Annotated in this window: 22 protein-coding genes and 6 rRNA genes (2 of these 28 only partly in view); 7 read left to right on the top strand and 21 right to left on the bottom strand. The window is 60.1% G+C overall.

The features are described from left to right. From LU682_RS00745 to LU682_RS00715, 7 genes are all read right to left on the bottom strand, one after another. Window positions 1-1,620 carry the 5' portion of an FTR1 family protein gene (locus tag LU682_RS00745; protein WP_049588034.1) on the bottom strand. Its footprint begins 324 nt before the window's first position, so 1,620 of the gene's 1,944 nt are visible here — the first part of the coding sequence; the start codon lies at window positions 1,618-1,620; the stop codon falls past the left edge of the window. A 110-nt stretch (window positions 1,621-1,730) separates the two neighbouring features. Next, entirely contained in the window at window positions 1,731-3,149 is a 1,419-nt protein-coding gene (locus LU682_RS00740) for an efflux transporter outer membrane subunit (RefSeq protein ID WP_010951566.1), read from the bottom strand. Beyond that, window positions 3,146-4,021 carry an efflux RND transporter periplasmic adaptor subunit gene (locus LU682_RS00735; protein WP_010951565.1) on the bottom strand — a complete coding sequence of 292 codons (876 nt, stop codon included), beginning with the start codon at window positions 4,019-4,021 and terminating at the stop codon, window positions 3,146-3,148. The genes LU682_RS00740 and LU682_RS00735 overlap by 4 nt, the downstream gene beginning before the upstream one ends. Next, window positions 4,018-4,230: a DUF1656 domain-containing protein gene (locus LU682_RS00730; protein WP_003255905.1), complete on the bottom strand. Its 213-nt coding sequence runs from the start codon at window positions 4,228-4,230 to the stop codon at window positions 4,018-4,020. Before LU682_RS00730 ends, LU682_RS00735 begins: the two co-directional genes overlap by 4 nt. Further along, window positions 4,227-6,314, bottom strand: a complete 2,088-nt coding sequence (locus LU682_RS00725; protein ID WP_010951564.1) for an FUSC family protein — start codon at window positions 6,312-6,314, stop codon at window positions 4,227-4,229. The genes LU682_RS00730 and LU682_RS00725 overlap by 4 nt, the downstream gene beginning before the upstream one ends. Further along, window positions 6,311-6,763 carry a MarR family winged helix-turn-helix transcriptional regulator gene (locus tag LU682_RS00720; protein ID WP_010951563.1) on the bottom strand — a complete coding sequence of 151 codons (453 nt, stop codon included), beginning with the start codon at window positions 6,761-6,763 and terminating at the stop codon, window positions 6,311-6,313. Before LU682_RS00720 ends, LU682_RS00725 begins: the two co-directional genes overlap by 4 nt. Window positions 6,764-6,895: 132 nt before the next feature. After that, window positions 6,896-7,690: a tetratricopeptide repeat protein gene (locus LU682_RS00715; RefSeq protein WP_232857514.1), complete on the bottom strand. Its 795-nt coding sequence runs from the start codon at window positions 7,688-7,690 to the stop codon at window positions 6,896-6,898. A gap of 207 nt (window positions 7,691-7,897) precedes the next feature. Between LU682_RS00715 and LU682_RS00710 the strand changes: the two genes are divergently transcribed. Next, complete coding sequence (locus LU682_RS00710; protein WP_003255912.1) at window positions 7,898-8,458, top strand: WYL domain-containing protein; 561 nt, start codon at window positions 7,898-7,900, stop codon at window positions 8,456-8,458. A 117-nt stretch (window positions 8,459-8,575) separates the two neighbouring features. On the opposite strand, the gene LU682_RS00705 is transcribed toward LU682_RS00710, so the two are convergent. The 6 genes from LU682_RS00705 to LU682_RS00680 form a co-directional block, all read right to left on the bottom strand. Beyond that, complete coding sequence (locus tag LU682_RS00705; RefSeq protein WP_010951560.1) at window positions 8,576-9,439, bottom strand: ABC transporter permease; 864 nt, start codon at window positions 9,437-9,439, stop codon at window positions 8,576-8,578. Window positions 9,440-9,453: 14 nt separating this feature from the next. Continuing rightward, complete coding sequence (locus LU682_RS00700) at window positions 9,454-10,317, bottom strand: ABC transporter ATP-binding protein (protein ID WP_010951559.1); 864 nt, start codon at window positions 10,315-10,317, stop codon at window positions 9,454-9,456. A gap of 6 nt (window positions 10,318-10,323) precedes the next feature. Beyond that, the gene (locus LU682_RS00695; RefSeq protein WP_010951558.1) at window positions 10,324-11,343 is read right to left on the bottom strand and encodes an ABC transporter substrate-binding protein; all 1,020 of its coding nucleotides are present in this window, start codon (window positions 11,341-11,343) and stop codon (window positions 10,324-10,326) included. Window positions 11,344-11,360: 17 nt separating this feature from the next. After that, window positions 11,361-12,260 carry a TauD/TfdA dioxygenase family protein gene (locus tag LU682_RS00690; protein ID WP_010951557.1) on the bottom strand — a complete coding sequence of 300 codons (900 nt, stop codon included), beginning with the start codon at window positions 12,258-12,260 and terminating at the stop codon, window positions 11,361-11,363. A 198-nt stretch (window positions 12,261-12,458) separates the two neighbouring features. After that, entirely contained in the window at window positions 12,459-12,800 is a 342-nt protein-coding gene (locus LU682_RS00685; RefSeq protein WP_003255921.1) for a hypothetical protein, read from the bottom strand. 145 nt (window positions 12,801-12,945) lie between these two features. Next, on the bottom strand, window positions 12,946-38,754 hold the full coding sequence (locus tag LU682_RS00680; RefSeq protein ID WP_289644839.1) for an immunoglobulin-like domain-containing protein: 25,809 nt from the start codon (window positions 38,752-38,754) through the stop codon (window positions 12,946-12,948). 977 nt (window positions 38,755-39,731) lie between these two features. Here LU682_RS00680 and LU682_RS00675 point away from each other — a divergent pair. Both LU682_RS00675 and LU682_RS00670 read left to right on the top strand, forming a co-directional pair. Continuing rightward, the gene (locus tag LU682_RS00675; RefSeq protein WP_003256004.1) at window positions 39,732-41,888 is read left to right on the top strand and encodes a type I secretion system permease/ATPase; all 2,157 of its coding nucleotides are present in this window, start codon (window positions 39,732-39,734) and stop codon (window positions 41,886-41,888) included. Between the two features lie 7 nt (window positions 41,889-41,895). Continuing rightward, the gene (locus tag LU682_RS00670) at window positions 41,896-43,254 is read left to right on the top strand and encodes an HlyD family type I secretion periplasmic adaptor subunit (protein ID WP_172830945.1); all 1,359 of its coding nucleotides are present in this window, start codon (window positions 41,896-41,898) and stop codon (window positions 43,252-43,254) included. Window positions 43,255-43,410: 156 nt separating this feature from the next. Here the strand turns inward: LU682_RS00670 and lapD are convergent, their stop codons facing one another. Beyond that, the gene (lapD, locus tag LU682_RS00665; RefSeq protein WP_010951554.1) at window positions 43,411-45,357 is read right to left on the bottom strand and encodes a cyclic di-GMP receptor LapD; all 1,947 of its coding nucleotides are present in this window, start codon (window positions 45,355-45,357) and stop codon (window positions 43,411-43,413) included. 10 nt (window positions 45,358-45,367) lie between these two features. Further along, window positions 45,368-46,129: a cysteine protease LapG gene (gene lapG, locus LU682_RS00660; RefSeq protein WP_172835033.1), complete on the bottom strand. Its 762-nt coding sequence runs from the start codon at window positions 46,127-46,129 to the stop codon at window positions 45,368-45,370. Between the two features lie 203 nt (window positions 46,130-46,332). Between lapG and LU682_RS00655 the strand changes: the two genes are divergently transcribed. The 4 genes from LU682_RS00655 to LU682_RS00640 all read left to right on the top strand — a co-directional run bounded on the left by LU682_RS00655 (window position 46,333) and on the right by LU682_RS00640 (window position 51,173). Next, on the top strand, window positions 46,333-47,022 hold the full coding sequence (locus LU682_RS00655) for a GntR family transcriptional regulator (RefSeq protein ID WP_010951552.1): 690 nt from the start codon (window positions 46,333-46,335) through the stop codon (window positions 47,020-47,022). A 106-nt stretch (window positions 47,023-47,128) separates the two neighbouring features. Beyond that, on the top strand, window positions 47,129-47,632 hold the full coding sequence (locus LU682_RS00650; protein WP_049588107.1) for a sigma-70 family RNA polymerase sigma factor: 504 nt from the start codon (window positions 47,129-47,131) through the stop codon (window positions 47,630-47,632). Between the two features lie 4 nt (window positions 47,633-47,636). Continuing rightward, a complete protein-coding gene (locus LU682_RS00645) occupies window positions 47,637-48,593 on the top strand; it encodes a FecR family protein (protein ID WP_010951550.1) in 957 nt (318 codons plus the stop codon). Between the two features lie 165 nt (window positions 48,594-48,758). Next, window positions 48,759-51,173 carry a TonB-dependent siderophore receptor gene (locus LU682_RS00640; protein ID WP_049588104.1) on the top strand — a complete coding sequence of 805 codons (2,415 nt, stop codon included), beginning with the start codon at window positions 48,759-48,761 and terminating at the stop codon, window positions 51,171-51,173. A gap of 66 nt (window positions 51,174-51,239) precedes the next feature. Here the strand turns inward: LU682_RS00640 and rrf (LU682_RS00635) are convergent. The 6 genes from rrf (LU682_RS00635) to LU682_RS00610 all read right to left on the bottom strand — a co-directional run. Beyond that, window positions 51,240-51,355, bottom strand: a 5S ribosomal RNA gene (rrf, locus tag LU682_RS00635). Between the two features lie 109 nt (window positions 51,356-51,464). Further along, window positions 51,465-51,580 (bottom strand): 5S ribosomal RNA (rrf, locus tag LU682_RS00630). A gap of 143 nt (window positions 51,581-51,723) precedes the next feature. Then, window positions 51,724-54,616 (bottom strand): 23S ribosomal RNA (locus tag LU682_RS00625). Between the two features lie 292 nt (window positions 54,617-54,908). After that, window positions 54,909-56,445, bottom strand: a 16S ribosomal RNA gene (locus tag LU682_RS00620). A gap of 449 nt (window positions 56,446-56,894) precedes the next feature. Then, a 5S ribosomal RNA gene (rrf, locus tag LU682_RS00615) occupies window positions 56,895-57,010 on the bottom strand. Between the two features lie 143 nt (window positions 57,011-57,153). Continuing rightward, window positions 57,154-57,671 (bottom strand): 23S ribosomal RNA (locus LU682_RS00610); it runs 2,375 nt beyond the window's last position. Together the 16S, 23S and 5S rRNA genes form the textbook arrangement of a ribosomal RNA operon.

The following is a 57,671-nucleotide window of genomic DNA, read 5'->3' as shown; positions in this document are numbered from 1 at the left end:
CGCCAGCACCGCCTGATGCCCGGCGGGGCCTGCCTGCAGCCACAGGGTCTCGTAGAACAGGATCACTTCGAACAATTCGCGGTATACCGAGAAGAATGCCAGCACGGCAAAGCCGAAGCGCCCGCCACCGCTGACCAGGCTGCTCTTGATGTAGTCCTTCCAGGCGGCAGCGTGACGGCGGTCATGCATCCACACGCCAAGCCACAGCACCATTACCGCGGCGAACAACGCCGTGCAGCCTTCCAGCAGCTCGCGCTGAGCGCCCCCCACATCGATCACATAGGCCGCCAGCGCCCAGGTGGCGAAGCCGGCAACCAGCGCCAGGCCCCAGCCGATGTTGACGCTGCGCACTGCCGACTGCTGCCCGGTATTGCGCAGGAAGGCCAGGATCGCCGCCAGCACCAGAATCGCCTCGAGGCCTTCACGCAGCAGGATCAGCAAACCGGAGATATAGCTCAGCGTCCAGCTCAGGCCATCGCTGCCCAGCAGCTTGGCCGCCTGCTCGAGCTTGGTTTTGGCGTCGGCCAGACGCTGTTCGGCCTGCTCCACGGGCAGGCCGTCCTGCAGGGACTGACGGTAGGCCATCAGCGATTTCTCGGTGTCCTTGCGCGCCTGGGTATCGATGTTGTCCAGCGAGCTTTCCACCAGCTCGAAACCTTCCAGGTAGGCCGCCACCGACAGGTCATAGGCCTGATCGTGGTCGCCTGCGCGGTAGGCCGCCAGGCTCTTCTCCAGTGTGCTGGCAGTGTATTCGAGCAATTGCGCCGGGCCGCGCTTTACCTGAGGTGGCTGGGCACGCTGGGCGCGGAATGCCTCGACGGCCGCAGTGCCTTCGTTAGCAGCAACTTCGGCCGGGGTTTGGCGAGCCAGGTCGGCGAGGTTCCAGGTCTTGTCACCTTTGCCCGCTTCCGGCTTGGCGGTGAAGCTGGCGATATACGCGGCCACATCCCAGCGTTGGCGGTCGTCCAGCTGGTCGGCAAACGACGGCATTTCGGTGCCGTCTATACCCAGGGCCAGGGTGTTATAGAGGTCGAACAGGCTTAACTGGTCCAGGCGCGAGACATCGCGCAGGTTGGCGGGTGCAGGCTCCAGGCCCACGCCAGCCGGGCCATCGCCGGCGCCGGTGTCGCCGTGGCAGATCGAGCAGTTCTGTGCGTACAGCGCAGCGCCGCGGGCGGGGTCCGGGGTAATCACCGGGGCCTGGCTGATCTCGTAGGCCACCGCCAGTCGCGCACCCAGCTGCCGGGCCTGTTTGGCGACCGCAGTACCTTCCTGACGCTGGTCGATGGCCTGGCGCAGCGCCTGGACGCCCTGTTCCAAAGCCGCTTGTTCAGTATTTGCGGGCAGGCCTTTGACCAGGTCAGCCAATACCGCACTGAACTCCTGTTGCTCGCGGTATTCGCCCTCGTCGATCACCTTGCCGTCCTGCACGGTCGGCGGGTAGTCGGCACCAATGTAGTCCAGCAAGTGCTGGGCTTTGGCAGCCTCGGCGGGGGACTCGGCCAGCGCCAAGGTGCTGCACAGCGCCAGCACCGGGCCGAGCAATGCAGCCGGCAGCCAGGCAAGCAGACGGGAACGGGTTTTCATGGCCAGTCTCGGAGGAAATGCGAAAGAGAACATTGTTCACTTCCACTTTGCTTCACTCAAGGGTGCTGGGCAGATTTCATGAAAAATCTTGCTACAAATCAGATGAAGTGGAGGGCATAGCGGACCTGCCCTCAAGGACCGCATCAGGGCTTGGCGGTGCCCTTCCAACCCCCACCCAACGCCAGGAACACGGCAATTTGCCCCTGCGCCACTTGACTATTGGCTGCAGCCAACTGCGCACGCATATCGGTGTAGGTTCGCGTGGCCTGCAAATCCGCCAGGAACGACTCACGCCCTGCCTGGTAATACCGGTGCGTCTGGTCCGCGGCTTCCTTCGCCGACTTCTCCGCCTCGGCCAGCGCATCGCGCCGATCGAGCAAGGCGCTGTACTGTGCCAGCCGGGTCTGGGTCTCGCGAATGGCGTTCAGCACCACGCCATCGAAGTGCGCCAGGGCCGCCTGGGTCGAGGCCTCGGCCATGCGAATGCGGGCACGGGTGCCGTTGGTGGGGATGCTCCAGCTGATCTGCGGGCCAAAGCCCCAGCGGTTGGTCGAAGGCTCGCCAAGGTTCTCCAGGATGCCGATGGTGCCAACCTGGGCGCCAATGCTGATATCCGGGTACAACGCGCCGGTAGCCACGCCAATATAGGCGGTGGCGGCAGCCAGCTGGCGTTCGGCCTGGCGCACGTCGGGGCGGCGCTTGAGCAGGGCCGCGCCATCGCCCACAGGAACCAGCTGGTTCAGGTGCGGCAACTCGGCACAATCGGCGGTACCGGCAGGCAACTGGTCGACCGGCTTGGCCAGCAGCGCGGCCAGGGTGTACATGCCCGTCTCGCGTTCGGCCTTGAAGCGTGGCAGTTCTGCACGCAAGGATTTGAACTGGGTCTGCGAGCGAGTGACCTGGGTTTCATCGCCACGCCCAGCATCGCGCAGGCGCTGGTTGAGTTTCACGCTTTGCTCCTGCAAATCGAGGGACTCACGGGCAATGTGGTATTCCTCGTTGGCCGAGCACACCTGGGTATAAGCCTTGACCACGTCCGCCACAAGCGTGATGCGGGCAGTGTCGGCAGCGGCCTGCACCGCGTCGGCATTTGCCTTGGCAGCCTCGGTACCACGCTTGAAGGTGCCCCACAGGTCGAACTGGTACGAAGCACTGATGATGGCCTCACCGATGTTGGCTACCGGCACCTTCTCGGGCTGCAGGAAGGCTTCGCCCGACTCCTGCAAGCGCTGAGCGCCGAGTTTGACGCCACCGTTGAAGCCGCCTTGCGATTCAGCCACCTCCACCTGAGCGCGAGCTTTGGCAATGTTGGCTGCCGCCACGCGCAGTTCGGTGTTGGCACTCAGCGCCTGACGCACCAGCTCGTTCAGCCGCTGATCCTGATACAGCTGCCACCAGTCCTCGGGGACCGGCGCTGACACGACGCTGTCGGCATCCTGGCGCAGCGGGCCGTTCAGGTCATTGCGTTGCACGGCCGCATCCCCAGGCACCTCATAGTCGGGCCCCACCATCATGCAGGCCCCCAGCGACAGGCACAGGCCAGCCAGGATCAGCTGTTTCATGGGCGCTGGCCCTCGATGATCGACACCGTCGCAGTACGCCCGGCGATCATGCGGAAGTCTTGCGGCACTTCGTCAAAGGCGATGCGCACCGGAATGCGCTGGGCCAGGCGTACCCAGCTGAACGCCGGGTTGACGTTGGGCAGCAGGTTGGCGCCACTGCTGCGGTCGCGGTCTTCGATGCCAGCGGCGAAGCTCTGCACATGGCCACGCAGGCGGGTGTTGTCGCCCATCACGCGGATATCCACGGCGTCACCAATATGGATACCCCCCAGCTTGGTTTCCTCGAAGTAGCCGTCGACGTGGTAGGAGGCACTGTCGACCACCGAAAGCACCGGGCGGCCAGCAGTGACGAACTCGTGGTTACGCGGCGCGCGGTCGTTGAGGTAGCCGTCTACCGGGCTGCGCACCACCGAGCGGTCAAGGTTGAGCTGGGCAGTATCGACAGCCACTTGCGCCTCGCTGACAGCCGAACGGGCACGGGCCTCGCGGGACTGGCTTTCTTCCAGTTGCTCGGCGGCCACCAGGTTGCCCAGCTTGCGGTTGCGCTGCGCTTCGCGGGAAGCCTGGGCCAGGGTCTCCTGGCGCTCGCCAAGGGTTGCCTTGGCTTGACGCAGGGCCAGGGTGAAGCGGTCCTGGTCGATGGTGAACAGCACGTCGCCACGTTTGACGGTCTGGTTGTCGCGCACCTCGACCTTCTGGATCAATCCCGACACATCGGGGGCGATCTGGATCACGTCAGCGCGGATATGGCCGTCTCGGGTCCAGGGGGCAAACATGTAGTAGACCACCATCTGCCACACGAGCACGGCGGCGAAGGTCACTACCAGCAAGGTCAGGACCACACGGCCCAAGGTCAGCAAAGGTTTTTTCATGGCAGCATCAGGTTTCGACAAAAGTGGTCCACCGCGCCGAGCAGCACGGCATACAGGGCAACGTTGAATAACGCCCGGTGCCAGACCAGGCGGTAGAAATGCAGGCGCACCAGCACCGCGTGCACCCCCAGGAACAGCAGGTAGGTGCCAAACATCATCACCAGCAGCGTGGGCAGAAACACCCCGCTGATATCCAGTTCACCAATCACAAGGGCGCTCCGTCGAGCCCGGGGGGCAGTTGCGGTTGTTCGGCGGGTTCGAGCATCACCTCCACCCCCGGCAGTAGCGCCAGGCGCAGGCCACTCAGGGCATGCAGCAGGTGGGTGCGGGCATCGCCGCGCTCGTACAGCTCATCCAGGTTCAGCGCCAGGCGAGCGCGTTCCATGTTGCGCAGCAGTGCGGCCGGGGCATGCAGGCGTTCGCCAGCACGCAGGCAGGCGGCGTAGTGCGCACCGACTTCCTCGACCACAGTGTTCAGGCGCTCGCGAGCCTGCTGGCCGGCGCGCGGCATGTACGCCAGCAGGTCGAGCAGGTTCAACCCTACGCGCAGGTCACGCAGTGCCACACCACTGTCTTGGCCGGTTTGCGACAGACGTGGCAGGTGCTGCATCAGGCGGTCGAGCATCTGTACGCCAACCTGGCGGTGTTCGGCCAATGTCGCAGGCTCGGTCATTTCGACGATGTCGCGCCAGGCGAAGCGGGTCATGCGCTTGGCCGCCAGTTCCACGCCGAACGGGCGCATCACCAGGGTCCAGATAAAGGCGAACAGAAGGCCCGCGGGGCCGGCAAGGTTGGAGTTGAGGAAGGTAAAGAAGTCGGCGTCGTAGGCACCCTGGATGCTGATGAAGGTCGACGTGTTGACGATGGTCAGCAAGGTGCCCAGGTAGAAGCGCGGCTGTACGGTCAGGGTGCCTATGCAGATGAACGGCACGGCAAAGGCCAGCACCAGCATCGGGAAGTCGTGCAGGTTGGGCAGTACCAAAAACAGGTACAGACTGGAGAAGATGACCGACATCAGCGTCCAGAAAAAGAACCGGTAGATCTGCGGTGCCGGGTCGTCCATGGCGGCGAAGAAGCTGCACGCAACTGCCGCGAGGATTACCGCACTGGCGCCGTCGTTCCAGCCCAGGCCGATCCACAGGCCGCAGGCGACCACGATCGCCAGAACCGTGGAGGCTACCGAGTAGAGCATCAGGCCACGATCGAAAAACGCTGTCAGGCGGCCCAGCCGCCAGTGGCGATACACCGCACGCCAAGGCTTGGCATCATCGGTACGCAGGGCGTGCTGCAGGGTGCAGCAGTCCTGCCACAGGTCGGCCCATTCGGTCAGGCGGTACAGGGCGTTGGACAACAGCAGCTCGGCGCGCTGGTCGAGGGCGGCTGTAGCGGGCTGCAGGCGGCCGATCTGCTCGTGCAACGTGGCCCAGTGCGCTACCGAAGCGCTGTCGGCGGTGCCTTTGAGCCATTCACGAGCGGCTTCCAGCACGGGTTGAAGCTGGGCGAACTGGGCCGGGGCGCGGCCTTCCAGGGCTACCAGTGCGTCGTCGAGGGCGTCGATCACCGGCAGCAGATGGATCATCCGCCCACGCAATTCGCGGGCGTTCTTCAGGGTATGCGGGCCGGCACCTTCGTGGGCGAGCTGACCGATCATCAGCTCCAGCGAGTTGAAGGTAGTGACCATCGCCCCGCGCATACCGCCGACCTTGTCAGCGCTGGCATCGCGGGCCAGGTAGGTGTCGCTGTAGCGAATCGCCTCGTTGAACCAGTTTCCGGTGGCACCGACTACCACCGGCGCCAGCCGGCGTGGCCAGAAGATAGCCCCGACGACTGCCGCGCAGACAATTCCCAAACAGATTTCCTGCGCACGAGAAGAAGCCACATCGAACACTGCCAGCGGATTATCCACCACGGCCAAGGCAATCATCGGCAGGGTATAACCGGCCAGCATCAGCACGTAGTTGTTGGCCGTGCGCAGGTTCAGCGAAAGGAACAGCAAGGTGCCGGTCCACAGGGCAACGGCGATGCTCAGCAGCAACGGTGACTGCACCAGCGGCGGCACCAGGAAGATTGCCCCGCCAGCGCCGAGCAACGTGCCGACGGCACGGTACAACGCCTTGGAGCTGGTCGGGCCGACGAAGGGGCTGGAGACGATGTACACCGTCGCCATGGCCCAGTAGGGACGCGGCAGTTGCATGAGCAGGGCAATGTACAGGGCAATCATGGACGCGCCGAAGGTGCGCACGCCGTAGAACCAGTCACGGGCCGGAGGGACAGAGCTGAAGAAACCGTTCATGCCACCCCGCCTGCGCTGCCCAGGCCGGCAGCCTCGAAGGCACGAAGCACACGCAAGGCAGCTTCCAGGTCGGCCTGATCGATACCGCCGAGCACATCGCGGCGCAAGCGCACCAGTTCGGCTTCAATGGCTTCGGCCAGGGCACGGCCTTCGGCAGTCAGGCGCAGTGCCTTGGCGCGGCGATCCAGTGGGTCTTCGCTGCGGCACACCAGGCCAGCTTTGCACAGTTGGTCAAGCAGGCGTACCAGCGACGGGCTTTCCAGGCCGGCGGCCTGGGCCACAGCCACCTGGTGCACGCCGTCGCCCAGGCGCACGATCATCAGCAAAGGCGCAGCGCAGGCCTCGGAAATGCCGTAGCCGGTCAAGGCGGTATGACAGATGCGCCGCCAGTGGCGGGCAGCGACTACCAGGCCACTGCTGACTTGCAGGCGCAGGAAATCAAGGGACATGAAGAGAACCAAGTATATTCATAGTTTGCTAACTATCAATATACGCCCCGACATCCCCCTGTCGTCAACAGGGGACGACGGATAGCCTGGTTAAATGTTGTTCATTTTTCAGTCAGCACTGAAGAGAAATACTCAGGGATGGATCTGGTCTTCCAGCTTCATGGTCAAGGCCAATGTGCTGCCCATCTGCACCGCCCGGTCCCGCCACTCCTGATACCGCACCGCATCACGGCTGCTGAAATGCACCGCCAGCTCCTCTGCCGCTTGCACCACCCCCGCCGCTGCTGCCAGCTCAAGCCAGTACAGCGCTGCCTTGAGGTTGGCCTCTACGTGCAGCCCATGCATCAACCGGTAGCCCATTTCAAAACGATAACGCGCCTCGCCCTGTTCGGCGCCACGCAAGAACCACTGATAGGCTTGCACCAGGTCAACCTGCCATTCCAGGTCACCGTCGCACACCTCCTCCTCATACAGGTCACCCAGTGCGGCGGCGGCATGCAGCATGCCGCGGTCGAAGGCCTGCCGGTAACACTCCGCCGCCTGCACATAGGAAGGGTCGATGCCTTTGCCGAAGTAGTGCTGCTGGCCAAGGTTGAACCAGGCAGCAGCATTGCCCTGCAGGGCCGCCATGCGCAACAGGTGCCCGGCCAGCACGGTATCGGCCCGCCAGTACTTGCCGTTGAGCCAGATCCAGCCGAGGTCGTTCAATGCGGACACGCTGCCTTGCAATGCCTGACGCCGCAGGTCGACGTACACCGCCTGCAGGTCGTTGGCCTCATCCAGGCGGTTGACCAGCAGCGACCGCTGGCTGGGCAAGCCCACACCGGAGAACAGCCGCTGTCGCCGTCCTGCAGGGGCAGGAGGGGCGATGACCCGCTCGGGCAGAAGGCGGGCAAGTAGCGAATGGATATTGCTGGCAACAGACATGTTCATCCTCATTGAACGACGCACAACCCCAACCTTCGGCTGTGATGAGGCGTGATTCTGCGTGATGTCACGTCAAAACCTGTCGCGAACGAACCGGCACGAGGCAACCAAATGCGACTTCCTTGATCTGAGCAGGCTGTGGCCAATTGCCATGCCCCACGCATGCCGCCATCCTATTGCGGCAAGCCTAGACAAGGACGTTATCTTTTGCCGTTCGCCACCACTCGCGCCACCCTCAGCCGACAGTGGGCGCTGCTGCGCCAGTTGCCCAGCCGTTCCCCAGGCATAACCAGCGCCGAGCTGGTCTGGCGCCTGCGTGACGTTGGCTTCACGGTCAGCAAACGCACTGTCGAGCGTGACCTCAACGAGCTTTCGCTGATATTCCCGCTGGAACGCAATGACAAGAGCATTCCATTCGGTTGGCACTGGTCGGCCAGTGCCGTGGGCGAATTGCGCGGTAATTTCGACTTGCTGACACATCTGCGAGGGGATGCGTTGCAGCCATCGCAGGGTGAGGGCGTGGAGCTGGTGGCGCGAATCAGCGATGCACTGGCGCGGCAGTTGCGGGATGCGCCATTGAGCAGCGACATGCAACTGACGGCACTGGAGCATGGGCATCGGTTACGCGGCACGGTAAGTGACGGCTGGCCATTACGCTGGTGGTTGTTGAGCCATGGGGACAGGGTGGTGGTAGAGCAGCCTGCCGGCTTGCGGGAAGAGATTGGCAGGATTCTGAGCAATGCGGCAGCTCAGTACCAGAATTTGTAGCCAGTACAGGGTCTTTCGCGGCGGTTCGGCGCCTCGCGCCTCTTTCAAGGACGAAGATCCCGCAGATGCGGACTCTAGCGTCAATCTGCCGCGAAAAGGCCGGTACTGGCTTACCTGCTAGCGCTGCATCCCCCATCGCCGCACAGTCAACCGCTCCAGCGTATTGAACACCAGTCCTTCCACCAGCAGACCGATCAGGATCACCACCGCCAACCCGGCAAAGACCTTGTCGGTATACAGTTCGTTGCGGTTCTGGAAGATGTACCAACCCAACCCGCCTTTGCCACTGCTGGCACCAAACACTAATTCCGCGGCTATAAGGGTACGCCAGGCAAACGCCCAGCCGATCTTCAACCCCGACAGGATCGACGGCAGGGCTGCGGGCACGAGGATGTGCAATACCAGCCGCAGGCCCTTCAGACCATAGTTGCGGCCCGCCATGCGCAGCGTCTCCGACACACCGAGGAAGCCGGCATAGGTATTCAGCGCCAACGCCCATAGCACCGAATGCACCAGCACGAAGATCAGGCTGTTGTCACCCAGCCCGAACCACAGCAAGGCCAGCGGCAGCAGGGCAATGGCCGGCAACGGGTTGAACATCGAGGTCAGCGTGCCCAGTAAGTCTCGGCCCAATTGGGTCGACACCGCCAGGCTGGTCAGGCCAAAGGCCAGGACGATACCCAGCACATAGCCTTTGAGCAGTATTACCAGCGAAACACCGACCTTGGCGGGCAGTTCGCCACTGATCATGCCATCCCATAGCGCCGTGGCGGTTTGCAGAAAGCTTGGCAGCAGCAGGTCATTGTCCTGGTAGCGGGCAACGGTTTCCCATAGCACAGCGATCACCAGCAATATGACCGCCTTTCTCAACCAGCCTTGCTGCCACAGGCGTTGGGCCAAGGGGAGTTGTCGTTCTACAGGCACACTGAGCAGGGGCTCCAGCTGCACCTCGTATTCCTGGCGTACAGGTGTAGTCGTCATGGCTGAGGCTCCTGTCAGTAAGCGATACGAATATCGTTGAACCCAAGGTTGTCAGGCTGTTCCGGGATATCTGCTTCATCGAACAGCAAACGGTGGATACGCCGGGCACTGGCCTGGAAGTCGCTGCCACCCAGGCTGCCCAGGCCGTATTGATGGCTATGCACCTCGGCGCGCACCCGCCCCGGGTGCGGCGACAACAGCAGGATACGGTTGCCAACCACCAGTGCTTCTTCGATGGAGTGGGTGACGAACAACAGGGTGAACCGCACTTCCTCCCACAGCAGCAACAGCTCTTCCTGCATCTTGCGCCGGGTCAGCGCATCCAGGGCGGCGAACGGCTCATCCATCAACAGGATCTTGGGCTGGGTGGCCAAGGCCCGGGCAATTGCCACACGTGCCTTCATACCACCGGACAACGTGTGTGGATAAGCATCGGCAAAGGCGGCCAGACCGACCTTCTCCAGATAATGCAGCGCCCGCTCCTCCGCCTCCGCACGCTTGAGTTGGCCAGACACCAGCAGTGGAAAGATGACGTTCTGCTTCACCGTTTTCCACGGCGGCAACTGGTCAAACTCCTGGAACACCACGATGCGGTCGGGGCCTGGGCCACGAACTGTCTGGCCCTGCAGCAGAATCTGGCCTTCTTGCGGCTGGATAAAACCGGCCACGGCTTTGAGCAGGGTGGACTTGCCACAGCCGGAGGGGCCGAGCAGTACAAAACGATCAGCGCGGTCGACTTCGAAGCTGACCTGATGGGTGGCCCGCACCACGCGTTGCGCAGTACGGTATTCGAGGCTGAGGTTATCCACCTTGAGCAAAGGCGGCGTTGCAACACGGCTCAGGTTGCTGGCCGTGTGGCCTGGCAATGGGGCGGTCATGATCGGTCAGCTCCCCTGCAGCGGGCGTTCATCCTGGAAGAAGTAATCCTTCCACGATTGCGGCTTGTGCTTGATGGCGCCTACCCGATAGAGAAAATCGGCCAGCTTGTAGGTGTTCTTGGGCGTAACGGTAAATTCGTACTGCGGGTTGTCGATCAGCTTGATCAGCGCGTCGCGGTCGATCTTGGCCTTGGTTACGCGGATATAGGTGTCGGCGGCAGCTGCCTTGTCTTTCTGGGCGAAGTCTGCGGCTTCGGCCAGGGCATCGACGAAGGCCTTGTAGGTCTTGGGGTTGTCCTTGCGGAACTTCTCAGTAGCAAACAGCAAGGTCGGCGAGTTGGGGCCGAGTAGGTCGTAGCTGTTGAGCACCACGTGCACATCTTTGTTGGCCAGCACCTGGTCCTGGAACGGCGGGTTGGAGAAGTGCCCGTTCAGCTCGGTGCCGCCCGCCAACAGTGCGGCGGTGGCGTCCGGGTGCGGCACGGCCAAGGTGTATTTGTCGAGGCGGTTGTATTCCTTGTCGCCCCACTGCTGGGCAGCGGCGTACTGCAGGAAGCGCGACTGCACCGAAACACCCACCGCCGGAACGGCGATACGGTCTTTGTCGGAGATGTCGGCGATGGTCTTCACGTTGGGGTTGCTGCTGACCAGGTAGTACGGGAAGTTGCCCAGCGAAGCCACGGCCTTCACGTTCTGCCGGCCCTTGGTGCGGTCCCAGACGGTCAACAGCGGTCCGACACCGGCGCCGGCGATGTCCACCGAACCGGACAACAATGCATCGTTGACGGCCGAGCCACCCGACAGCTGCGCCCAATCGACTTCGATGTCGATGCCCTGCTCCTTGCCGTGTTTCTCAATCAGGTGCTGGTCACGCACCACGTTCAGCAGCAGGTAGACGATGCCGAATTGTTCGGCAATACGGATCTTGCCTTCGGCCTGGGCCACGGCGGGGGCGGCTAGGCTGCCGACGACCAGGCTTGCGCCCAGGCCGATGCTTGCCGCCAGGCGGCTGATGGATTTGCGCATGATGGTTTCCTCAGTCGTCAGAACGGGGCATCGCCCTGGATGGTGGTGCGGTACAGCTTGCGCCGCAGGTGCGCGGGGCAGCCGGTGGCCAAGTGGATCAGCGAACGGTTGTCCCAGAACACCAGGTCATAGGGCTGCCACTGGTGGCGATAAATGTTCTGCTCCAGCACGCTAAGGGCATACAGCTGCTGCAGCACGTCGCGGCTTTCATCATCAGGCAGGCCGACAATGCGGGTGGTGAAGCCTTCACTGACGAACAGGGCCTTGCGGCCGTTCTCCGGGTGGGTGCGGACTACCGGGTGAATGACCTCCTTTACCTGCGCCAGTTGCTCGGCAGTCAGGGTCGGGCGCCAGTTGCCTTCGAATTTGGTTTCAGCGTAACGGGCGGTATAGGAGTGAGCGGCACTGCGGCCCTCGACCACTTTGCGCAGGGTGTCAGGTACAGCGTCCCAGGCTTTATGCATGTCGGCGAACAGGGTGTCACCGCCTTCACTTGGCAGTTCCTGGGCATGCAGCATGGAACCGAGGCTTGGCAGCTCTTTGTACGACAGGTCCGAGTGCCAGAATTTGCCGGCATCACCCAGGCCGATGTTCTGGCCATTTTCGATGATGTTGGAAACGATCAGGATCTCGGGGTGGCCAGTCAGCAGGAACTGCTTGAGCACATGGATCTGTAACTCACCGAAGCGGCGGCTGAAGGCGATCTGCTGTTCCGGGGTGATACGCTGGTCGCGGAACACCAGCACATGGTGGTCGAGGTGGGCGCGATGGATACGGGTGAAATCCTCGGCGCTGACCGGTTTGGCCAGGTCCAGGCCTAAGATCTCGGCGCCGACGGCACCCGAGAAGGGGCGAACTTCAAAAACTTGCGGCTGGGCGCTGTCGATGGACGACAAGGCGTTCAAGGCGGCTGACATTTTTCACTCCCACGCAATGCGCGACCTCAATGGCGCGCAACGATCAGAAACGCACGGGGATTTCCCGTGTGGGTTCAAGTCGTGCGGCGCATCGATTGGTCGACGGGTACGCAGTGAAAGCGACTATAAAGTCATAAATACAATAATTTAAATACCATTAAGGAATAACAATATCACTGTCGCGGGAGCGTCCTGCAGTCAGATCAGCCCGCCCTGCTCTTCTTCGTCAATCAGGTTATTGAGGCTGCTGAGCGCCTTGCGCGCCGTGGAACGGTTGAGCAGCTTGGCCTGCGCGCCGGCGGGCAGGTCGGTGATCTTGAACACGCCCTTGGCGGTCAACACGTCGATCAGGTCCTCGAGCACGCGGATCATGTCCAGGTCGCTTTGTTTGAGCTGGTTGAGGCTGTTCTCCACGACATCATCGGCAAACCATTCCTGGATATCGGCATGGTCTGAAGGGAGCATTTCGGTGAACTGATCAAACGCGGCTGCTTCCACCCGCAGCAACTGGCCGGCGGCGTTGCGTTGCACGTAGAACATGGCGATGTCCCTCGTCACGTTGTTTCCTTGTTGGTAGACAGCAGCATAGGCAAAGATCGCCGGGCGCGCAGGCCCGGCGCCAGAGTATGCGCTGTTGGCGGGTAGCAGGAAAGAGCCGGGGCCGCTGTGCGGCCCCGGTGGTCTGTCAGCTGTCCTTGTTGTGGATGATGATGGTCGGATCGGCGCCGCTGATCAACGAGTTGATCGTCTGGTTAGACCAGTTGACGCCTTCCAGCTTGATGGTCACGTCGGCGTTGGCGATACCACCTTCGGCGTTGAGCTTGCCTTCGCTGCTGACTTGCAACGTGGTCGTACCCTCCACCGTGGTGAGCTTCAGGTAGTTGTCGATGGTGCTGCCCTTCTCACCCTGCAGCAGGTCCTTCAGATCGATACGGTCACCCTCGGCCTTGTTGAAGTCCTTGATCACGTCGTTACCGACGTCGCCAGCCTTCCACACGAAGGTGTCGGCACCGCTGCCACCGATCAGGATATCGTCGCCCTGGCCACCGATCAGGGTGTCATTGCCAGTACCGCCCAGCAGGATGTCGTTACCTTTGCCACCATTCAGCGTGTCGCTACCACCTTGGCCGAAGAGGATGTCATTGCCATTGCCACCCGACAGGATGTCATTGCCGTCCTTGGCACCGGAGATATCGAACTCGGTGTAGTGCTCGGTGATGTACTGGTGAACATTGCTGGTAGTGACAGCACCGACTTCAACACCGCTCTTCTGTGCAACGTACGTCTGCAGGGCCTGGTAGCCCTCGCTGACGACACCGTTGAGGGTGATCAGGTCACCGAAGATGATGTCGTTGCCGTTACCACTATCAATGGTGTCGGCACCTGGCACCGTTGCTTCGGAGTGACCGAGAATCGCCTTGGCCAAATCGGACGGGTCGATATTGGTCTGTGGCTTGCCGGCACTGTCGTAAGGTTTCAGATCGTTCAGCGTGACATCGCTGTTCAGGCCGATAGCCTGGACTTTGCTCAAGCCATTGGTGCCGCCCAATACTGCGAAACTTTCAGTAGAACCTGCGGCCGAGTAGACGTAGTTCCAGTAATCCGCGTAGCCGGTACCGTCCAGGCTGGAGAATTCATAGGTACCATCACCCTGTGCGTGAAGGGTGCCTACCGTCTTGGTGGAGTCGAGCACCAACTCACCTCGGCGGTTCTCGGTATAAGTCAGCACTTTGACCACACCACTGCTGCTGATCTCGACCTTGTGAGTCGCGTCGGCCCAGGCGCTGAACGTGTCACCCATCTTGTAATTGTTGACGTTGACTACATCGTCCAGGCTCTTGCCATTCTTCCACAGGCTAGGGTTGGTGGACTCATTGCTCTGATAGTAGGTTGGCTTACCGTCGGTAATGAAGTAAGTCAGGTTCTCCGCACCTTTGTTGCTGGTGGCCATGGTGCTGTTGAAGAAGTTGGACGTGGTCTTGAACGCGTCTTCATAGTTGGTACCGCCACCGTAGTAGCCGCCCACCATCGAGTTCAATACCGCCTGCAACTTGCTCAAAGCATCCGGGTCGGCAAGGTTCACTGCCACGTTCTTGTTTACCTGGGTATCGAAGTCGACCAGGAAGATGTTTACGGTACCCGAGGTGTCCGAGCCCAGGCTGGCCTTGAGCGTGTTGAACACCGAGGCCAACTGCGTCTTGGCGTCGGCAATCGACTTGTCGCTCATACTGCCCGAGCTATCGACCATGAAGGCGATGTTGTAGTTCTTGCCCTGAACCACGTTCAGCCCGGATACGTCAGCGACGAAGATGTCGTTGCCTTCACTACCGGTCAGCGTGTCATTACCCGAGGTACCCACACTGGCCTTGTAGGTCGCGCCGTAAACCGTCACCGGGATATTGCCGGTGGTGATGGCCGAGCCGCCCAGGCTTTCGGTGGCAGTCGAGGTAACCGTGATGTCGAACGAGCCTTTGTAATAGGCCGGCGGGGTCAGCGTCAGGCTGCTGAGTTTCCAGCCTGTCACATCGACCGGGGCAGTACCTACCGTGACCGTGTGGCCTGCACCATCGCTCAACACAGTACCTTTCGGGATACCGCTGAGTGTTACGTTCAGGCTTTCGGAGCCGTCAGTGTCGGTCAGGGCGGTGGAAATACCGACCAGTTTCACCGAGCCACCCTCAGGCCCTTCGTTGAGCTTGTAGCCGTCGTAGTAGCTCTGACCATTCACGGTGTGCAGGTCGGACACGCCCAGGCCTGCGTTCGCCATCTCGGTAACGTTCTGGTACATCTTGACGTTCGAGCTGCTCAGGTCGGTAACGGCACCGGAGCCTACCTGGATGTTCAGGTCATAGCTGCCTGGACCGGACTGGTTGGCATGGTAGACCTCGATCGGGTAGTAGCCGCTGGTATTTGGGGTAAAGGTACCCGACACCCCGCCACCGGCTCCCCAGGTGGCCGTGACTACAGTCTTGCCACCGATGGTGACCACGAAGCTGTCGTCGGCCAAACCACTGAAGGTATAGACCTTGCCGGCTTCCAGGTAGATCAGGCCCGACGTTTTCGAACCGGTGCCAGCGGTGACGCTGCCATCGGACTGCACGTTGGTAGTGGTGCTGCTGGAGTTCGCGCTGCCGGAGTTGGCAAAGACCGTCTTCAGATCCTCGCCGGTAATGCCGTTGCCGCCAGTACCCAGGCCTTTGAGGCTGGTCCAGACTTCCTTGGTCAGCCCTTTGGACTCGATATCGGCGCTGCCGAAGCTCAGGGTCGGTTTGTCGGCAACCGGGCTGATATCGACCTTCATGGTCACTTCGCTGCCCAGGTTGGTGCCATCGTTCGGCTTGAACTTGAACTGGGCGTAGTCAGCCTTCTGGTTACCCACACCATTACCACCGTAGTTGTCCGCACCCGACTGGTTGAGGGCCGGAACGAACTTCAGGTTCTTGGCAGTGATATCAGCCTGGCTGACCACTTGGCCAACGGCCACATTCACCCATGCAGTACCGTTGAAGAACTGCAAGTTGCCGGCGGCCGGGAGCGAGGTAATGGTCACAGACAGGTTAGTGTTGCCGTCGGCATCAGTGACTTTGAAATCACTCCAGGCAAACACGTAATCGGTGTCCTCAACGCCAAATACCGCGCCGCCAGGCGAAACCGGCAGGTGGTCATTGTCGAGAATGGTGGTCGTCACGCTCGATTTGCTGCTATCGACCTGCAGGTTCTCGAAGTTACCACCCGTGGCGGTTTCGATCTTCACGACGAAGTTCTCGGTACCTTCGACCAGTTTGTCGTTGAGGGTAGCGATGTTGAACGTCGTGCCTGTGCTGTTGGCCGGAATCTTCACGGTCGCAACACCGGTGAAGTCATCACCGTTTTGGGCGGTACCGCTGTAGCTAAGGGTGATAGTGACTTCGGACTTGGACGCGTTGCTCAGCGTCAGGGTGTACTGGCCGGTTTCACCCTCGGTCAGAGAAGTCGTGCCGGTAATACCGACGGTGGTGACGTCGCCCTTGTTGCCGGTGCCTGGAGTTCCCGAACCTGGTTCGTCGGTCACGGCGGTGCTGACCGGGGTCTTGTCCAGTGTCAGCTGTTCGAACTTGCCAACATCCGCGCCGCCAACGGTTGCGATCGATTTGATCACAGGGTCGTTGGTACCGACGTAGACGTTGTCCGGGGCAGTGACGGTAGCAGTGCCCACGGTGCCGTTGGCCGGCACGGTGATGACGGTTTTGCCGTCGCTCAGCGTGAAGGTCAATGCACTGTGGTTGTTGATTGGCAGACCATCTTTGTTGGTCAGGGTGATGGTGTAGGTGATCTCGCCGCCTTCGGTTACCGAAGGGGTCGCGGTCAGCTTGGCCACCACTTCGTCGGTGGTGTCGGTGACATCCACCTTCGCGGCACCGCCCAGCTCGAGGTTCTCGAAGGTCGCACCAGTGGCGTCCACCGCCGAGTTGATGCCCAGGCTGATCTGGCCAGCATCGTTGTAGACGTCATCGCCCTGCGCAGCGTGGGTGTACGGCGCGCTGGTTTCGCCGGCCTTGATGGTGACCTGGGCGTTGTTGCTCAGGGTCACGACCAGGTCGTGAGCCAGCGGCTGGTTGACGTGCACGGTGAAGGTCGGCTTGACGTTCTCGGCCACCGAAGTCTGGTCGGCGGTGATGGTGACCTTGACCAGGTCGCCTTCGTTGCCTGGGGTACCCGGCTCGTCGGTGACCGACGTGCTGACCGGGGTTTTGTCGAGTGTCAGTTGCTCGAACTTACCGACGTCCGCACCTCCAACGGTTGCGATCGACATCACGACAGGGTCGTTGGTGCCGACGTAGACGTTGTCCGGGGCAGTGACGGTAGCAGTGCCCACGGTGCCGTTGGCCGGCACGGTGATGACGGTTTTGCCGTCACTCAGCGTGAAGGTCAATGCACTGTGGTTGTTGATCGGCAGGCCGTCTTTGTTGGTCAGGGTGATGGTGTAAGTGATCTCGCCACCTTCGGTGACCGAAGGGGTCGCGGTCAGCTTGGCCACTACTTCGTCGGTGGTATCGGTCACTTGAACGGTAGCCGCACCGCCCAGTTGCAGGTTCTCGAACGTAGCGCCAGTGGCGTCTACCGCCGAGTTGATACCCAGGCTGATCTGGCCAGCATCGTTGTAAACGTCATCGCCCTGCGCAGCGTGGGTGTATGGCGCGCTGGTCTCGCCGGCCTTGATGGTGACCTGGGCATTGTTGCTCAGGGTCACGACCAGGTCGTGAGCCAGCGGCTGGTTGACGTGAACAGTGAAGGTCGGTTTGACGTTCTCGGCCACCGAAGTCTGGTCGGCTGTGATGGTGACCTTGACCAGGTCGCCTTCGTTGCCCGGCGTACCTGGCTCGTCGGTAACCGACGTGCTGACCGGGGTCTTGTCCAGTGTCAGTTGCTCGAACTTGCCGACATCCGCACCTTCAACGGTTGCGATCGATTTGATCACAGGGTCGTTGGTGCCAACGTAGACGTTGTCCGGGGCAGTCACGGTGGCAGTACCCACGGTGCCATTAGCCGGCACGGTGATGACGGTTTTGCCGTCGCTCAGCGTGAAGGTCAATGCACTGTGGTTGTTGATCGGCAGGCCGTCTTTGTTGGTCAGGGTGATGGTGTAAGTGATCTCGCCACCTTCGGTGACCGAAGGGGTCGCGGTCAGCTTGGCCACTACTTCGTCGGTGGTATCGGTCACTTGAACGGTAGCCGCACCGCCCAGTTGCAGGTTTTCGAAGGTGCGACCGTCTACATCCACAGCGGACGTGATGCCCAGGCTGATCTGGCCAGCGTCGTTGTAGACGTCATCGCCTTGCGCAGCGTGGGTGTATGGCGCGCTGGTTTCGCCGGCCTTGATGGTGACCTGGGCGTTGTTGCTCAGGGTCACGACCAGGTCGTGGGCCAGCGGCTGGTTGACGTGCACGGTGAAGGTCGGCTTGACGTTCTCGGCCACCGAGGTCTGGTCGGCGGTGATGGTGACCTTGACCAAGTCGCCTTCGTTGCCCGGCGTACCTGGCTCGTCGGTCACCGACGTGCTGACCGGCGTCTTGTCCAGCGTAAGCTGTTCGAACTTGCCGACATCCGCGCCCTCAACGGTTGCGATCGACATCACGACAGGGTCGTTAGCGCCGACGTAGACGTTGTCCGGAGCAGTCACGGTGGCAGTGCCCACGGTGCCGTTGGCCGGCACAGTGATGACGGTTTTGCCGTCGCTCAGCGTGAAGGTCAATGCACTGTGGTTGTTGATCGGCAGACCGTCTTTGTTGGTCAGCGTGATGGTGTAAGTGATCTCACCGCCTTCGGTCACCGAAGGGGTGGCGGTCAGTTTGGCCACCACTTCGTCGAGGGTGTCGGTCACTTGGACCGAAGCGGCACCGCCCAGCTCCAGGTTTTCGAAGGTGCGACCGTCTACATCCACAGCGGACGTGATGCCCAGGCTGATCTGGCCCGCATCGTTGTAGACGTCATCACCCTGCGCAGCGTGGGTGTACGGCGCGCTGGTCTCGCCAGCCTTGATGGTGACCTGAGCGTTGTTGCTCAGGGTCACGACCAGGTCGTGAGCCAGCGGCTGGTTGACGTGAACAGTGAAGGTCGGTTTGACGTTCTCGGCTACCGAAGTCTGGTCGGCGGTGATGGTGACCTTGACCAGGTCGCCTTCGTTGCCTGGGGTACCCGGCTCGTCGGTGACCGACGTGCTGACCGGGGTCTTGTCGAGTGTCAGTTGCTCGAACTTACCGACGTCCGCACCTCCAACGGTTGCGATCGACATCACGACAGGGTCGTTGGTGCCGACGTAGACGTTGTCCGGGGCAGTCACGGTGGCAGTGCCGGTTGTACCGTTAGCCGGGATGGTGATGGTGGTTTTGCCATCGTCCAGGGTAAAGGTCAGCGCCGCATGCTTGTCGATAGGCAGACCATCTTTGTTGGTCAGCGTGATGGTGTAGGTGATCTCGCCGCCTTCGGTTACCGAAGGGGTCGCGGTCAGCTTGGCCACTACTTCGTCGGTGGTGTCGGTCACTTGAACCGAAGCCGCACCACCCAGTTCCAGGTTCTCGAATGTAGCGCCGGTGGCGTCTACCGCCGAATTGATGCCCAGGCTGATCTGGCCAGCATCGTTGTAGACGTCATCGCCTTGCGCGTCGTGGGTGTACGGCGCGCTGGTTTCGCCGGCCTTGATGGTGACCTGGGCGTTGTTGCTCAGGGTCACGACCAGGTCGTGGGCCAGCGGCTGGTTGACGTGCACAGTGAAGGTCGGTTTGACGTTCTCGGCCACCGAGGTCTGGTCGGCGGTGATGGTGACCTTGACCGGGTCGCCTTCGTTGCCTGGGGTACCCGGCTCGTCGGTGACCGAAGTGCTGACCGGGGTCTTGTCGAGTGTCAGTTGCTCGAACTTGCCAACGTCCGCACCTTCAACGGTAGCGATCGACATCACGACAGGGTCGTTGGTACCGACGTAGACGTTGTCCGGAGCAGTCACGGTGGCAGTACCCACGGTGCCGTTGGCCGGCACGGTGATGACGGTTTTGCCGTCGCTCAGCGTGAAGGTCAATGCACTGTGGTTGTTGATCGGCAGGCCGTCTTTGTTGGTCAGCGTGATGGTGTAGGTAATCTCGCCGCCTTCGGTCACCGACGGGGTCGCGGTCAACTTGGCCACTACTTCGTCGGTGGTGTCGGTCACTTGAACCGAAGCGTTGCCGCCCAGTTGCAGGTTCTCGAAGGTCGCACCAGTGGCGTCCACTGCCGAATTAATGCCCAGGCTGATCTGGCCAGCATCGTTGTAGACGTCATCGCCTTGCGCAGCGTGGGTGTATGGCGCGCTGGTTTCGCCAGCCTTGATGATGACCTGGGCATTGTTGCTCAGGGTCACGACCAGGTCGTGAGCCAAGGCGGTGTTGATGTGCACGGTGAACGTCGGCTTGACGTTCTCGGCCACCGAGGTCTGGTCGGCCGTGATGGTGACCTTGACCAAGTCGCCTTCGTTGCCTGGGGTACCCGGCTCGTCGGTCACCGACGTGCTGACCGGCGTCTTGTCCAGCGTCAGTTGCTCGAACTTGCCAACGTCCGCGCCTTCAACGGTTGCGATCGACATCACGACAGGGTCGTTGGTACCGACGTAGACATTGTCCGGGGCAGTGACGGTGGCAGTGCCCACGGTGCCGTTGGCCGGCACGGTGATGACGGTTTTGCCGTCGCTCAGCGTGAAGGTCAATGCACTGTGGTTGTTGATCGGCAGGCCGTCTTTGTTGGTCAGCGTGATGGTGTAGGTAATCTCGCCGCCTTCGGTGACCGACGGGGTGGCGGTCAACTTGGCCACGACTTCGTCGGTGGTGTCGGTGACATCCACCTTCGCGGCACCGCCCAGCTCCAGGTTCTCGAAGGTCGCACCAGTGGCGTCCACCGCCGAGTTGATACCCAGGCTGATCTGGCCAGCGTCGTTGTAGACGTCATCACCCTGCGCAGCGTGGGTGTACGGCGCGCTGGTTTCGCCAGCCTTGATGGTGACCTGGGCGTTGTTGCTCAGGGTCACGACCAGGTCGTGGGCCAGCGGCTGGTTGACGTGCACGGTGAAGGTCGGCTTGACGTTCTCGGCCACCGAGGTCTGGTCGGCGGTGATGGTGACCTTGACCAGGTCGCCTTCGTTGCCCGGCGTACCTGGCTCGTCGGTAACCGACGTGCTGACCGGCGTCTTGTCCAGCGTCAGTTGCTCGAACTTGCCGACATCCGCACCGCCAACGGTAGCGATCGACATCACGACAGGGTCGTTGCTGCCGACGTAGACGTTATCCGGGGCAGTGACAGTGGCAGTACCCACGGTGCCATTAGCCGGCACGGTGATGACGGTTTTGCCGTCGCTCAGGGTGAAGGTCAATGCACTGTGGTTGTTAATCGGCAGACCGTCTTTGTTGGTCAGGGTAATGGTGTAAGTGATCTCACCGCCTTCGGTCACCGACGGGGTCGCAGTCAGCTTGGCCACTACTTCGTCGGTGGTGTCGGTCACTTGGACCGAAGCCGCACCGCCCAGCTCGAGGTTCTCGAAGGTCGCACCAGTGGCGTCCACCGCCGAGTTGATACCCAGGCTGATCTGGCCAGCATCGTTGTAGACGTCATCACCCTGCGCAGCGTGGGTGTACGGCGCGCTGGTTTCACCGGCCTTGATGGTGACCTGGGCATTGTTGCTCAGGGTCACGACCAGGTCGTGAGCCAGCGGCTGGTTGACGTGAACAGTGAAGGTCGGTTTGACGTTCTCGGCTACCGAAGTCTGGTCGGCCGTGATGGTGACCTTGACCAGGTCGCCTTCGTTGCCCGGCGTACCTGGCTCGTCGGTAACCGACGTGCTGACCGGGGTCTTGTCCAGTGTCAGTTGCTCGAACTTGCCGACATCCGCACCGCCAACGGTAGCGATCGACATCACGACAGGGTCGTTGCTGCCGACGTAGACGTTATCCGGGGCAGTGACAGTGGCAGTACCCACGGTGCCATTAGCCGGCACGGTGATGACGGTTTTGCCGTCGCTCAGGGTGAAGGTCAATGCACTGTGGTTGTTGATCGGCAGACCATCTTTGTTGGTCAGGGTGATGGTGTAGGTGATCTCACCACCTTCGGTCACCGAAGGCGTCGCGGTCAGCTTGGCCACCACTTCGTCGGTGGTATCGGTCACTTGAACCGAAGCCGCACCGCCCAGCTCGAGGTTCTCGAAGGTCGCACCAGTGGCGTCCACCGCCGAGTTGATGCCCAGGCTGATCTGGCCAGCGTCGTTGTAAACGTCATCACCCTGCGCAGCGTGGGTGTACGGCGCGCTGGTCTCGCCAGCCTTGATGGTGACCTGGGCGTTGTTGCTCAGGGTCACGACCAGGTCGTGGGCCAGCGGCTGGTTGACGTGTACGGTGAACGTCGGTTTGACGTTCTCGGCCAACGAAGTCTGGTCGGCCGTGATGGTGACCTTGACCAGGTCGCCTTCGTTGCTGCCGCCCGGGTTGCCTGGGGTGCCAGGCTCGTCGGTGACGGTAGTGCTGACCGGGGTCTTGTCCAGCGTCAGTTGCTCGAACTTACCGACGTCCGCACCTCCAACGGTTGCGATCGACATCACGACAGGGTCGTTGGTGCCGACGTAGACGTTGTCCGGGGCAGTGACGGTAGCAGTGCCCACGGTGCCGTTGGCCGGCACGGTGATGACGGTTTTGCCGTCGCTCAGCGTGAAGGTCAATGCACTGTGGTTGTTGATTGGCAGACCGTCTTTGTTGGTCAGCGTGATGGTGTAGGTGATCTCGCCGCCTTCGGTGACCGACGGGGTCGCAGTCAGCTTGGCCACCACTTCGTCGGTGGTGTCGGTCACTTGAACCGAAGCGTTGCCGCCCAGTTGCAGGTTCTCGAAGGTCGCACCAGTGGCGTCTACCGCCGAGTTGATGCCCAGGCTGATCTGGCCAGCATCGTTGTAAACGTCATCGCCCTGCGCAGCGTGGGTGTACGGCGCGCTGGTCTCGCCGGCCTTGATGGTGACCTGGGCATTGTTGCTCAGGGTCACGACCAGGTCGTGAGCCAGCGGCTGGTTGACGTGAACAGTGAAGGTCGGTTTGACGTTCTCGGCCACCGAAGTCTGGTCGGCGGTGATGGTGACCTTGACCAGGTCGCCTTCGTTGCCTGGGGTACCTGGCTCGTCGGTGACCGACGTGCTGACCGGCGTCTTGTCCAGCGTCAGTTGCTCGAACTTACCGACGTCCGCACCGCCAACGGTAGCGATCGACATCACGACAGGGTCGTTGCTGCCGACGTAGACGTTGTCCGGGGCAGTCACGGTTGCAGTGCCCACGGTGCCGTTGGCCGGCACGGTGATGACGGTCTTGCCGTCGCTCAGCGTGAAGGTCAATGCACTGTGGTTGTTGATCGGCAGGCCGTCTTTGTTGGTCAGGGTGATGGTGTAGGTGATCTCGCCGCCTTCGGTGACCGACGGGGTCGCAGTCAGCTTGGCCACCACTTCGTCGGTGGTGTCGGTCACTTGAACCGAAGCCGCACCGCCCAGCTCCAGGTTCTCGAAGGTCGCACCAGTGGCGTCCACCGCCGAGGTGATGCCCAGGCTGATCTGGCCAGCGTCGTTGTAAACGTCATCACCCTGCGCAGCGTGGGTGTACGGCGCGCTGGTTTCACCGGCCTTGATGGTGACCTGGGCATTGTTGCTCAGGGTCACGACCAGGTCGTGAGCCAGCGGCTGGTTGACGTGAACAGTGAAGGTCGGTTTGACGTTCTCGGCCACCGAGGTCTGGTCGGCTGTGATGGTGACCTTGACCAAGTCGCCTTCGTTGCCTGGGGTGCCCGGCTCGTCGGTGACCGACGTGCTGACCGGGGTCTTGTCCAGCGTCAGTTGCTCGAACTTGCCGACATCCGCACCTTCAACGGTTGCGATCGATTTGATCACAGGGTCGTTGGTGCCGACGTAGACGTTGTCCGGGGCAGTGACAGTGGCAGTACCCACGGTGCCATTAGCCGGCACGGTGATGACGGTTTTGCCGTCGCTCAGCGTGAAGGTCAATGCACTGTGGTTGTTGATTGGCAGACCGTCTTTGTTGGTCAGCGTGATGGTGTAGGTGATCTCGCCGCCTTCGGTGACCGACGGGGTGGCGGTCAACTTGGCCACGACTTCGTCGGTGGTGTCGGTGACATCCACCTTCGCGGCACCGCCCAGCGCCAGGTTCTCGAAGGTCGCACCAGTGGCGTCCACCGCCGAGTTGATGCCCAGGCTGATCTGGCCAGCGTCGTTGTAAACGTCATCACCCTGCGCAGCGTGGGTGTACGGCGCGCTGGTCTCGCCAGCCTTGATGGTGACCTGGGCGTTGTTGCTCAGGGTCACGACCAGGTCGTGGGCCAGCGGCTGGTTGACGTGTACGGTGAACGTCGGTTTGACGTTCTCGGCCACCGAAGTCTGGTCGGCCGTGATGGTGACCTTGACCAGGTCGCCTTCGTTGCTGCCGCCCGGATTGCCTGGGGTGCCAGGCTCGTCGGTGACGGTAGTGCTGACCGGGGTCTTGTCCAGCGTCAGTTGCTCGAACTTGCCGACGTCCGCACCTCCAACGGTTGCGATCGACATCACGACAGGGTCGTTGGTGCCGACGTAGACGTTGTCCGGGGCAGTCACGGTAGCAGTACCCACGGTACCGTTGGCCGGCACGGTGATGACGGTTTTGCCGTCGCTCAGCGTGAAGGTCAATGCACTGTGGTTGTTGATCGGCAGACCGTCTTTGTTGGTCAGCGTGATGGTGTAGGTGATCTCGCCGCCTTCGGTCACCGACGGGGTCGCGGTCAGCTTGGCCACCACTTCGTCGGTGGTGTCGGTGACTTGAACCGAAGCGTTGCCGCCCAGTTGCAGGTTCTCGAAGGTGCGACCGTCTACATCCACAGCAGACGTGATGCCCAGGCTGATCTGGCCAGCGTCGTTGTAGACGTCATCGCCTTGCGCAGCGTGGGTGTATGGCGCGCTGGTCTCGCCGGCCTTGATGGTGACCTGGGCGTTGTTGCTCAGGGTCACGACCAGGTCGTGAGCCAGCGGCTGGTTTACGTGCACGGTGAAGATCGGTTTGACGTTCTCGGCCACCGAAGTCTGGTCGGCTGTGATGGTGACCTTGACCAGGTCGCCTTCGTTGCCCGGCGTACCTGGCTCGTCGGTAACCGACGTGCTGACCGGCGTCTTGTCCAGCGTCAGTTGCTCGAACTTGCCGACGTCCGCACCTTCAACGGTTGCGATCGATTTGATCACAGGGTCGTTGGTACCGACGTAGACGTTGTCCGGGGCAGTGACGGTAGCAGTGCCCACGGTGCCGTTGGCCGGCACGGTGATGACGGTTTTGCCGTCGCTCAGCGTGAAGGTCAATGCACTGTGGTTGTTGATCGGCAGACCGTCTTTGTTGGTCAGCGTGATGGTGTAAGTGATCTCGCCGCCTTCGGTGACCGACGGGGTCGCGGTCAGCTTGGCCACCACTTCGTCGGTGGTGTCGGTGACATCCACCTTCGCGGCACCGCCCAACTCGAGGTTCTCGAAGGTCGCACCAGTGGCATCCACCGCCGAGTTGATACCCAGGCTGATCTGGCCAGCATCGTTGTAGACGTCATCGCCCTGCGCAGCGTGGGTGTACGGCGCGCTGGTTTCGCCGGCCTTGATGGTGACCTGGGCGTTGTTGCTCAGGGTCACGACCAGGTCGTGAGCCAGCGGCTGGTTGACGTGAACAGTGAAGGTCGGTTTGACGTTCTCGGCTACCGAAGTCTGGTCGGCGGTGATGGTGACCTTGACCAGGTCGCCTTCGTTGCTGCCGCCCGGGTTGCCTGGGGTACCAGGCTCGTCGGTGACGGTAGTGCTGACCGGGGTCTTGTCGAGTGTCAGTTGTTCGAACTTGCCGACATCCGCACCTTCAACGGTTGCGATCGATTTGATCACAGGGTCGTTGGTACCGACGTAGACGTTGTCCGGGGCAGTCACGGTTGCAGTGCCCACGGTGCCGTTGGCCGGCACGGTGATGACGGTTTTGCCGTCGCTCAGCGTGAAGGTCAATGCACTGTGGTTATTGATCGGCAAGCCGTCTTTGTTGGTCAGGGTAATGGTGTAAGTGATCTCACCGCCTTCGGTCACCGAAGGGGTCGCGGTCAACTTGGCCACCACTTCGTCGGTGGTATCGGTCACTTGAACCGAAGCCGCACCGCCCAGCTCCAGGTTTTCGAAGGTGCGACCGTCTACATCCACAGCAGACGTGATACCCAGGCTGATCTGGCCAGCGTCGTTGTAGACGTCATCACCCTGAGCAGCGTGGGTGTACGGCGCGCTGGTTTCACCGGCCTTGATGGTGACCTGGGCATTGTTGCTCAGGGTCACGACCAGGTCGTGAGCCAGCGGCTGGTTGACGTGAACAGTGAAGGTCGGTTTGACGTTCTCGGCTACCGAAGTCTGGTCGGCCGTGATGGTGACCTTGACCAGGTCGCCTTCGTTGCTGCCGCCCGGGTTGCCTGGGGTACCAGGCTCGTCGGTGACGGTAGTGCTGACCGGCGTCTTGTCCAGCGTCAGTTGCTCGAACTTACCGACGTCCGCACCTTCAACGGTTGCGATCGATTTGATCACAGGGTCGTTGGTACCGACGTAGACGTTGTCCGGGGCAGTCACGGTTGCAGTGCCCACGGTGCCGTTGGCCGGCACGGTGATGACGGTTTTGCCGTCGCTCAGCGTGAAGGTCAATGCACTGTGGTTATTGATCGGCAAGCCGTCTTTGTTGGTCAGGGTAATGGTGTAAGTGATCTCACCGCCTTCGGTCACCGAAGGGGTCGCGGTCAACTTGGCCACCACTTCGTCGGTGGTGTCGGTGACATCCACCTTCGCGGCACCGCCCAACTCGAGGTTCTCGAAGGTCGCACCAGTGGCGTCCACCGCCGAGTTGATACCCAGGCTGATCTGGCCAGCGTCGTTGTAGACGTCATCACCCTGAGCAGCGTGGGTGTACGGCGCGCTGGTTTCACCGGCCTTGATGGTGACCTGGGCATTGTTGCTCAGGGTCACGACCAGGTCGTGAGCCAGCGGCTGGTTGACGTGAACAGTGAAGGTCGGTTTGACGTTCTCGGCTACCGAAGTCTGGTCGGCCGTGATGGTGACCTTGACCAGGTCGCCTTCGTTGCTGCCGCCCGGGTTGCCTGGGGTACCAGGCTCGTCGGTGACGGTAGTGCTGACCGGCGTCTTGTCCAGCGTCAGTTGCTCGAACTTACCGACGTCCGCACCTTCAACGGTTGCGATCGATTTGATCACAGGGTCGTTGGTACCGACGTAGACGTTGTCCGGGGCAGTCACGGTTGCAGTGCCCACGGTGCCGTTGGCCGGCACGGTGATGACGGTTTTGCCGTCGCTCAGCGTGAAGGTCAATGCACTGTGGTTGTTGATCGGCAGACCATCTTTGTTGGTCAGGGTGATGGTGTAAGTGATCTCGCCGCCTTCGGTGACCGACGGGGTGGCGGTCAACTTGGCCACGACTTCGTCGGTGGTGTCGGTGACATCCACCTTCGCGGCACCGCCCAGCTCCAGGTTCTCGAAGGTCGCACCAGTGGCGTCCACCGCCGAGGTGATGCCCAGGCTGATCTGGCCAGCGTCGTTGTAAACGTCATCACCCTGCGCAGCGTGGGTGTACGGCGCGCTGGTTTCGCCAGCCTTGATGGTGACCTGGGCATTGTTGCTCAGGGTCACGACCAGGTCGTGGGCCAGCGGCTGGTTGACGTGCACGGTGAAGGTCGGTTTGACGTTCTCAGCCACCGAGGTCTGGTCGGCTGTGATGGTGACCTTGACCAAGTCGCCTTCGTTGCCTGGGGTGCCCGGCTCGTCGGTGACCGACGTGCTGACCGGGGTCTTGTCCAGCGTCAGTTGCTCGAACTTGCCGACATCCGCACCTTCAACGGTTGCGATCGATTTGATCACAGGGTCGTTGGTGCCGACGTAGACGTTGTCCGGGGCAGTGACAGTGGCAGTACCCACGGTGCCATTAGCCGGCACGGTGATGACGGTTTTGCCGTCGCTCAGCGTGAAGGTCAATGCACTGTGGTTGTTGATTGGCAGACCGTCTTTGTTGGTCAGCGTGATGGTGTAGGTGATCTCGCCGCCTTCGGTGACCGACGGGGTGGCGGTCAACTTGGCCACGACTTCGTCGGTGGTGTCGGTGACATCCACCTTCGCGGCACCGCCCAGCGCCAGGTTCTCGAAGGTTGCACCAGTGGCGTCCACCGCCGAGGTGATGCCCAGGCTGATCTGGCCAGCGTCGTTGTAAACGTCATCACCCTGCGCAGCGTGGGTGTACGGCGCGCTGGTTTCGCCGGCCTTGATGGTGACCTGGGCGTTGTTGCTCAGGGTCACGACCAGGTCGTGGGCCAAGGCGGTGTTGATATGTACGGTGAAGGTCGGTTTGACGTTCTCGGCCACCGAGGTCTGGTCAGCAGTAATAGTGACTTTGACGATATCGCCTTCGTTGCCTGGAGTGCCTGGCTCGTCAGTGACCTCGGTGCTGACCGGGGTCTTGTCCAGATTCAGGTTTTCGAACTTCCACGCATCTGCGCCGCTGACGGCGTCGATGGCATTGACCACCGGCGCGTTGGTGCCGACATAGACGTTGTCCGGGGCGGTTGCAGTGGCCGAACCGGTGGTGCTGTTGGCTGCCACGACGACGGTGGTGCCGTCGGTCAGCTTGAAGTACAGCTCCGAGTGGTTGTTGATCGGCAGACCGTCTTTGTTGGTCAGGGTGATGGTGTAGGTGATCTCACCGCCTTCGGTGACCGAAGGGGTCGCGGTCAGCTTCGCCACCACCTCGTCGAGGGTGTCGGTCACTTGAACCGAAGCGTTGCCGCCCAGTTGCAGGTTCTCGAAGGTGTGACCGTCTACATCCACAGCGGACGTGATGCCCAGGCTGATCTGGCCAGCGTCCTGGTAGACGTCATCGCCTTGCGCGTCGTGGGTGTACGGCGCACTGGTCTCACCGGCCTTGATGGTGACCTGAGCGTTGTTGCTCAGGGTCACGACCAGGTCGTGAGCCAGCGGCTGGTTGACGTGCACGGTGAAGGTTGGCTTGACGTTCTCGGCTACCGAAGTCTGGTCGGCCGTGATGGTGACCTTGACGATGTCGCCTTCGTTGCCTGGAGTGCCTGGCTCGTCAGTGACGGTAGTGCTGACCGGGGTCTTGTCCAGGTTCAGGTTTTCGAACTTCCACGCATCTGCGCCGCTGACCGCGTCGATGGCATTGACCACCGGCGCGTTGGTGCCGACATAGACGTTGTCCGGGGCGGCTACAGTGGCCGAACCGGTGGTGCTGTTGGCTGCCACGACGACAGTAGTGCCATCGGTCAGCTTGAAGTACAGCTCCGAGTGGTTATTGATCGGCAGACCGTCTTTGTTGGTCAGCGTGATGGTGTAGGTGATCTCGCCGCCTTCGGTCACCGAAGGGGTCGCGGTCAGCTTCGCCACGACTTCGTCGAGGGTGTCGGTCACTTGAACCGAAGCGTTGCCGCCCAGTTGCAGGTTCTCGAACGCAGCACCAGTGGCGTCCACCGCCGAGTTGATGCCCAAGCTGATCTGGCCAGCGTCCTGATAGACGTCATCGCCTTGCGCGTCGTGGGTGTACGGCGCGCTGGTTTCACCGGCCTTGATGGTGACCTGAGCGTTGTTGCTCAGGGTCACGATCAGGTCGTGGGCCAGCGGCTGATTGACGTGCACAGTGAAGGTCGGTTTGACGTTCTCGGCTACCGAGGTCTGGTCGGCCGTGATGGTGACCTTGACGATGTCGCCTTCGTTGCCTGGAGTGCCTGGCTCGTCAGTGACGGTAGTGCTGACCGGGGTCTTGTCCAGGTTCAGGTTTTCGAACTTCCACGCATCTGCGCCGCTGACGGCGTCGATGGCATTGACCACCGGCGCATTAGTGCCGACATAGACGTTGTCTGGTGCGGTTGCAGTGGCCGAGCCCGTGGTGCTGTTGGCTGCCACGACGACAGTGGTGCCGTCGGTCAGCTTGAAGTACAGCTCCGAGTGGTTGTTGATCGGCAGACCATCTTTGTTGGTCAGGGTGATGGTGTAGGTGATCTCACCGCCTTCGGTGACTGAAGGGGTCGCGGTCAGCTTCGCCACCACCTCGTCGAGGGTGTCGGTCACTTGAACCGAAGCGTTGCCGCCCAGTTGCAGGTTCTCGAAGGTGTGACCGTCTACATCCACAGCGGACGTGATGCCGAGGCTGATCTGGCCCGCATCCTGATAGACGTCATCGCCTTGCGCGTCGTGGGTGTACGGCGCGCTGGTTTCGCCAGCCTTGATGGTGACCTGAGCGTTGTTGCTCAGGGTCACGACCAGGTCGTGGGCCAGCGGCTGGTTGACGTGCACGGTGAAGGTCGGTTTGACGTTCTCGGCCACCGAAGCCTGGTCGGCGGTGATGGTGACCTTGACGATATCGCCTTCGTTACCTGGTGTGCCTGGCTCGTCGGTCACCTCGGTGCTGACCGGGGTCTTGTCCAGGTTCAGGTTTTCGAACTTCCACGCATCTGCGCCGCTGACCGCGTCGATGGCATTGACCACCGGCGCGTTGGTGCCGACATAGACGTTGTCTGGTGCGGTTGCAGTGGCCGAACCGGTGGTGCTGTTGGCTGCCACGACGACGGTGGTGCCGTCGGTCAGCTTGAAGTACAGCTCCGAGTGGTTGTTGATCGGCAGACCGTCTTTGTTGGTCAGGGTGATGGTGTAGGTGATCTCACCGCCTTCGGTCACCGAAGGGGTGGCAGTCAGCTTGGCCACCACTTCGTCGAGGGTGTCGGTGACTTGAACCGAAGCGGAACCGCCCAGCTCAAGGTTCTCGAACGCAGCACCAGTGGCGTCTACTGCCGAGTTGATGCCCAGGCTGATCTGGCCAGCGTCCTGATAGACGTCATCGCCTTGCGCATCGTGGGTGTACGGCGCGCTGGTTTCGCCAGCCTTGATGGTGACCTGAGCATTGTTGCTCAGGGTCACGACCAGGTCGTGGGCCAGCGGCTGGTTGACGTGCACGGTGAAGGTCGGTTTGACGTTCTCGGCCACCGAAGTCTGGTCGGCCGTGATGGTGACCTTGACGATGTCGCCTTCGTTGCCTGGAGTGCCTGGCTCGTCGGTGACCTCGGTGCTGACCGGGGTCTTGTCCAGGTTCAGGTTTTCAAACTTCCACGCATCTGCGCCGCTGACCGCGTCGATGGCATTGATCACCGGCGCGTTGGTGCCGACATAGACGTTGTCTGGTGCGGTTGCAGTCGCCGAGCCCGTGGTGCTGTTGGCTGCCACGACGACAGTGGTGCCGTCGGTCAGCTTGAAGTACAGCTCCGAGTGGTTATTGATCGGCAGACCGTCTTTGTTGGTCAGGGTGATGGTGTAGGTGATCTCACCGCCTTCGGTCACCGAAGGGGTGGCAGTCAGCTTGGCCACCACTTCGTCGAGGGTGTCGGTGACTTGAACCGAAGCAGCACCGCCCAGCTCAAGGTTCTCGAATGCAGCACCAGTGGCGTCCACCGCCGAGTTGATGCCCAAGCTGATCTGGCCAGCGTCCTGATAGACGTCATCGCCTTGCGCGTCGTGGGTGTACGGCGCGCTGGTCTCACCAGCCTTGATGGTGACCTGGGCGTTGTTGCTCAGGGTCACGACCAGGTCGTGGGCCAGCGGCTGGTTGACGTGCACGGTGAAGGTCGGCTTGACGTTCTCGGCTACCGAAGTCTGGTCAGCCGTGATGGTGACCTTGACGATGTCGCCTTCGTTGCCTGGAGTGCCTGGCTCGTCGGTGACCTCGGTGCTGACCGGGGTCTTGTCCAGGTTCAGGTTTTCGAACTTCCATGCATCTGCGCCGCTGACCGCGTCGATGGCATTGACCACCGGCTGGTTGGTGCCGACATAGACGTTGTCCGGGGCGGCTACAGTGGCCGAACCGGTGGTGCTGTTGGCTGCCACGACGACAGTAGTGCCATCGGTCAGCTTGAAGTACAGCTCCGAGTGGTTATTGATCGGCAGACCGTCTTTGTTGGTCAGCGTGATGGTGTAGGTGATCTCGCCGCCTTCGGTGACCGACGGAGTGGCAGTCAGCTTGGCCACCACCTCGTCGAGGGTGTCGGTGACATCCACTTTCGCGGCACCGCCCAACTCGAGGTTCTCGAACGCAGCACCAGTGGCGTCCACCGCCGAGTTGATGCCCAGGCTGATCTGGCCCGCATCCTGATAGACGTCATCGCCCTGCGCGTCGTGAGTGTACGGTGCGCTGGTTTCGCCGGCCTTGATGGTGACCTGAGCGTTGTTGCTCAGGGTCACGACCAGGTCGTGAGCCAGGGCGGTGTTGATGTGCACAGTGAAGGTCGGTTTGACGTTCTCGGCTACCGAAGTCTGGTCGGCCGTGATGGTGACCTTGACGATATCGCCTTCGTTGCCTGGCGTACCTGGCTCGTCGGTGACCTCGGTGCTGACCGGGGTCTTGTCCAGGTTCAGGTTTTCGAACTTCCATGCATCTGCGCCGCTGACCGCGTCGATGGCATTGACCACCGGCTGGTTGGTGCCGACATAGACGTTTTCCGGGGCGGCTACAGTGGCCGAACCGGTGGTGCTGTTGGCTGCCACGACGACAGTAGTGCCATCGGTCAGCTTGAAGTACAGCTCCGAGTGGTTATTGATCGGCAGACCGTCTTTGTTGGTCAGGGTGATGGTGTAGGTGATCTCACCGCCTTCGGTCACCGAAGGGGTGGCAGTCAGTTTGGCCACCACTTCACTGATAGTGTCCGAGATCTCAACGGTAGCCGGGCCACCCAAGGCCAGCTTCTCGAAGGTGGCACCCGGAACTGTAGCGTCGGTAACACTGAGCGTGATGGAGCCTGCATCAAGATAGACGTCATCGCCCTGAACCGAGGTCTTGTACTCGACTTCGGTCTTACCGGCTTCGATCGTCACGGTGTCGCCGTTAGACAGGGTTACCGTCAACGGACGGTCCAGCGCCTGGCTTACTTTCACAGTAAAGGAAGGCTGCTGGTCTTCGGTCACATTGCCATTGCTGACAATACTTACGGTGACGGTATCGATGCTGTCATTGATGACAGTCGAGGCTGGGGTCGGATTCGGAGTCAGATGTTCGAAGTTGCCGCCCGTGGCGCTCTCGATGGTGACGCTGACGGTCGAGCCGTTGTTGTAGACGTCATTGGCCGGGGTCTGGAAATCGACGCTGCCCTGGGTTTTACCCGCTTCAACGGTAATGGTTTGGCCGTTGGACAAGGTCACGGTTACCGGCGTCTGGGCAGGATTGCTCAGGGTCACGGTGTAGGTGATCACGCCGCCTTCGGTCACGCTTGGCGAGGCGGTCAGGGTCGCAGTAGTGGTGTCGACCGAGTCGGTGATCGTGGTCTGAGCCGGCGTCGGGTTCGGGGTCAGTTGCTCGAAATTACCGCCTGTGGCGTTCTCGATGGTGACGCTGACAGTCGAACCGTTGTTGTAGACGTCATTCGCCGGGGTCTGGAAATCGACGCTGCCCTGGGTCTTGCCGGCTTCAACGGTAATGGTTTGGCCGTTGGACAGGGTCACGGTTACCGGCGTCTGGGCAGGATTGCTCAGGATCACGGTGTAGGTGATCACGCCGCCTTCGGTGACCGACGGGCTCGCCGTCAGGGTCGCGGTGGTGGCATCGACCGAGTCGTTGATCGTGGTCTGAGCCGGCGTCGGGTTCGGGGTCAGCTGTTCGAAGTTGCCGCCGGTGGCGTTCTCGATGGTGACGCTGACGGTCGAACCGTTGTTGTAGACGTCATTGGCCGGGGTCTGGAAATCGACGCTGCCCTGGGTTTTGCCGGCTTCAACAGTGATGACCTGGCCGTTGGACAGGGTCACGGTTACCGGCGTCTGGGCAGGATTGCTCAGGGTCACGGTGTAGGTGATTACGCCGCCTTCGGTGACCGACGGGCTCGCCGTCAGGGTCGCGGTGGTGGCATCGACCGAGTCGTTGATCGTGGTCTGAGCCGGGGTCGGATTCGGGGTCAGTTGCTCGAAATTACCGCCTGTGGCGTTCTCGATGGTGACGCTGACGGTCGAACCGTTGTTGTAGACGTCATTCGCCGGGGTCTGGAAATCGACGCTGCCCTGGGTCTTGCCGGCTTCAACGGTAATGGTTTGGCCGTTGGACAGGGTCACTGTCACCGGCGTCTGGGCAGGATTGCTCAGGGTCACGGTGTAGGTGATTACGCCGCCTTCGGTGACCGACGGGCTCGCCGTCAGGGTCGCGGTGGTGGCATCGACCGAGTCGTTGATCGTGGTCTGAGCCGGGGTCGGATTCGGGGTCAGTTGCTCGAAATTACCGCCTGTGGCGTTCTCGATGGTGACGCTGACGGTCGAACCGTTGTTGTAGACGTCATTCGCCGGGGTCTGGAAATCGACGCTGCCCTGGGTCTTGCCGGCTTCAACGGTAATGGTTTGGCCGTTGGACAGGGTCACTGTCACCGGCGTCTGGGCAGGATTGCTCAGGGTCACGGTGTAGGTGATCACGCCGCCTTCGGTGACCGACGGGCTCGCCGTCAGGGTCGCGGTGGTGGCATCGACCGAGTCGTTGATCGTGGTCTGAGCCGGCGTCGGGTTCGGGGTCAGCTGTTCGAAGTTGCCGCCAGTGGCGTTCTCGATGGTGACGCTGACGGTCGAACCGTTGTTGTAGACGTCATTCGCCGGGGTCTGGAAATCGACGCTGCCCTGGGTCTTGCCGGCTTCAACGGTAATGGTTTGGCCGTTGGACAGGGTCACTGTCACCGGCGTCTGGGCAGGATTGCTCAGGGTCACGGTGTAGGTGATCACGCCGCCTTCGGTGACCGACGGGCTCGCCGTCAGGGTCGCGGTGGTGGCATCGACCGAGTCGTTGATCGTGGTCTGAGCCGGGGTCGGATTCGGGGTCAGTTGCTCGAAATTACCGCCTGTGGCGTTCTCGATGGTGACGCTGACGGTCGAACCGTTGTTGTAGACGTCATTCGCCGGGGTCTGGAAATCGACGCTGCCCTGGGTCTTGCCGGCTTCAACGGTAATGGTTTGGCCGTTGGACAGGGTCACTGTCACCGGCGTCTGGGCAGGATTGCTCAGGGTCACGGTGTAAGTGATCACGCCGCCTTCGGTGACCGACGGGCTCGCCGTCAGGGTCGCGGTAGTGGTGTCGACCGAGTCGTTGATCGTGGTCTGAGCCGGCGTCGGGTTCGGGGTCAGTTGCTCGAAATTACCGCCCGTGGCGTTCTCGATGGTGACGCTGACCGTCGAACCGTTGTTGTAGACGTCATTGGCCGGGGTCTGGAAATCGACGCTGCCCTGGGTTTTACCCGCTTCAACGGTAATCGTTTGGCCGTTGGACAGGGTCACAGTTACCGGCGTCTGGGCAGGATTGCTCAGGGTCACGGTGTAGGTGATCACGCCGCCTTCGGTGACCGACGGGCTCGCCGTCAGGGTCGCGGTGGTGGTGTCGACCGAGTCGTTGATCGTGGTCTGAGCCGGCGTCGGGTTCGGGGTCAGCTGTTCGAAGTTGCCGCCAGTGGCGCTCTCGATGGTGACGCTGACGGTCGAGCCGTTGTTGTAGACGTCATTGGCCGGGGTCTGGAAATCGACGCTGCCCTGGGTTTTACCCGCTTCAACGGTAATCGTTTGGCCGTTGGACAGGTTCACGGTTACCGGCGTCTGGGCAGGGTTGCTCAGGGTCACGGTGTAAGTGATCACGCCGCCTTCGGTGACCGACGGGCTCGCCGTCAGGGTCGCGGTAGTGGTGTCGACCGAGTCGTTGATCGTGGTCTGAGCCGGGGTCGGATTCGGGGTCAGTTGCTCGAAATTACCGCCTGTGGCGTTCTCGATGGTGACGCTGACGGTCGAACCGTTGTTGTAGACGTCATTCGCCGGGGTCTGGAAATCGACGCTGCCCTGGGTCTTGCCGGCTTCAACGGTAATGGTTTGGCCGTTGGACAGGGTCACTGTCACCGGCGTCTGGGCAGGATTGCTCAGGGTCACGGTGTAGGTGATTACGCCGCCTTCGGTGACCGACGGGCTCGCCGTCAGGGTCGCGGTGGTGGCATCGACCGAGTCGTTGATCGTGGTCTGAGCCGGGGTCGGATTCGGGGTCAGTTGCTCGAAATTACCGCCTGTGGCGTTCTCGATGGTGACGCTGACGGTCGAACCGTTGTTGTAGACGTCATTCGCCGGGGTCTGGAAATCGACGCTGCCCTGGGTCTTGCCGGCTTCAACGGTAATGGTTTGGCCGTTGGACAGGGTCACTGTCACCGGCGTCTGGGCAGGATTGCTCAGGGTCACGGTGTAGGTGATTACGCCGCCTTCGGTGACCGACGGGCTCGCCGTCAGGGTCGCGGTGGTGGCATCGACCGAGTCGTTGATCGTGGTCTGAGCCGGGGTCGGATTCGGGGTCAGTTGCTCGAAATTACCGCCTGTGGCGTTCTCGATGGTGACGCTGACGGTCGAACCGTTGTTGTAGACGTCATTCGCCGGGGTCTGGAAATCGACGCTGCCCTGGGTCTTGCCGGCTTCAACGGTAATGGTTTGGCCGTTGGACAGGGTCACGGTTACCGGCGTCTGGGCAGGATTGCTCAGGATCACGGTGTAGGTGATCACGCCGCCTTCGGTGACCGACGGGCTCGCCGTCAGGGTCGCGGTGGTGGCATCGACCGAGTCGTTGATCGTGGTCTGAGCCGGCGTCGGGTTCGGGGTCAGCTGTTCGAAGTTGCCGCCGGTGGCGTTCTCGATGGTGACGCTGACGGTCGAACCGTTGTTGTAGACGTCATTGGCCGGGGTCTGGAAATCGACGCTGCCCTGGGTTTTGCCGGCTTCAACAGTGATGACCTGGCCGTTGGACAGGGTCACGGTTACCGGCGTCTGGGCAGGATTGCTCAGGGTCACGGTGTAGGTGATTACGCCGCCTTCGGTGACCGACGGGCTCGCCGTCAGGGTCGCGGTGGTGGCATCGACCGAGTCGTTGATCGTGGTCTGAGCCGGGGTCGGATTCGGGGTCAGTTGCTCGAAATTACCGCCTGTGGCGTTCTCGATGGTGACGCTGACGGTCGAACCGTTGTTGTAGACGTCATTCGCCGGGGTCTGGAAATCGACGCTGCCCTGGGTCTTGCCGGCTTCAACGGTAATGGTTTGGCCGTTGGACAGGGTCACTGTCACCGGCGTCTGGGCAGGATTGCTCAGGGTCACGGTGTAAGTGATCACGCCGCCTTCGGTGACCGACGGGCTCGCCGTCAGGGTCGCGGTAGTGGTGTCGACCGAGTCGTTGATCGTGGTCTGAGCCGGCGTCGGGTTCGGGGTCAGTTGCTCGAAATTACCGCCCGTGGCGTTCTCGATGGTGACGCTGACCGTCGAACCGTTGTTGTAGACGTCATTGGCCGGGGTCTGGAAATCGACGCTGCCCTGGGTTTTACCCGCTTCAACGGTAATCGTTTGGCCGTTGGACAGGGTCACAGTTACCGGCGTCTGGGCAGGATTGCTCAGGGTCACGGTGTAGGTGATCACGCCGCCTTCGGTGACCGACGGGCTCGCCGTCAGGGTCGCGGTGGTGGTGTCGACCGAGTCGTTGATCGTGGTCTGAGCCGGCGTCGGGTTCGGGGTCAGCTGTTCGAAGTTGCCGCCAGTGGCGCTCTCGATGGTGACGCTGACGGTCGAGCCGTTGTTGTAGACGTCATTGGCCGGGGTCTGGAAATCGACGCTGCCCTGGGTTTTACCCGCTTCAACGGTAATCGTTTGGCCGTTGGACAGGTTCACGGTTACCGGCGTCTGGGCAGGGTTGCTCAGGGTCACGGTGTAAGTGATCACGCCGCCTTCGGTGACCGACGGGCTCGCCGTCAGGGTCGCGGTGGTGGTGTCGACCGAGTCGTTGATCGTGGTCTGAGCCGGGGTCGGATTCGGGGTCAGTTGCTCGAAATTACCGCCGGTGGCGTTCTCGATGGTGACGCTGACGGTCGAACCGTTGTTGTAGACGTCATTGGCCGGGGTCTGGAAATCGACGCTGCCCTGGGTTTTGCCGGCTTCAACAGTGATGACCTGGCCGTTGGACAGGGTCACGGTCACCGGCGTCTGGGCAGGGTTGCTCAGGGTCACGGTGTAGGTGATCACGCCACCTTCGGTCACGCTTGGCGAGGCGGTCAGGGTCGCGGTTGTAGTGTCGATTGTATCGGTCACTTGGGTAACCGCTGGCGTTTGCGGCAATGTCACCGTCAGCCCGCCACCACCGGTACTACCTGTCACGGTGGCCGAAATCTGGCCACCGTCGATGTAAGGTGTGTCGTTTGCCGGAACTGCGACGTTGACGCTACCACTGGTCTGCCCAGCCGGAATGACGATCACGGCACCATTGGACAGAGTAATTACCAGGTTGGTGGTCGGCGCCTGACCAACGGTGGCGGTATAAACGATTACGCCACCCGCTTCACTGATAGAAGGGGTTGCGCCAAGCGTCAGCTCAGTAGCGACGGTGGTATCCGTCGGTGTGGTCACCAGGTTGTTGCCGTTAGTGTCCAGCAGGCCCACTTCTTGGTTATCGGGTACGACCGCAAAGCCCAGCCCGTCAGTCGGGAAGCCAACCGTCGTGTCAACTCGGCCAGCCGTCTCTTCGAGCATCACGAAGCTGTGGCCACCGCCCAGCGCACCACCACCCGCTGATGACGGGCCAGCGGCGGTAGCTTCAAGCTCAGTAGTCGGGTCAACACCAGCAGCAATTGCCTGCTGCAACTCTTCCACCGAAGGCGCGGCCTGGGCTGCCGCCTGGCTCAGGTCGGTGCTACTGTCAGGCGCATCGGCGCTCCATTGGCTGTCACGTCCAAGATCGAGCAGTCGGCCATCAGCCAGCTCCAAAGTAACTGCGCCACCCGGACCGGTGAGCACTTCCTCACCGGCCAACAGGCGGTCACCTTCGATAAGTACACGCCGGATGCCCTCTGGGGATACCGCAATAACCTGGCCGACAATGCTTTTGACGATGGCTACAACGCTGCTCATTGGACTCTCCGTGTGACCCGATGGGGTACTTCCCTGCCAGAGCGGCGCTTGCTAGCCACTTCAGGCGGAACTATGTCGATGATCTCTTGACGTTTTTGACGTCAATATTCCGTCTATAACTTTTTGGAATTGCCTGACTGCCAAACTATTGACCTTATACATGCCATCCTAAACAATCGGCAATGTAATGTCACATTGATATTTGTACCTTAGCCAAGCGTTTCCTGAGGACAAATGTCTTACATCATCAAAAAGGTGTTAAGCCATCAGTCCTAGCACTTTTTCATACACCTCAGCAGCCGTAAATCACGCGGCGCGACCGACTTACTCGACAATGTCAGCGTTACTGGCGTCAATATCCAGGTCACTGTCAATCGCCCGGACACTGATTGCCAAATAAGCACAAACCTTGCCGGAATGCGGCCAGGCAGAGGTCGATAGCCAGCCAGAGCCGGGGGCGCTTGCGGCTATCAACGCTGCGCGAGTCACAAGCAGCTATGTGTCGCAAATCAAAGAGATGACCGACGAGTGCGTGAATAATGGTATCCCGATCATTGAAAATCGCTTGCGGATATTGAATGCAAGAAGGCAAGAATCCGCACTCTATAGATGAATTTTGACTAACAAGCCACAGATATGCGCCAACAAACCAGCGCCTGTTTACTGACAGTGACTAAGCTGGAACCCAAAGCCCTTGCATGCCTTGGCTGAGTGGCAGGCTATGCTGCAACAAGCCGGATGATGGCTGGATCAAAAATGAAACAATCATTGCCCCGCTAAGTCTGGTGAAAATGAAGCACGTAGAATTGTTTACTCAACACCGATTCAAGGCGAACATTGGCCAGCTGCTCCAGCACCAGGGCGTGATAACCCTTATCAGCACAGCTTTGCAGCACCAAAGAATGCCAGGGTGAGCCGGCCTGACCTTAACGACGGCACACCCACCCCACCCACCACAAGGATGAAGAGAGCGCCGCGTGGAATCCGAAGTCAGTCGAGTCCAACTCAGCCACGATCCACGCAGTCAGCATGACGATCCCCTGCTGGATAGTCTGCTGAGCCTGTGTGTCCTGCACCAGAAGCCCGCCAGCCGGGTCATGCTGACAACAGGCCTACCGCTACCCGCCCAGCGCCTGAGCCCTGAACTGCTGCCGCGCGCCGCGGCCCGGGCTGGCCTGCAGGGGCGCCTGCTTCAGCGAAAGCTGGAGCAGATCCCGAGTATCGCCATGCCGGCCATGCTGCTGCTCAAGGAGGGCCGCAGCGCCGTCCTGCTCGGCTGGGAGAACGATGACACCGCGCGCCTGCTACTCAGCGAGAGCGACGGTGGCGAGGTGCATGTCAGCCGCGAAGCCCTGCTAAGCGACTACAGCGGCCGCGTGTTCTTCGCGCAGCCGCAGCACAAGTTCGATGTCAACCACGGCAACCTCATCCCACGAGCGAAGTCGTGGTTCCGCGACACCCTGCTGCGCAGCAAGTGGTTGTATATCGACGCCATCGCCGCCAGCCTGGTGATCAACCTGATCGCCTTGGCCGCGCCGCTGTTCGTGATGAACGTGTATGACCGAGTGGTGCCAAACCAGGCCACCTCGACGCTCTGGGTACTGGCCATCGGTATCGCCGGCGCGTATATCTTCGACCTGATCCTCAAAGGCCTTCGCGGCCTGTGCCTGGACCTGGCCGGCAAGAAGACCGACCTGATCATCTCGGCAACGCTGTTTGAACGTATCGTCGGCATGTCGATGAAGTACCGGCCGGCGCGGGTAGGCAGCTTTGCCCAGAACATTCACGAGTTCCAGGGCCTGCGCGACTTCCTCGCCTCGCTGACCCTGACCAGCCTGATCGACCTGCCCTTTACCATCCTGATTTTGATCGTCATCGCCATCATTGGCGGGCACCTGGTGTGGATACCGATCATCGCCTTCCCGCTGGCTCTGGGCATCGGCTACGCCCTGCAGCGGCCACTGATGGCGACCATGGAGCGGACCATGGCTTTGGCATCAGAGCGCCAGTCCAGCCTGATCGAAACCCTGGCGGGTCTGGATGCGGTAAAGGTCAACAACGCCGAAAGCGAACGCCAGTATATGTGGGAGCAAACCCTCGGCACCCTGAGCCGGCTGGAACTGCGCGTGAAAGTGCTGTCGAGCCTGGCGATGAACATCACCCTGCTGATCCAGCAACTGGCAGGCGTGGCAATGATCTGCGTCGGCGTGTACCTGATCATCGACGGCAACCTGAGCATGGGCGGCCTGGTGGCTTGCTACATGCTCAGCGGCCGTGCCCTCGGCCCGTTGGGCCAGCTCAACGGCCTGCTGGCCCGCTACCAGCAAGCCAAGGTGACCATGGTCTCCACCGACCACATGATGGATCTACCGCAAGAGCGCAACTTCGAAGAACGCCCGCTGAGCCGCAAGGTGCTGCAGGGCAGCGTCGAGTTCCGCGGGGTCGACTTCACTTATCCGAACCAGCAGAACCTGGCCCTGAAGAATATCAACCTGACCATCCGCCCTGGCGAGAAGGTCGGCATCATCGGCCGCAGCGGCTCCGGCAAGAGCTCGCTGGCCAAGCTCATCGTCGGCCTGTACGAGGCCGATGGTGGCTCGCTGCTGGTTGATGGCGTCGACATTCGCCAGATCGATGTCAGCGAACTGCGCCACAACATCGGCTACGTCCCCCAGGATATCCAGCTGCTGGCCGGCACCTTGCGTGACAACCTGGTCAGCGGCGCCCGCTACATCGAGGACGAATTGATCCTGCAGGCCGCTGAACTGGCGGGCGTACATGAATTCGCCCGGCTGCACCCCGACGGCTACGAGCTGCAAGTGGGTGAACGCGGGCAAAACCTGTCCGGCGGCCAGCGGCAGAACGTCGCCTTGGGCCGTGCGCTGCTGCTCAACCCGCAGATCCTGCTGCTGGACGAGCCGACCAGCGCCATGGACAACACCGGTGAAGAACGCCTCAAGCAGCGCCTGCAAGCGGTGGTGGAGGGCAAGACGGTACTGCTGGTCACGCACCGTGCCTCATTGCTGTCGCTGGTAGACCGGCTGATCGTGATCGATCGCGGGCAGATTGTCGCCGACGGCCCGAAAGCCGCGGTCATGGATGCACTGAAGAAGGGGCAGATCAGTGTTGCATAAGCTGGATATGGGGCAGTTCAAGGACGGCCTGCGGCGCTATTTCAAAGGCAGCGACTCGCTTGGCGGCCAGCCGCTGCCCGAGGTGAACAAGGCCCTGATCGAAGATGCACCGCGCGTGGTGCGGCTGACCATCTGGGGCGTGATCCTGTTCTTCGTGTTCTTGATTGTATGGGCCAGCGTCGCGCCCATCGACGAAGTTACGCGGGGTGAAGGCAAGGCCATTCCGTCTTCCAAGGTGCAGAAGATCCAGAACCTGGAGGGCGGCATCGTCGCCGAAATCTTCGCCAAGGAGGGGCAGATCGTCGAAGTGGGCCAGCCATTGCTGCGCCTGGATGAAACCCGCTTCGCCTCCAACGTTGGTGAAACCGAGGCTGACCGCCTGGCCATGGCCCTGCGAGTCGAACGTTTGAGTGCCGAGGTAGAGGACCGCCCGCTGATTATCGACGAAAAGCTGCGTAAAGCCGCGCCAAACCAGGCGGCCAGTGAGGAGTCGCTGTACCAGAGCCGGCGCCAGCAACTGCAGGACGAAATTGGCGGCCTGCAACAGCAGTTGGTCCAACGCCAGCAGGAGCTGCGCGAATACAGCTCCAAACGCACCCAGTACGCCAACAGCCTCGAGCTGCTGCGCAAGGAAATCAGCATGTCCGAACCGCTGGTGGCAACCGGCGCGATTTCCCAGGTTGAAGTGCTGCGCCTGCGCCGTGCTGAAGTGGAAAACCGCGGTCAGCTGGACTCCACTGCGCTGGCGATCCCGCGCGCAGAGGCGGCCATACGCGAGGTGCAAAGCAAGATCGAAGAGACGCGTGGCAAGTTCCGAAGCGAAGCGCTGACCCAGCTGAACGAGGCACGCACCGAACTGAACAAGGCTACCGCCACCAGCAAGGCGCTGGACGACCGGGTGCACCGCACACTGGTCACCTCGCCCGTACGCGGTATCGTCAAGCAACTGCTGGTGAACACCATTGGCGGGGTAATCCAGCCAGGCAGTGATATCATCGAAGTCGTGCCGCTGGACGACACGCTGGTCATTGAGGCGAAAATTTTGCCCAAAGACATCGCCTTCCTGCACCCTGGCCAGGAAGCGACGGTCAAGTTCACCGCGTATGACTACACCATCTACGGTGGGCTCAAGGCCAAGCTGGAGCAGATTGGCGCCGACACCATTACCGATGAAGACAAGAAGACTACGTATTACCTGATCAAGCTGCGCACTGATCGCAGCCACCTGGGGACTGACGAGAAGCCACTGCTGATCATTCCGGGGATGGTGGCGACGGTGGACATCATGACAGGCAAGAAAACCATCATGAGCTACCTGCTCAAGCCGATCATGAAGGCGCGTTCGGAAGCGCTGCGCGAGCGGTGATAGCCAACCTGCGGGTTTCGCCATTGCTTTAGGAGCGGCCTCATGTCGCGACAGGGCTGTACAAGCAGCCCTGCAAATCGCTACGTGAACCTGGGGGCCGCTACGCGGCCCTTTTGCGGCTCTAGCCCACGCCTACAGCGGCACGCGAGAGGCCATTCAGCGCCAAGGCGCAGGCTCACCCACCAGTTGCCCCTGAATCCCGCCTACTCCCATCTCCAGCAACACCAACCGCTCCCCTTCCGTCTCGACTCGCTCGGCAATCAGCGGCAGGTCGATGCTATGCGCCGCACGCTGGATCGCTTCGATGAACAGCCGCTTGTGCTGCTCATGATCGATGTTGCGGATGTAACTGCCGTCAATCTTCAGGTACGCCAGGCCCAAATGCGCCAGGTTGCCAATCATGCTGAAGCGCCCACCGAAGCGTTGCAAAGCCAACCCGAAGCCAAGCCCATGCAGGCGCCGGGTGAGTTGCTCCAACGCTGCCTGCTCAGGCAACTGCTCCTCGCCAATTTCAAAAACCAGCCGCGGACCGAGCGCCGCATTCTGGCCCAGCAGCTCGAAAACGCGCTGAAGGGCCTTGGGGTCGGCCAGGGTGGCGGCGGACAGGTTCAACGCCAGCACTTGGTCATGCCCTCGCAGGTGCGCCAACACTTTCTCCAGCACCAGCACATCCAGCCGCGGCATCCAGCCGAAGCGCTCCAGCCAAGGCAGGAAGCGGCCCGCCGGCAAGGCCTCGCCCTGGCCATCGCGCAAACGCGAAATAACTTTGTGGTGCAGTACCCGTTGCGAGGAAGCGCACTCTATCACTGGCTGGAAGAACAACTCGAAATGCCCATTGATGAACGCTTGGTCGAGCCGTTCGTGCCAGGCATGCTGACTATCCGCAGCAACCGCAGCAACACCTTGCTCAAGGCATACCCAGCCCGGCGTTGGCTGGTTCTCAGCGCGGGCCAGAGCCTCGTCGGCCAGCTTCAGCAATGCCTGGGGTGAATCACCAGGGCTGAATGGCGCCAGGCCTATACAAGCCACCGGGTCGATATCACTGGCCCCCGTTTCGTGCAGGCTCTGCAACGTTGCCTCCAGAGCCTGGGCAAGGTGTACTGCCTCCTCATGCACCATGCCCGGTGCCAGCACTGCAAACTCGCCGCCGCGGCTGCGGGAAATGAGGTCGTTGGTTTCCGGGTAGCTGGCACAAGTACGACGCAGCTGTTCACCTACCGCTTGCAACAACTGGTCGGTACGCTGGCCGCCAAGGCGGGCGTTCAGGCCAGCCAGGCCCTGAACCCGCAGCAACAGCAGGTAACCGGCGCGCGCGTCTTCCAGGTTGCTTACCCGATTGTTCAGCTGCATTTCAAAATAGCGGCGGTTCGACAGCCCGGTCAGGCTGTCCTGGTAGGACTCCGCACGCAGCCGCTCACTGCGCTCGGCCTGCTCGGTGAACAGGGCTTTGAGTTTCTCGACCATCTGGTTCATCGCTTGCACTACGCGGCGTAGCTCCGGCGTGCGTGGCAACTCTGGCAGGCTGAGGAATTCGCGGCGGGCAATAGCGTGAGATTGCTCTACCATGTAGTCCAGCGGCCTCAACTGGCGGCGCAACAGCAAAGCACCGAGCACGGCACTGGCCGCACCGCACAACAGCAACCAACCCAGGCTGCCCAAGGCGCTTTGCCAAAGCTTGGCAATGGCGAACATCGGGTGGCTGATCACTTCAACGCGCGCGGCCTGCTGCCAGCCACGACTGACGATTGCATCGCCGCCGGCGGCCTCGAGGCCGATCAGGCGCACGAACCAAAGCGGCACACCACCAGGGTCTGGCTCGGCGTGACGCTCCACCAGCACGGCGTTGGAACCCAGGTCGACGACCTTGATGCTTGCATAGTAACCACTGTCGAAAATCGAGCTGACCATCAGCTCGACCATCGCTGGGTCGTCGATATTCGGCGTCAGCGAAAGCGCCAGTGCGGTGGCCGCATCCTGGGCGTGCGAGCGCAGCTGGTTGACGTACTGGCTGCGCGAGCTTTCCAGGCTGACCATGAAACTGCCACTGAAGGCGACCACCAGGAACAGGCAAATGGCCAACAGCAATTGTTTGAACAGTGACATCTGTGCTCCTTCAGTAAACCGGCTCGGCCGGGAACCCTTCGGCCTGCATTTTCTTCAACAAATCCTGCCAGCGTGACAGCCGCTTGGTATCACCAACCTTCTTGTTCCCTGCCGCGCCCGTCAGCCACAACCCCTCGCCATTGAAGGCGTACACCGGCAGCAGGTCGGTACGCTGGCTTGCCGGCTTTATGGCATCCATCAGACTGTCCAGCACCAAAGGCTGGGCCTGTGGGCTTGAATAATAGGTCAGGACCATGTGTGCCCGGTTCTGCCGCAGCGCCTTGACGTAGGTGATGCGCAGTTTTTCGCTGGGGATTCCCATGCGCCGTAGACTGAAATATTTGGCGATGGCGTAATCCTCGCAGTCCCCTGCACCTTTGATCAGTGCCTGCACAGGTGTGGCCCAGTAGTCGACCTCATGCCACAGATCGATATCCTCGACATACCGCAATTGCTGGTTGAAGAAGCGGTTGACCACTTGCAACCTTTCAAGCTCGGTACCCTGCTTCTGCGTGGCCATCAGGCTCTGCCAGGCATCGATGCGACCCTGCCCGGCACCTAGTGGGCCGTACAGAGCCTGCGACTTGCGGCTGATCTGGGAGAAATCCCAATCCGCGTGCAAGCCGCCCAGCAGAAGACTGCCCAGCAGCACGGCAAAGCCGACATAGCGCACTACGGTTTTGAGCAACCAGGATATCGCCACTGCGAAGCCCTGTTCAGACCAGTCGAAAGCAGCGATGGTGGGGCTTGCCACCGCAAAAGACAATGGCACCCTGCAATCACGCACCCGGCTGTCAGCCCGCCTATACTTTCTGCTTACATCTTTCTATAGGCAGCTTCCTTTGACGTGCGACTTCCTCCACCATAGCCGCGCTTTTGGGGCGCCCGTACCAGTGTGGGTGCAGGTTTGACACCCTCACAAGCTGTTACTAGTGTCATTGGATCCAATACAGTCATCGTTGAGGCAGGCGTCGCGTGGCCAAGAAAATCAAATTGAGCAATGTGCTGGCCAGCGAGCAGTTGCCGCCGCATCAGGCCCGTGCCGTGATCGAAGAACGCCTGCGCAGCGCCATTCTCGATGGTCGCTTGCCCCCTGGTACTGCCGTTCGCCAACAAGAGCTCGCCACCCTGTACGGCGTCAGTCGCATGCCCGTGCGCGAAGCCCTGCGCCAGCTCGAAGCGCAATCCCTGTTGAAAGTGGAGATGCACAAGGGCGCCGTCGTTGCACCGCTGATCGGCGAGGATGCAGTGGACACCTATGCCCTTCGCGTATTGCTCGAGAGCGAGGCGCTGCGCCAGTCTATCCCGCTGCTTGATGCCAGCGACATCGCCAGCGCCCGCGGGTATATCCAGCAACTGGAGAACGAGACCAGCCACACCGAAATTGGCCGCCTCAACCGCCTGCTCCACATGGCGCTGTACAGCAAGGCGCCGAACAAGAAACTACTGCGCCTTATCGAGAACGAACTGAACGAGGAAGAACGCTTCCTGCGCTTCCATCTTTCGTCCATGGGCCTGGGCAAGCTCACTCAGGACGATCACAACGCACTGGTAGATGCAGCCAGCGACAAGCTGGTGGACGAAGCGGTAGCGGTGCTGGAACGGCACCTCAATGGCGGGGCGCGGGTGATCCGCAATTACCTGGATACGCAATTGGGGCGTTAGCCCATTACCGGCTTTACGCGTTAACTGATGGGTTGCAAATTAATCTTGCTCCGCCAACAATGAGACTAATTATCATTAACGTCCATTGATGCCGGCGCCCTCCTCCATGCCCAGCAACGATTCCGTGCAAACGCTCTACAGTGACCACCACGGCTGGTTGCATACCTGGCTGCGTAGCAAGCTCGGCAACGCAGCCGATGCGGCTGACCTCGCCCAGGATACCTTCGTCCGCTTGCTACAGCGTCGTGAACAATTGCAGCTGAATGCGCCCAGGGCCTTCCTGCGCACGGTAGCGCGTGGGCTGGTGATCGATCATTGGCGCCGCGAGGAACTGCACAGGGCCTATCTGGAGGCTTTGGCCCATGTGCCGGAAGCACTGGTCCCCTCAGTCGAGACCCGCGAGCTGCTGCTGGAATTGCTTGAGCGTATTGCACGCATGCTCGACGGCCTCAAACCCAAGGTACGTCGCGCATTCCTGCTGGCTCAATGCGAGGGGCTGAAGCATCAGGCCATCGCCGAACAGATGGGGATCTCCGTGCGCACCGTTGAGCGCTACATCGCCAATGCGCTCTATCACTGCTACGTGCTGCGCTATGAAGACGACTGCTGAATCCATGACCGTCGCACGCCCTGATACAAAAACGGTCAGGCAGGCCATTCAGTGGATGCTGCGGCTGCGTGAGAGCGGGCACGATCCAGCTCTGCAACAACAGTGCGCGCAATGGCGCAGCAGCCACCACGAAAACGAACAGGCCTGGCAGCGTATGGTTCACCTTCATAAGGACCTTGACCTGCGCGCTATCCCGGGTGCCGGGCTGGCATTGCAGACACTGGAAACCAGCCAGCAGCGCCTGCGCCGTCGACAGGCGCTGAAGCTGCTTGGCGGCGTTGTCATGGCAGGGTCGGCGAGCTGGCTGGCCAAAGACCTCGATACTGTGAGTGCCTGGACGTCAGACTATGCCACCGGCACGGGCGAGCGACGCGTCTTCACCCTGCCCGATGGCTCGCTGATGCAACTCAATACCTGCAGTGCCGTGGACCTGGCCTTCCATGATCAACAGCGTCTGGTCCGCCTGAAGCTTGGGGAATTGATGATCAACTGCAACCCCCGGCATCCCCTACTGGTAGAAACCCGCGACGCGCTGCTGGAAGGCTTCGAAGGACGCTTTGTGGCCTATCAGGATAGCGACTGCACACGTGTCAGCGTCAGCCACGGCAAAGTGGCGATACACCGGCCTGGTGCTGGCCAACTTCAGTGGATCGAAGGTGGCCAGAACTGGCGCCTGGATGCTCAAGGTGCGCACCGGCTCGCGCACATGGACATGGATGCGATGGCCTGGACTGAAGGGTTGATCGTCACTCAGGACATGCGCCTCTCCAACTTCCTCGCGCAGGTCAGCCGCTATCGCCATGGTTACCTGGGCTGCAGCAATGAGATTGCCGACCTGCGCCTGTCGGGGGTGTTCCGCCTCGAAGACCCGGAGCAACTGCTTCGGCTGCTACCGCAGACGTTGCCCGTACGACTTCGTCGGCGTACACGCTGGTGGGTGCATGTAGAGAGCATCACCTGATAAGGCGTTATCGATTTCTGGCGGGTTTTGAATCCAGGTCCGGCTAGGACAGTAAGCAACACTTTCTGCCCTCGACACTTTAACGGACCCTTCATGTCTACCAACCCAGTGTTAACCCACACTTTCAGCCCGAATGATTTTCGTCCAGTCCTGCAATCAGCTCACTTGCGCCATGCCATCCGGGCTGTTCTGTTTGGTACCGCCCTGGGCCTGGCAACTGTTCCGCAACTTTCCGTTGCGGCCGACACAGCCGAAGTGAGCCAACACTATGCAATACCAGCTGGCCAACTGACCGACGTGCTCAACACAATCGCTCGCCAGGCCGGGATCACCCTATCGAGCACGCCTCAGCTGACCGATGGCCTGCATTCCAACGGACTGCAGGGGCAGTACACAGCCGATCAGGCGCTGCGCCAGTTGCTGAATGGCAGCGGACTGGAAGCCGTCAGCCAGGGGGGACGTAACTATGTGCTGCAGGCACAGCGTCAGAACGCCGCCCTGGCATTGCCAGACACCGACATCCGTAGTTTCTCCCTCGGCAACGCACTGGGCAGCATGGAGGGTTACAACGCCACGCACAGCCAGGTGGCGACCAAGACCAGCATGCCCTTGGTGGAGACATCCCAATCAGTCTCGGTAGTTACTCGCCAGCAAATGGATGATCAGGGCTCTCAGACCGTTGCCCAAGCAATGCGCTACACGCCTGGAGTACTGACCAACCCGTACGGTGCCACTCATCGCTATGACTATGTAGCCATGCGCGGCTTCAACGACGGCTCGGTGGACAACATCTACGTCGATGGGCTCAAGTCAATGGGAGACAACGGCACCTACAGCACCATGCAGGTAGACCCATACTTCCTTGAGCGCATCGACATTCTCAAGGGACCGTCTTCGGTACTGTACGGGCGAAGCTCGCCGGGTGGCCTGGTAGCCCTGACCACCAAGAAGCCACTCTTTGCTCCTTACCATCAGGTTCAGGCCACTATGGGTACTCAGGGCCAGCGTGGCGTGGGCTTCGACTTCAGTGGTCCTGTGGATGACGACAAACGCATTGCGTATCGCCTGACGGGTTTGGCGGACGCTTCCGACACTCAGTTCGACCACAACAAGGAAGAACGTTACGCCATCGCCCCTGCTATCAGTGTCGACTTCACCGAAGACACCTCACTCACGCTGCAGGCCTATTTGCAGCACGACCCTAACGGTGGGTACCACGGCGGCAACCCTGCAGACGGTATGCTGCACAAGCGCAACGGCTTGCGCCTGTCAGACCATTTCTTCGAAGGCGAGCCGAGCATCGACAACTACGAGCGCACGCAGCAATCCTTCAGCTACCAGTTTGAGCACCGCTTCAATGATGTGTTCACCGCGCGGCAGAACTTTCGCTATCAGGATTCCGACGTGTCGATGGACCAGGTGTACTCCGCCGGCTGGGCAGATGTGGACAGCAATAGGCTAAACCGCGCCTATACCGGCGGCGACGAGCGCCTGCATTCATACATCATTGATAACATGCTGCAGGCAGAGTTTTTTACTGGGGCAGCCAAGCACACCCTGCTCTTGGGGGCTGACTACCAGCGGCGCAAAGCCGACGTGACATGGCGTTATGGCACCGTCGACCCGCTGGATGCTGGCAATCCGCAGTACGGCAATGGCAACCTTCAGGTACTGGGCGAGAACCGCTACCAGCGGCGTTTGCAACAAACGGGCGTGTACCTGCAGGATCTGGTGGAGCTGGACCAGTGGCGCTTTTCCTTGGGACTGCGCCAGGACTGGGTGAAGGTGTCCGAAGAGAACCGTGACAGCGACAGCAAGGTCAGTGATCAACGCTCCAGGTTCACCTCCCGGGCTGGAGTGCTCTACCTGTTCGAGAACGGCATTGCGCCCTACATCAGCTACTCGGAGTCGTTCAACCCGAACACCGTGTCCGACCAGCAAGGCCGGCCGCTGGCGCCGACGGAGGGCACTCAGTGGGAAGCCGGCATCAAATATCAGCCACCAGGGAGCGACAACCTGTTCACCGCATCGGTGTTCCGCATCGAGCAGGAGAATTTGGCGTCTAAACAGCCTGACGAAGACTTCTACCGCCCTGTCGGTGAAGTCCGCTCGCAAGGGCTGGAGCTGGAGGCCCATGTGCAACTGACCGACAGCCTCAAACTGCTGGGTGGCTATACCTTCACCGATATCGAGTATTCGAAGTCAATGCCGAGCCTTGTGTCGGGCGACTTGGACAACAAGGGTAATTCGCCGACTCAGGCGCCGAAACAGATGCTCTCGCTGTGGGCCGACTATAACTTCCGCCAGGGGGCACTGGATGGCCTGCGGCTGGGCGGTGGGGTGCGATATGTGGGGTACAGCTGGGTCGATGCGGAAAACAGCATGAAGGTGCCTTCCTACACCCTGTTCGACGCCTCGATCGGCTATGACCTGGGCAAGCTCGGCCTGACGGGTGTGGATGTGCGCTTGAACGCCAACAACCTTACCAATGAAAGCTACATCACCTCATGTGCCAGCCTGAACTACTGCTACATGGGTGAAGAGCGCAATGTGAGCGCCACGGTCAGCTATCAGTTCTAACCGATATTGAAACCCGGAAAAGACAAAGCCCCTGTCTGCATCGCAGACAGGGGCTTTGGGTTTGAATCTTGACGATGACCTACTCTCACATGGGGAAACCCCACACTACCATCGGCGATGCATCGTTTCACTGCTGAGTTCGGGATGGGATCAGGTGGTTCCAATGCTCTATGGTCGTCAAGAAATTCTGTGTGCTGGCCCGTCCCTAGGACGTGCCTGCGAATCTCTGTAGTTCCTACTTAAAGACAAAACCCCTACCTGCATGTGCAGATAGGGGTTTTGCGAAATGAATCTTGACGATGACCTACTCTCACATGGGGAAACCCCACACTACCATCGGCGATGCATCGTTTCACTACTGAGTTCGGGATGGGATCAGGTGGTTCCAATGCTCTATGGTCGTCAAGAAATTCTGTTGCCAGAATGTCCAGATGGACAGCCCAGCGAATTCGGATATGCGATATTTGCGAAGCTCTTGTGTAAAGCACGAATTTTCGGGTCTTTCGTCTTCACCACCGCAATCTGCGTCAGCAAATTGCTTGGGTGTTATATGGTCAAGCCTCACGGGCAATTAGTATTGGTTAGCTCAACGCCTCACAGCGCTTACACACCCAACCTATCAACGTCGTAGTCTTCGACGGCCCTTTAGGGGATTCAAGATCCCAGTGAGATCTCATCTTGAGGCAAGTTTCCCGCTTAGATGCTTTCAGCGGTTATCTCTTCCGAACATAGCTACCCGGCAATGCCACTGGCGTGACAACCGGAACACCAGAGGTTCGTCCACTCCGGTCCTCTCGTACTAGGAGCAGCCCCTCTCAAATCTCAAACGTCCACGGCAGATAGGGACCGAACTGTCTCACGACGTTCTAAACCCAGCTCGCGTACCACTTTAAATGGCGAACAGCCATACCCTTGGGACCGGCTTCAGCCCCAGGATGTGATGAGCCGACATCGAGGTGCCAAACACCGCCGTCGATATGAACTCTTGGGCGGTATCAGCCTGTTATCCCCGGAGTACCTTTTATCCGTTGAGCGATGGCCCTTCCATACAGAACCACCGGATCACTAAGACCTACTTTCGTACCTGCTCGACGTGTTTGTCTCGCAGTCAAGCGCGCTTTTGCCTTTATACTCTACGACCGATTTCCGACCGGTCTGAGCGCACCTTCGTACTCCTCCGTTACTCTTTGGGAGGAGACCGCCCCAGTCAAACTACCCACCATACACTGTCCTCGATCCGGATAACGGACCTGAGTTAGAACCTCAAAGTTGCCAGGGTGGTATTTCAAGGATGGCTCCATGAGAACTGGCGTCCCCACTTCAAAGCCTCCCACCTATCCTACACAAGCAAATTCAAAGTCCAGTGCAAAGCTATAGTAAAGGTTCACGGGGTCTTTCCGTCTAGCCGCGGATACACTGCATCTTCACAGCGATTTCAATTTCACTGAGTCTCGGGTGGAGACAGCGCCGCCATCGTTACGCCATTCGTGCAGGTCGGAACTTACCCGACAAGGAATTTCGCTACCTTAGGACCGTTATAGTTACGGCCGCCGTTTACCGGGGCTTCGATCAAGAGCTTCGCTTGCGCTAACCCCATCAATTAACCTTCCGGCACCGGGCAGGCGTCACACCCTATACGTCCACTTTCGTGTTTGCAGAGTGCTGTGTTTTTAATAAACAGTCGCAGCGGCCTGGTATCTTCGACCGGCATGGGCTTACGGAGCAAGTCCTTCACCCTCGCCGGCGCACCTTCTCCCGAAGTTACGGTGCCATTTTGCCTAGTTCCTTCACCCGAGTTCTCTCAAGCGCCTTGGTATTCTCTACCTAACCACCTGTGTCGGTTTGGGGTACGGTTCCCAGTTATCTGAAGCTTAGGAGCTTTTCTTGGAAGCATGGTATCAACCACTTCGTCGCCTGAAGGCAACTCGTCATCAGCTCTCGGCCTTGAAATCCCGGATTTGCCTAAGATTTCAGCCTACCACCTTAAACCTGGACAACCAACGCCAGGCTGGCCTAACCTTCTCCGTCCCTCCATCGCAATAACTGGAAGTACAGGAATATTAACCTGTTTTCCATCGACTACGCTTTTCAGCCTCGCCTTAGGGACCGACTAACCCTGCGTCGATTAACGTTGCGCAGGAAACCTTGGTCTTTCGGCGTGCGAGTTTTTCACTCGCATTGTCGTTACTCATGTCAGCATTCGCACTTCTGATACCTCCAGCAAGCTTCTCAACTCACCTTCACAGGCTTACAGAACGCTCCTCTACCGCATCATCATAAGATGATACCCGTAGCTTCGGTGCATGGTTTGAGCCCCGTTACATCTTCCGCGCAGGCCGACTCGACTAGTGAGCTATTACGCTTTCTTTAAAGGGTGGCTGCTTCTAAGCCAACCTCCTAGCTGTCTAAGCCTTCCCACATCGTTTCCCACTTAACCATGACTTTGGGACCTTAGCTGACGGTCTGGGTTGTTTCCCTTTTCACGACGGACGTTAGCACCCGCCGTGTGTCTCCCATGCTCGGCACTTGTAGGTATTCGGAGTTTGCATCGGTTTGGTAAGTCGGGATGACCCCCTAGCCGAAACAGTGCTCTACCCCCTACAGTGATACATGAGGCGCTACCTAAATAGCTTTCGAGGAGAACCAGCTATCTCCGAGCTTGATTAGCCTTTCACTCCGATCCACAGGTCATCCGCTAACTTTTCAACGGTAGTCGGTTCGGTCCTCCAGTCAGTGTTACCTAACCTTCAACCTGCCCATGGATAGATCGCCCGGTTTCGGGTCTATACCCAGCGACTAAACGCCCTATTAAGACTCGCTTTCGCTACGCCTCCCCTATTCGGTTAAGCTCGCCACTGAATATAAGTCGCTGACCCATTATACAAAAGGTACGCAGTCACCTAACAAAGTAGGCTCCCACTGCTTGTACGCATACGGTTTCAGGTTCTATTTCACTCCCCTCTCCGGGGTTCTTTTCGCCTTTCCCTCACGGTACTGGTTCACTATCGGTCAGTCAGTAGTATTTAGCCTTGGAGGATGGTCCCCCCATATTCAGACAAAGTTTCTCGTGCTCCGTCCTACTCGATTTCATTGACAAGAGATTTTCGTGTACGGGGCTATCACCCACTATGGCCGCACTTTCCAGAGCGTTCCACTAATCTCAAATCAACTTAAGGGCTGGTCCCCGTTCGCTCGCCACTACTAAGGGAATCTCGGTTGATTTCTTTTCCTCAGGGTACTTAGATGTTTCAGTTCCCCTGGTTCGCCTCTTGCACCTATGTATTCAGTACAAGATAACCAGCTTATGCTGGCTGGGTTCCCCCATTCAGAGATCTCTGGATCACAGTCTGTTTGCCGACTCCCCAAAGCTTATCGCAGGCTACCACGTCTTTCATCGCCTCTGACTGCCAAGGCATCCACCGTATGCGCTTCTTCACTTGACCATATAACCCCAAGCAATCTGGTTATACTGTGAAGACGACATTCGCCGAAAATTCGTACGTTGCTCTTTCGAGCAGAACTCACAAATTTTACCTTAGCCTGATCCACCAGCAGTGAAACTGGTGTTCAGTCTATATCTATCACATATCCGAATTTTTAAAGAACGATCTGACAAAAGCCAGAAATCAACATTCGATGCGAATGCTCATTTCCAGGTTCTGACCAGGAAAAACGTCTTCGACAATGAATCAAGCAATTCGTGTGGGAGCTCATCAGCAGGCTGATGTCGTCGATTAAGGAGGTGATCCAGCCGCAGGTTCCCCTACGGCTACCTTGTTACGACTTCACCCCAGTCATGAATCACACCGTGGTAACCGTCCCCCCGAAGGTTAGACTAGCTACTTCTGGTGCAACCCACTCCCATGGTGTGACGGGCGGTGTGTACAAGGCCCGGGAACGTATTCACCGCGACATTCTGATTCGCGATTACTAGCGATTCCGACTTCACGCAGTCGAGTTGCAGACTGCGATCCGGACTACGATCGGTTTTGTGAGATTAGCTCCACCTCGCGGCTTGGCAACCCTCTGTACCGACCATTGTAGCACGTGTGTAGCCCAGGCCGTAAGGGCCATGATGACTTGACGTCATCCCCACCTTCCTCCGGTTTGTCACCGGCAGTCTCCTTAGAGTGCCCACCATAACGTGCTGGTAACTAAGGACAAGGGTTGCGCTCGTTACGGGACTTAACCCAACATCTCACGACACGAGCTGACGACAGCCATGCAGCACCTGTGTCAGAGTTCCCGAAGGCACCAATCCATCTCTGGAAAGTTCTCTGCATGTCAAGGCCTGGTAAGGTTCTTCGCGTTGCTTCGAATTAAACCACATGCTCCACCGCTTGTGCGGGCCCCCGTCAATTCATTTGAGTTTTAACCTTGCGGCCGTACTCCCCAGGCGGTCAACTTAATGCGTTAGCTGCGCCACTAAAATCTCAAGGATTCCAACGGCTAGTTGACATCGTTTACGGCGTGGACTACCAGGGTATCTAATCCTGTTTGCTCCCCACGCTTTCGCACCTCAGTGTCAGTATCAGTCCAGGTGGTCGCCTTCGCCACTGGTGTTCCTTCCTATATCTACGCATTTCACCGCTACACAGGAAATTCCACCACCCTCTACCGTACTCTAGCTTGCCAGTTTTGGATGCAGTTCCCAGGTTGAGCCCGGGGCTTTCACATCCAACTTAACAAACCACCTACGCGCGCTTTACGCCCAGTAATTCCGATTAACGCTTGCACCCTCTGTATTACCGCGGCTGCTGGCACAGAGTTAGCCGGTGCTTATTCTGTCGGTAACGTCAAAACAGCAAGGTATTAACTTACTGCCCTTCCTCCCAACTTAAAGTGCTTTACAATCCGAAGACCTTCTTCACACACGCGGCATGGCTGGATCAGGCTTTCGCCCATTGTCCAATATTCCCCACTGCTGCCTCCCGTAGGAGTCTGGACCGTGTCTCAGTTCCAGTGTGACTGATCATCCTCTCAGACCAGTTACGGATCGTCGCCTTGGTGAGCCATTACCCCACCAACTAGCTAATCCGACCTAGGCTCATCTGATAGCGCAAGGCCCGAAGGTCCCCTGCTTTCTCCCGTAGGACGTATGCGGTATTAGCGTTCCTTTCGAAACGTTGTCCCCCACTACCAGGCAGATTCCTAGGCATTACTCACCCGTCCGCCGCTGAATCAAGGAGCAAGCTCCCGTCATCCGCTCGACTTGCATGTGTTAGGCCTGCCGCCAGCGTTCAATCTGAGCCATGATCAAACTCTTCAGTTCAATACTGCTTGGGTTTTTAAGAAACCCTAAACTTGGCTCAGCAATCTCAAATGACTATGTGATTTCTCGCATGGTCACTTGTGATGCTGATAATCTTTTTGACTATCAGTCCATACTCACAAGCACCCACACGAATTGCTTGATTCGATTTGTTAAAGAGCGTTTGGTTAAGAGCTTTTCGTCTCAACCGAGGCGCGCATTCTACGCTTTCCTCAGAGCCTGTCAAGCGTTTATTTTGAAGTTTTTTGCGAGAAACTCGTTTAACTTCAGACACTTAACTCGCTTCGATCTCTCGTCGCGGGAGGTGAATAATACAGCATTCAAAAACACTGTCAACCACCTTTTTACTGCAACTGGCTGACCTTGCGGCTTACCAGGACGAAGCATGAGCTTCTACTTAAAGACAAAACCCCTACCTGCATGCGCAGATAGGGGTTTTGCGAAATGAATCTTGACGATGACCTACTCTCACATGGGGAAACCCCACACTACCATCGGCGATGCATCGTTTCACTACTGAGTTCGGGATGGGATCAGGTGGTTCCAATGCTCTATGGTCGTCAAGAAATTCTGTTGCCAGAATGTCCAGATGGACAGCCCAGCGAATTCGGATATGCGATATTTGCGAAGCTCTTGTGTAAAGCACGAATTTTCGGGTCTTTCGTCTTCACCACCGCAATCTGCGTCAGCAAATTGCTTGGGTGTTATATGGTCAAGCCTCACGGGCAATTAGTATTGGTTAGCTCAACGCCTCACAGCGCTTACACACCCAACCTATCAACGTCGTAGTCTTCGACGGCCCTTTAGGGGATTCAAGATCCCAGTGAGATCTCATCTTGAGGCAAGTTTCCCGCTTAGATGCTTTCAGCGGTTATCTCTTCCGAACATAGCTACCCGGCAATGCCACTGGCGTGACAACCGGAACACCAGAGGTTCGTCCACTCCGGTCCTCTCGTACTAGGAGCAGCCCCTCTCAAATCTCAAACGTCCACGGCAGATAGGGACCGAACTGTCTCACGACGTTCTAAACCCAGCTCGCGTACCACTTTAAATGGCGAACAGCCATACCCTTGGGACCGGCTTCAGCCCCAGGATGTGATGAGCCGACATCGAGGTGCCAAACACCGCCGTCGATATGAACTCTTGGGCGGTATCAGCCTGTTATCCCCGGAGTACCTTTTATCCGTTGAGCGATGGCCCTTCCATACAGAACCACCGGATCACTA

Source organism: Pseudomonas alloputida (assembly GCF_021283545.2).
Lineage (GTDB): Bacteria > Pseudomonadota > Gammaproteobacteria > Pseudomonadales > Pseudomonadaceae > Aquipseudomonas > Aquipseudomonas alloputida.
The sequence above is the reverse complement of the archived record's forward strand: the minus strand, read 5'-3'. Positions and strand labels throughout refer to the sequence as shown.

What these genes read in the sequence shown, in the direction of transcription:
- LU682_RS00740 (WP_010951566.1), bottom strand. Translation starts at nt 3,149, where the DNA reads ATGAAACAGCTGATCCTGGCTGGCCTGTGCCTGTCGCTGGGGGCCTGC.
- LU682_RS00735 (WP_010951565.1), bottom strand. Translation starts at nt 4,021, where the DNA reads ATGAAAAAACCTTTGCTGACCTTGGGCCGTGTGGTCCTGACCTTGCTG.
- LU682_RS00725 (WP_010951564.1), bottom strand. Translation starts at nt 6,314, where the DNA reads ATGAACGGTTTCTTCAGCTCTGTCCCTCCGGCCCGTGACTGGTTCTAC.
- LU682_RS00720 (WP_010951563.1), bottom strand. Translation starts at nt 6,763, where the DNA reads ATGTCCCTTGATTTCCTGCGCCTGCAAGTCAGCAGTGGCCTGGTAGTC.
- LU682_RS00715 (WP_232857514.1), bottom strand. Translation starts at nt 7,690, where the DNA reads ATGTCTGTTGCCAGCAATATCCATTCGCTACTTGCCCGCCTTCTGCCC.
- LU682_RS00705 (WP_010951560.1), bottom strand. Translation starts at nt 9,439, where the DNA reads ATGACGACTACACCTGTACGCCAGGAATACGAGGTGCAGCTGGAGCCC.
- LU682_RS00700 (WP_010951559.1), bottom strand. Translation starts at nt 10,317, where the DNA reads ATGACCGCCCCATTGCCAGGCCACACGGCCAGCAACCTGAGCCGTGTT.
- LU682_RS00695 (WP_010951558.1), bottom strand. Translation starts at nt 11,343, where the DNA reads ATGCGCAAATCCATCAGCCGCCTGGCGGCAAGCATCGGCCTGGGCGCA.
- LU682_RS00690 (WP_010951557.1), bottom strand. Translation starts at nt 12,260, where the DNA reads ATGTCAGCCGCCTTGAACGCCTTGTCGTCCATCGACAGCGCCCAGCCG.
- LU682_RS00685 (WP_003255921.1), bottom strand. Translation starts at nt 12,800, where the DNA reads ATGTTCTACGTGCAACGCAACGCCGCCGGCCAGTTGCTGCGGGTGGAA.
- LU682_RS00680 (WP_289644839.1), bottom strand. Translation starts at nt 38,754, where the DNA reads ATGAGCAGCGTTGTAGCCATCGTCAAAAGCATTGTCGGCCAGGTTATT.
- LU682_RS00670 (WP_172830945.1), top strand. Translation starts at nt 41,896, where the DNA reads ATGGGGCAGTTCAAGGACGGCCTGCGGCGCTATTTCAAAGGCAGCGAC.
- lapD (WP_010951554.1), bottom strand. Translation starts at nt 45,357, where the DNA reads ATGTCACTGTTCAAACAATTGCTGTTGGCCATTTGCCTGTTCCTGGTG.
- LU682_RS00650 (WP_049588107.1), top strand. Translation starts at nt 47,129, where the DNA reads ATGCCCAGCAACGATTCCGTGCAAACGCTCTACAGTGACCACCACGGC.
- LU682_RS00645 (WP_010951550.1), top strand. Translation starts at nt 47,637, where the DNA reads ATGACCGTCGCACGCCCTGATACAAAAACGGTCAGGCAGGCCATTCAG.